51 protein-coding genes and 7 tRNA genes (2 of these 58 running past the window's edge) are annotated in these 55,531 nt (G+C 68.4%); 26 read left to right on the top strand and 32 right to left on the bottom strand.

Annotated elements, in window-relative coordinates; translation table 11 throughout:
• Together ACZ5ZX_RS03445 and ACZ5ZX_RS03450 are read left to right on the top strand one after the other, a co-directional pair.
• A protein-coding gene (locus tag ACZ5ZX_RS03445; protein ID WP_465500459.1) for a polysaccharide pyruvyl transferase family protein crosses the window boundary here: on the top strand, window positions 1-13 show its 3' end. Its footprint begins 1,235 nt before the window's first position; the window shows 13 of its 1,248 coding nt (coding positions 1,236-1,248); the start codon falls outside the window, past its left edge; its stop codon occupies window positions 11-13.
• A gap of 39 nt (window positions 14-52) precedes the next feature.
• Window positions 53-1,333, top strand: coding sequence for an epoxide hydrolase family protein (locus tag ACZ5ZX_RS03450; protein WP_465500460.1), 1,281 nt, complete (start codon window positions 53-55; stop codon window positions 1,331-1,333).
• Window positions 1,334-1,348: 15 nt separating this feature from the next.
• On the opposite strand, the gene ACZ5ZX_RS03455 is transcribed toward ACZ5ZX_RS03450, so the two are convergent.
• Window positions 1,349-1,954 (bottom strand): bacterial proteasome activator family protein, encoded by a 606-nt coding sequence (locus ACZ5ZX_RS03455; RefSeq protein WP_465500461.1) that lies wholly within the window; start codon window positions 1,952-1,954, stop codon window positions 1,349-1,351.
• A 133-nt stretch (window positions 1,955-2,087) separates the two neighbouring features.
• Here ACZ5ZX_RS03455 and ACZ5ZX_RS03460 point away from each other — a divergent pair, with 133 nt between their 5' ends.
• Window positions 2,088-3,287 carry a cysteine desulfurase-like protein gene (locus ACZ5ZX_RS03460; protein ID WP_465500462.1) on the top strand — a complete coding sequence of 400 codons (1,200 nt, stop codon included), beginning with the start codon at window positions 2,088-2,090 and terminating at the stop codon, window positions 3,285-3,287.
• Here ACZ5ZX_RS03460 and ACZ5ZX_RS03465 read toward each other — a convergent pair whose 3' ends face one another.
• Window positions 3,288-4,265, bottom strand: coding sequence for an NAD(P)H-quinone oxidoreductase (locus tag ACZ5ZX_RS03465; protein ID WP_465500463.1), 978 nt, complete (start codon window positions 4,263-4,265; stop codon window positions 3,288-3,290). It lies immediately after the preceding gene.
• Between the two features lie 80 nt (window positions 4,266-4,345).
• On the opposite strand from ACZ5ZX_RS03465, the gene ACZ5ZX_RS03470 reads away from it, so the two are divergent.
• Window positions 4,346-5,893 (top strand): M28 family metallopeptidase, encoded by a 1,548-nt coding sequence (locus tag ACZ5ZX_RS03470; RefSeq protein ID WP_465500464.1) that lies wholly within the window; start codon window positions 4,346-4,348, stop codon window positions 5,891-5,893.
• A gap of 81 nt (window positions 5,894-5,974) precedes the next feature.
• Here the strand turns inward: ACZ5ZX_RS03470 and ypfJ are convergent, their stop codons facing one another.
• Entirely contained in the window at window positions 5,975-6,901 is a 927-nt protein-coding gene (ypfJ, locus tag ACZ5ZX_RS03475; RefSeq protein ID WP_465500465.1) for a KPN_02809 family neutral zinc metallopeptidase, read from the bottom strand.
• A gap of 538 nt (window positions 6,902-7,439) precedes the next feature.
• Between ypfJ and ACZ5ZX_RS03480 the strand changes: the two genes are divergently transcribed.
• On the top strand, window positions 7,440-7,931 hold the full coding sequence (locus ACZ5ZX_RS03480) for a MarR family winged helix-turn-helix transcriptional regulator (protein WP_465500466.1): 492 nt from the start codon (window positions 7,440-7,442) through the stop codon (window positions 7,929-7,931).
• Here the strand turns inward: ACZ5ZX_RS03480 and ACZ5ZX_RS03485 are convergent.
• The 4 genes from ACZ5ZX_RS03485 to ACZ5ZX_RS03500 form a co-directional block, all read right to left on the bottom strand.
• Window positions 7,892-8,518, bottom strand: coding sequence for a hypothetical protein (locus ACZ5ZX_RS03485; protein ID WP_465500467.1), 627 nt, complete (start codon window positions 8,516-8,518; stop codon window positions 7,892-7,894). The two genes, ACZ5ZX_RS03480 and ACZ5ZX_RS03485, sit on opposite strands and share 40 nt — an antisense overlap.
• The gene (locus ACZ5ZX_RS03490; RefSeq protein WP_465500468.1) at window positions 8,515-9,300 is read right to left on the bottom strand and encodes a hypothetical protein; all 786 of its coding nucleotides are present in this window, start codon (window positions 9,298-9,300) and stop codon (window positions 8,515-8,517) included. The genes ACZ5ZX_RS03485 and ACZ5ZX_RS03490 overlap by 4 nt, the downstream gene beginning before the upstream one ends.
• A 115-nt stretch (window positions 9,301-9,415) precedes the next feature.
• Complete coding sequence (locus ACZ5ZX_RS03495) at window positions 9,416-10,558, bottom strand: RNA polymerase sigma factor (RefSeq protein WP_465501025.1); 1,143 nt, start codon at window positions 10,556-10,558, stop codon at window positions 9,416-9,418.
• Between the two features lie 8 nt (window positions 10,559-10,566).
• Window positions 10,567-10,974: a YciI family protein gene (locus ACZ5ZX_RS03500; protein ID WP_465500469.1), complete on the bottom strand. Its 408-nt coding sequence runs from the start codon at window positions 10,972-10,974 to the stop codon at window positions 10,567-10,569.
• A gap of 180 nt (window positions 10,975-11,154) precedes the next feature.
• Between ACZ5ZX_RS03500 and ACZ5ZX_RS03505 the strand changes: the two genes are divergently transcribed.
• Window positions 11,155-12,846, top strand: coding sequence for an RICIN domain-containing protein (locus tag ACZ5ZX_RS03505; protein WP_465500470.1), 1,692 nt, complete (start codon window positions 11,155-11,157; stop codon window positions 12,844-12,846).
• 45 nt (window positions 12,847-12,891) lie between these two features.
• Here ACZ5ZX_RS03505 and ACZ5ZX_RS03510 read toward each other — a convergent pair.
• The 3 genes from ACZ5ZX_RS03510 to ACZ5ZX_RS03520 form a co-directional block, all read right to left on the bottom strand.
• Window positions 12,892-12,980, bottom strand: a tRNA-Ser gene (locus ACZ5ZX_RS03510).
• Window positions 12,981-13,024: 44 nt separating this feature from the next.
• A complete protein-coding gene (locus ACZ5ZX_RS03515) occupies window positions 13,025-13,369 on the bottom strand; it encodes a DUF4190 domain-containing protein (protein WP_465500471.1) in 345 nt (114 codons plus the stop codon).
• 28 nt (window positions 13,370-13,397) lie between these two features.
• Window positions 13,398-13,685, bottom strand: a complete 288-nt coding sequence (locus tag ACZ5ZX_RS03520) for a DUF2277 domain-containing protein (protein ID WP_465500472.1) — start codon at window positions 13,683-13,685, stop codon at window positions 13,398-13,400.
• A 113-nt stretch (window positions 13,686-13,798) separates the two neighbouring features.
• On the opposite strand from ACZ5ZX_RS03520, the gene ACZ5ZX_RS03525 reads away from it, so the two are divergent.
• Window positions 13,799-14,743 carry an Ldh family oxidoreductase gene (locus ACZ5ZX_RS03525; protein WP_465500473.1) on the top strand — a complete coding sequence of 315 codons (945 nt, stop codon included), beginning with the start codon at window positions 13,799-13,801 and terminating at the stop codon, window positions 14,741-14,743.
• A gap of 4 nt (window positions 14,744-14,747) precedes the next feature.
• Here the strand turns inward: ACZ5ZX_RS03525 and ACZ5ZX_RS03530 are convergent, their stop codons facing one another.
• Window positions 14,748-14,966, bottom strand: coding sequence for an RNA-binding S4 domain-containing protein (locus ACZ5ZX_RS03530; protein ID WP_061980312.1), 219 nt, complete (start codon window positions 14,964-14,966; stop codon window positions 14,748-14,750).
• A 7-nt stretch (window positions 14,967-14,973) separates the two neighbouring features.
• Window positions 14,974-15,735 carry a trypsin-like serine peptidase gene (locus tag ACZ5ZX_RS03535; protein WP_465500474.1) on the bottom strand — a complete coding sequence of 254 codons (762 nt, stop codon included), beginning with the start codon at window positions 15,733-15,735 and terminating at the stop codon, window positions 14,974-14,976.
• Window positions 15,736-15,885: 150 nt separating this feature from the next.
• Between ACZ5ZX_RS03535 and ACZ5ZX_RS03540 the strand changes: the two genes are divergently transcribed.
• The 4 genes from ACZ5ZX_RS03540 to ACZ5ZX_RS03555 all read left to right on the top strand — a co-directional run bounded on the left by ACZ5ZX_RS03540 (window position 15,886) and on the right by ACZ5ZX_RS03555 (window position 20,708).
• Entirely contained in the window at window positions 15,886-16,722 is an 837-nt protein-coding gene (locus ACZ5ZX_RS03540; protein ID WP_465500475.1) for an SDR family NAD(P)-dependent oxidoreductase, read from the top strand.
• 131 nt (window positions 16,723-16,853) lie between these two features.
• Window positions 16,854-17,510, top strand: coding sequence for a hypothetical protein (locus ACZ5ZX_RS03545; protein WP_465500476.1), 657 nt, complete (start codon window positions 16,854-16,856; stop codon window positions 17,508-17,510).
• A gap of 505 nt (window positions 17,511-18,015) precedes the next feature.
• Window positions 18,016-19,278, top strand: coding sequence for an MFS transporter (locus ACZ5ZX_RS03550; protein WP_465500477.1), 1,263 nt, complete (start codon window positions 18,016-18,018; stop codon window positions 19,276-19,278).
• A 293-nt stretch (window positions 19,279-19,571) separates the two neighbouring features.
• Window positions 19,572-20,708 (top strand): GGDEF domain-containing protein, encoded by a 1,137-nt coding sequence (locus tag ACZ5ZX_RS03555; protein ID WP_465501026.1) that lies wholly within the window; start codon window positions 19,572-19,574, stop codon window positions 20,706-20,708.
• A 26-nt stretch (window positions 20,709-20,734) separates the two neighbouring features.
• Here the strand turns inward: ACZ5ZX_RS03555 and ACZ5ZX_RS03560 are convergent, their stop codons facing one another.
• The 7 genes from ACZ5ZX_RS03560 to ACZ5ZX_RS03590 form a co-directional block, all read right to left on the bottom strand.
• Window positions 20,735-25,714: an RHS repeat-associated core domain-containing protein gene (locus ACZ5ZX_RS03560; RefSeq protein ID WP_465500478.1), complete on the bottom strand. Its 4,980-nt coding sequence runs from the start codon at window positions 25,712-25,714 to the stop codon at window positions 20,735-20,737.
• 33 nt (window positions 25,715-25,747) lie between these two features.
• The gene (locus tag ACZ5ZX_RS03565) at window positions 25,748-26,263 is read right to left on the bottom strand and encodes a YbaB/EbfC family nucleoid-associated protein (RefSeq protein ID WP_465500479.1); all 516 of its coding nucleotides are present in this window, start codon (window positions 26,261-26,263) and stop codon (window positions 25,748-25,750) included.
• Window positions 26,260-26,589 (bottom strand): type VII secretion target, encoded by a 330-nt coding sequence (locus ACZ5ZX_RS03570; protein WP_465500480.1) that lies wholly within the window; start codon window positions 26,587-26,589, stop codon window positions 26,260-26,262. Before ACZ5ZX_RS03570 ends, ACZ5ZX_RS03565 begins: the two co-directional genes overlap by 4 nt.
• Window positions 26,586-28,559, bottom strand: a complete 1,974-nt coding sequence (locus ACZ5ZX_RS03575) for a hypothetical protein (RefSeq protein WP_465500481.1) — start codon at window positions 28,557-28,559, stop codon at window positions 26,586-26,588. The genes ACZ5ZX_RS03570 and ACZ5ZX_RS03575 overlap by 4 nt, the downstream gene beginning before the upstream one ends.
• An 11-nt stretch (window positions 28,560-28,570) precedes the next feature.
• Window positions 28,571-28,999 (bottom strand): hypothetical protein, encoded by a 429-nt coding sequence (locus ACZ5ZX_RS03580; RefSeq protein ID WP_465500482.1) that lies wholly within the window; start codon window positions 28,997-28,999, stop codon window positions 28,571-28,573.
• Between the two features lie 30 nt (window positions 29,000-29,029).
• Window positions 29,030-29,884, bottom strand: coding sequence for an ESX secretion-associated protein EspG (locus tag ACZ5ZX_RS03585; protein ID WP_465500483.1), 855 nt, complete (start codon window positions 29,882-29,884; stop codon window positions 29,030-29,032).
• Between the two features lie 310 nt (window positions 29,885-30,194).
• The gene (locus tag ACZ5ZX_RS03590) at window positions 30,195-33,107 is read right to left on the bottom strand and encodes an ATP-binding protein (protein ID WP_465501027.1); all 2,913 of its coding nucleotides are present in this window, start codon (window positions 33,105-33,107) and stop codon (window positions 30,195-30,197) included.
• 472 nt (window positions 33,108-33,579) lie between these two features.
• On the opposite strand from ACZ5ZX_RS03590, the gene ACZ5ZX_RS03595 reads away from it, so the two are divergent.
• The gene (locus ACZ5ZX_RS03595; RefSeq protein WP_465500484.1) at window positions 33,580-34,674 is read left to right on the top strand and encodes a S1 family peptidase; all 1,095 of its coding nucleotides are present in this window, start codon (window positions 33,580-33,582) and stop codon (window positions 34,672-34,674) included.
• Window positions 34,675-34,776: 102 nt separating this feature from the next.
• Here ACZ5ZX_RS03595 and ACZ5ZX_RS03600 read toward each other — a convergent pair whose 3' ends face one another.
• The 3 genes from ACZ5ZX_RS03600 to ACZ5ZX_RS03610 form a co-directional block, all read right to left on the bottom strand.
• Window positions 34,777-35,181, bottom strand: coding sequence for an SsgA family sporulation/cell division regulator (locus ACZ5ZX_RS03600; protein WP_465459416.1), 405 nt, complete (start codon window positions 35,179-35,181; stop codon window positions 34,777-34,779).
• A gap of 156 nt (window positions 35,182-35,337) precedes the next feature.
• Window positions 35,338-36,531, bottom strand: a complete 1,194-nt coding sequence (locus tag ACZ5ZX_RS03605) for an MFS transporter (protein ID WP_465500485.1) — start codon at window positions 36,529-36,531, stop codon at window positions 35,338-35,340.
• Window positions 36,532-36,591: 60 nt separating this feature from the next.
• A complete protein-coding gene (locus ACZ5ZX_RS03610; protein ID WP_465500486.1) occupies window positions 36,592-37,065 on the bottom strand; it encodes an Lrp/AsnC family transcriptional regulator in 474 nt (157 codons plus the stop codon).
• A 240-nt stretch (window positions 37,066-37,305) separates the two neighbouring features.
• On the opposite strand from ACZ5ZX_RS03610, the gene ACZ5ZX_RS03615 reads away from it, so the two are divergent.
• Complete coding sequence (locus ACZ5ZX_RS03615) at window positions 37,306-38,304, top strand: beta-ketoacyl-ACP synthase III (protein ID WP_465500487.1); 999 nt, start codon at window positions 37,306-37,308, stop codon at window positions 38,302-38,304.
• On the opposite strand, the gene ACZ5ZX_RS03620 is transcribed toward ACZ5ZX_RS03615, so the two are convergent.
• Window positions 38,291-39,775 carry an adenylate/guanylate cyclase domain-containing protein gene (locus ACZ5ZX_RS03620; protein ID WP_465501028.1) on the bottom strand — a complete coding sequence of 495 codons (1,485 nt, stop codon included), beginning with the start codon at window positions 39,773-39,775 and terminating at the stop codon, window positions 38,291-38,293. The genes ACZ5ZX_RS03615 and ACZ5ZX_RS03620 overlap by 14 nt on opposite strands.
• A gap of 103 nt (window positions 39,776-39,878) precedes the next feature.
• Between ACZ5ZX_RS03620 and ACZ5ZX_RS03625 the strand changes: the two genes are divergently transcribed.
• Window positions 39,879-40,379: an FBP domain-containing protein gene (locus tag ACZ5ZX_RS03625; RefSeq protein ID WP_465500488.1), complete on the top strand. Its 501-nt coding sequence runs from the start codon at window positions 39,879-39,881 to the stop codon at window positions 40,377-40,379.
• Between the two features lie 690 nt (window positions 40,380-41,069).
• Here ACZ5ZX_RS03625 and ACZ5ZX_RS03630 read toward each other — a convergent pair.
• Window positions 41,070-41,885 carry a class I SAM-dependent methyltransferase gene (locus tag ACZ5ZX_RS03630; RefSeq protein WP_465500489.1) on the bottom strand — a complete coding sequence of 272 codons (816 nt, stop codon included), beginning with the start codon at window positions 41,883-41,885 and terminating at the stop codon, window positions 41,070-41,072.
• Between the two features lie 77 nt (window positions 41,886-41,962).
• Entirely contained in the window at window positions 41,963-42,667 is a 705-nt protein-coding gene (locus ACZ5ZX_RS03635; RefSeq protein WP_465500490.1) for a FadR/GntR family transcriptional regulator, read from the bottom strand.
• Window positions 42,668-42,741: 74 nt separating this feature from the next.
• Here ACZ5ZX_RS03635 and ACZ5ZX_RS03640 point away from each other — a divergent pair, with 74 nt between their 5' ends.
• The 3 genes from ACZ5ZX_RS03640 (at window position 42,742) to ACZ5ZX_RS03650 (ending at window position 44,560) form a co-directional block, all read left to right on the top strand.
• Window positions 42,742-43,371 (top strand): GNAT family N-acetyltransferase, encoded by a 630-nt coding sequence (locus ACZ5ZX_RS03640; RefSeq protein WP_465501029.1) that lies wholly within the window; start codon window positions 42,742-42,744, stop codon window positions 43,369-43,371.
• The gene (locus tag ACZ5ZX_RS03645) at window positions 43,368-43,718 is read left to right on the top strand and encodes a VOC family protein (RefSeq protein WP_465500491.1); all 351 of its coding nucleotides are present in this window, start codon (window positions 43,368-43,370) and stop codon (window positions 43,716-43,718) included. Before ACZ5ZX_RS03640 ends, ACZ5ZX_RS03645 begins: the two co-directional genes overlap by 4 nt.
• Before the next feature lie 80 nt (window positions 43,719-43,798).
• A complete protein-coding gene (locus tag ACZ5ZX_RS03650) occupies window positions 43,799-44,560 on the top strand; it encodes a sulfite exporter TauE/SafE family protein (protein WP_465500492.1) in 762 nt (253 codons plus the stop codon).
• A 171-nt stretch (window positions 44,561-44,731) separates the two neighbouring features.
• Here ACZ5ZX_RS03650 and hisC read toward each other — a convergent pair whose 3' ends face one another.
• Entirely contained in the window at window positions 44,732-45,787 is a 1,056-nt protein-coding gene (hisC, locus tag ACZ5ZX_RS03655) for a histidinol-phosphate transaminase (protein ID WP_465500493.1), read from the bottom strand.
• Between the two features lie 97 nt (window positions 45,788-45,884).
• Here hisC and ACZ5ZX_RS03660 point away from each other — a divergent pair, with 97 nt between their 5' ends.
• The 8 genes from ACZ5ZX_RS03660 to ACZ5ZX_RS03695 all read left to right on the top strand — a co-directional run bounded on the left by ACZ5ZX_RS03660 (window position 45,885) and on the right by ACZ5ZX_RS03695 (window position 52,895).
• On the top strand, window positions 45,885-46,517 hold the full coding sequence (locus ACZ5ZX_RS03660) for a dienelactone hydrolase family protein (RefSeq protein WP_465500494.1): 633 nt from the start codon (window positions 45,885-45,887) through the stop codon (window positions 46,515-46,517).
• Window positions 46,518-46,565: 48 nt separating this feature from the next.
• On the top strand, window positions 46,566-47,045 hold the full coding sequence (locus tag ACZ5ZX_RS03665; RefSeq protein WP_465500495.1) for a hypothetical protein: 480 nt from the start codon (window positions 46,566-46,568) through the stop codon (window positions 47,043-47,045).
• On the top strand, window positions 47,045-48,181 hold the full coding sequence (locus tag ACZ5ZX_RS03670; protein ID WP_465500496.1) for a PPE domain-containing protein: 1,137 nt from the start codon (window positions 47,045-47,047) through the stop codon (window positions 48,179-48,181). The genes ACZ5ZX_RS03665 and ACZ5ZX_RS03670 overlap by 1 nt, the downstream gene beginning before the upstream one ends.
• Window positions 48,181-48,933 carry an ESX secretion-associated protein EspG gene (locus ACZ5ZX_RS03675; protein ID WP_465500497.1) on the top strand — a complete coding sequence of 251 codons (753 nt, stop codon included), beginning with the start codon at window positions 48,181-48,183 and terminating at the stop codon, window positions 48,931-48,933. The genes ACZ5ZX_RS03670 and ACZ5ZX_RS03675 overlap by 1 nt, the downstream gene beginning before the upstream one ends.
• 28 nt (window positions 48,934-48,961) lie before the next feature.
• Window positions 48,962-50,938, top strand: coding sequence for an acetoacetate--CoA ligase (locus tag ACZ5ZX_RS03680; RefSeq protein ID WP_465500498.1), 1,977 nt, complete (start codon window positions 48,962-48,964; stop codon window positions 50,936-50,938).
• 30 nt (window positions 50,939-50,968) lie between these two features.
• Complete coding sequence (locus ACZ5ZX_RS03685) at window positions 50,969-52,624, top strand: phosphatidylglycerol lysyltransferase domain-containing protein (protein ID WP_465501030.1); 1,656 nt, start codon at window positions 50,969-50,971, stop codon at window positions 52,622-52,624.
• Between the two features lie 65 nt (window positions 52,625-52,689).
• Window positions 52,690-52,779, top strand: a tRNA-Ser gene (locus tag ACZ5ZX_RS03690).
• 42 nt (window positions 52,780-52,821) lie between these two features.
• A tRNA-Arg gene (locus ACZ5ZX_RS03695) sits at window positions 52,822-52,895 on the top strand.
• A 79-nt stretch (window positions 52,896-52,974) separates the two neighbouring features.
• Here ACZ5ZX_RS03695 and ACZ5ZX_RS03700 read toward each other — a convergent pair.
• The 6 genes from ACZ5ZX_RS03700 to ACZ5ZX_RS03725 all read right to left on the bottom strand — a co-directional run bounded on the left by ACZ5ZX_RS03700 (window position 52,975) and on the right by ACZ5ZX_RS03725 (window position 55,318).
• A complete protein-coding gene (locus ACZ5ZX_RS03700) occupies window positions 52,975-53,262 on the bottom strand; it encodes a DUF6881 domain-containing protein (RefSeq protein ID WP_465500499.1) in 288 nt (95 codons plus the stop codon).
• Window positions 53,263-53,344: 82 nt separating this feature from the next.
• A tRNA-Cys gene (locus ACZ5ZX_RS03705) sits at window positions 53,345-53,416 on the bottom strand.
• Window positions 53,417-53,431: 15 nt separating this feature from the next.
• A tRNA-Arg gene (locus ACZ5ZX_RS03710) sits at window positions 53,432-53,503 on the bottom strand.
• A 4-nt stretch (window positions 53,504-53,507) separates the two neighbouring features.
• Window positions 53,508-53,596, bottom strand: a tRNA-Ser gene (locus tag ACZ5ZX_RS03715).
• Between the two features lie 125 nt (window positions 53,597-53,721).
• Window positions 53,722-53,795, bottom strand: a tRNA-Arg gene (locus ACZ5ZX_RS03720).
• 512 nt (window positions 53,796-54,307) lie between these two features.
• Entirely contained in the window at window positions 54,308-55,318 is a 1,011-nt protein-coding gene (locus tag ACZ5ZX_RS03725) for a phosphorothioated DNA-binding restriction endonuclease family protein (RefSeq protein WP_465500500.1), read from the bottom strand.
• A gap of 168 nt (window positions 55,319-55,486) precedes the next feature.
• Between ACZ5ZX_RS03725 and ACZ5ZX_RS03730 the strand changes: the two genes are divergently transcribed.
• Window positions 55,487-55,531: the start of an AAA family ATPase gene (locus ACZ5ZX_RS03730; protein WP_465500501.1), read on the top strand. 1,419 nt of this gene lie beyond the right edge of the window; 45 of the gene's 1,464 nt are visible here — the first part of the coding sequence; its start codon is at window positions 55,487-55,489; its stop codon lies off the right edge, out of view.

Raw genomic sequence — 55,531 nt, forward strand, 5'->3', positions numbered from 1 at the left:
CATCCGAGGTTGAGGACCGTAGCCGTCCTCGATCCTGCCTAGCGTCGGCTTCATGACCGAAGACGTCACGCCGTTCAAGATCGCCGTCCCCCAGCGAGACCTCGACGACCTCGCCGCCCGCCTGGCGAACACCCGCTGGCCCGACGAGCTCGACGGGGTGGGCTGGGGCCTCGGCACACCGCTCGGGTACCTCCAGGAACTCGTCGAGTACTGGCGGCTCCGCTACGACTGGCGGACGCACGAGGAGCGCCTCAACGGCTTCCCTGGCTTCATGACGAACATCGACGGCGCGAACATCCACTTCCTGCACGCCCGGTCACCCGAGCCGGACGCGATCCCGCTGGTGCTCACCCACGGCTGGCCGGGGTCCATTGTGGAGTTCCTCGACGTCATCGGGCCGCTGTCCGATCCGCGCGCGTACGGCGGCGACGCCGAGGACGCGTTCCACATCGTCGTGCCGTCGCTGCCGGGGTTCGGCTTCTCCGGGCCCACGACCGAGGCGGGCTGGGGTTCCGGCCGGACAGCGGACGCCTGGGCGGTGCTGATGTCGAGGCTCGGGTACGAGCGCTTCGGGCTGCACGGCGGTGACTGGGGCGCGCTCGTTTCGCGTCAGGTGGGCGTCCGGTGCCCGGAGCGGGTGATCGGCACGCATCTGACGATGCTGCCGCACGCGGTGCCGTCGTCGGAGGCCGATCTCGAAGGGCTCACCGGCGCCGAACTCGCGCGAGGTGAGGCGGCACTGGCGCGCGGACGGGAGTTCCGGTCCGGCGAGCTGGGCTACGCGATGATCCAGGGGACCAAGCCGCAAACGCTTGCCTACGGGCTCACCGACTCACCCGCCGGGCAGCTCGGGTGGCTGGTGGAGAAGTTCAAGTCCTATTCGGACTCACGTGACGTTCCCGAAGACGCGATCGACCGCGACGATCTGCTGACCAACGTGATGCTCTACTGGCTCACCGGCACCGCGAACTCGTCTTCGCGGATCTACGCCACGCTGGGTGGGGCCTGGGGCGAGGAACCGCCGAGGTCCACTGTGCCCACCGGGGTCGCCGTGTTCCCGAAGGACACCGGCCTCCCGATACGGCATCTCGCCGAGCGGACCGACAACATCGTGCACTGGTCCACTCTGGACCGCGGCGGGCACTTCCCGGGGCTGGAGGTGCCGGACCTGCTCATCGGGGACCTGCGCACCTTCTTCCGCGCCGCCGTGGCGACTGGTGTTGCTACTGAGGTCGGTGATGACCTTCACGGCCTCCTTGGCACTCCCGCCCCCCAGCGCGCGCTAGGAAAGGACCTTTCCTCGCAAAATTTGCCAGGAAAGGACCTTTCCTAGCGCGCCGGTGAGGTGTCAGAGGTACTGGCCGGGCCCGTGTGCCTCGCCGCCACCTGCCCCGTGCCCGCCAAGGGCGCCGCCGGCCGAAGGCCCGGCCGGGAGCCCGCGGCGCATCTGCTCCAGCTGCACCCGCGCGGCCATCTGCTGCGCGAACAGCGCGGTCTGGATGCCGCTGAACAGCCCTTCCAGCCAGCCGACCAGCTGAGCCTGCGCGATCCGCAGTTCGGCGTCCGACGGCGTCGAGTTTTCGGTGAAGGGCCGGACCAGCCGCTCCAGCTCGTCCTGCAGTTCCGGCGCCAGAGCCTGCTCCAGCTCGCGGATCGAGGTCTGGTGGATCTCGCGCACCCGCGTGCGGCTGGCGTCGTCCAGCGGCGCGGCGCGGACCTCCTCCAGCAGCTGCTTGATCATCGTGCCGATCCGCATCACCTTGGCGGGTTCTTCGACGAGGTCGCCGAGCGACTCCTCGCCGCCGCCCTCGCCCTGCTCTCCGGAAGAGGCGAGGCGCGCGGTGCCGACCGGAGTGCCGTCGGGACCGACGACCACCACGTGGGGTGAGGACTCTCCGCCGCCGTCACCGGGGGTGGTCGATTCGCGGAAATCAGGGTCGGTCATGTGCTCCATCCTGGCTTACGTCGGGCGCGAAGCGCAGCGTGGTTTCGGCGCCGTCTCCGAGCGTAGCGGGAATCGTCGCGCCCCGTGGTCAGGCACCCAACCCCGGGTAAAACGCCAAACCGCACGTCCGTACGGTGTCCCCATGGCGTTCGACGTCGCTCGTATCCGTGGGTTGTTTCCCGCGCTGGGTGACGGCTGGATTCACTTCGACGGCGCCGCCGGAATGCTCGTACCTGAACAGGTCGCTTCGGCCGTATCCACGGCCATGCGCGCTCCGGTGTCCGGACCGGGCGGAGCGTTTCCGGCCTCCCAGCGTGCGGAAAGCATTGTCACGGCCGCTCGCCGGGCGGTCGCCGACCTCGTCGGCGCCGACCCGGCCGGAGTCGTGCTCGGGCCCAACGCGCCCGATCTCATCCGTCGGCTCGTCGACGCGATGGCCGACCGCTGGACGATCGGCGACGAGGTCGTCGTCTCCCGGCTCGACGAAGAGGCCAACCTCGCGCCGTGGCGCCGCGCCGCCAAACGCGTCGGCGCGGTCGTGCGCTGGGGCGAGATCGACATCGAGACCTGCGAGCTGCCCGCGTGGCAGTACGAGAACCTCGTCTCCGCGCGCACCAAGGCCGTCGCGGTCACCCTGGCGTCCGGTTCGGTCGGCACCCGGCCCGACGTCCCGACGGTGATCGAATTCGCCAAACGCGTCGGCGCGCTGGTCGTCGTCGACGCGACGTACGCGGCGCCGTTCGTGCCGCTGGACCTCAACGCGCTCGGCGCCGACGTGATGGTGGTTTCGGCGCAGGCCTGGGGCGGGCCGTCGGTGGGGGCGCTGGTCTTCCGCGACCCCGAACTGCTCGAACGCCTGCCGTCGGTCTCGCTCGACCCGGCCGCGCGCGGTCCGGCCCGGATGGAGCTCGGACCGCACGCGTATCCGTTGCTGGCGGGCCTGATCGCGTCGATCGACTATCTGGCCGGGTTGGACGACGCCGCGATGGGCTCGCGGCGCGAGCGGCTGGTGACGTCGCTGGGCTCGGCGAAGTCGTACCACGCGGGACTTCTGGCGCAACTGTCCACGGAGCTGCGTTCTCTGCGGCACGTCATGGTCATCGGCGACGCCATGCGCCGGATCCCCGCGCTGGCCTTCGCCGTCGCGGGCAAGAAGGCGCCCGAGGTCGCGGAATACCTGGCGTCCCAAGGGCTCTGCGCCTTCGCCGACGACGGCACCAATGGCGTCTTCGGATCGCTGGGCGCCGCCGAAGTCGGCGGCGCCGTGCGGATCGGCCTCGCGCACTACTCGAACGTCTTCGAGGTCAATCAGCTCATCCGGGTGCTGGAAGAGATCCGCTAGCTAAGACTTCGCGGCCAACAGAACCTTGCCGAATACCGTGCCGTCTTCGAGCGCGCGGTGCGCGGACGACGCTTCGGCCATCGGCACGACCTGTCCGACGATCGGCTTCACCGACCCCTGCTCCACCAGCGGCCACAGCCGTTCGCGGACGTCGGCGACGATCGCCGCCTTCTGCTCCAGCGGCCGCGCCCGCAGGCCCGCGCCGTAGAGGCTGCAGCGTTTGCCCAGCAGCTTGCCGATGTTGAGCTCACCCTTGACGCCGCCCTGCATGCCGATGATCACCAGCCTGCCGTCCGTGGTCAGCGCGTCGACGTTGCGGTCGAGGTACTTGGCGCCCATGTTGTCGAGAATGACGTTCGCGCCGCCGGTCTCGGCACGCAGGACCTCGACGAAATCCTGCTCCTTGTAGTTGATCGCGATGTCGGCGCCGAGCTGGCGGCAGCTCTCCAGCCGCTCCTGGGATCCGGCGGTCACCGCGACCGTCGCGCCGAGTGCCTTGGCGACCTGGATCGCGTGCGTGCCGATGCCGCCCGCGCCGCCGTGGACGAGCAGGACCTCGCCTTCGGACAATTTGGCGTGCATCACCACATTCGCCCAAACCGTGCACGCGACTTCGGGCAGTCCGGCGGCCGCGAGCAATTCGACTTCGGCGGGAAGCGGAAGCAGTTGTCCGGCCGGGACGGCGACCTTTTGCCCATAGCCGCCACCGGCGAGCAAAGCACAAACCTCGTCCCCGATTCGCCATCCTTCGACGCCTTCGCCGATTTCGGCGATCGTGCCCGAACATTCCAGTCCGAGAATTTCGCTGGCACCCGGCGGGGGAGGGTAGTGGCCCTGGCGTTGCAGCAGGTCAGCGCGGTTGACCGCACTCGCGGCGACCTCGATGACCACTTCGCCTTCGCCCGCTACCGGATCAGGCACTTCGGTCCATTCGAGAACGTCGGGATCGCCGGGCTCACGGATGGTGATCGCATACATACAAACGACCCTATCCCGGTGTCGTAAAGTCCGCCGAACGTCGGTTGACCTGTGGCACAAACCACACAAAGGTGACGCTCATGTCATATTCGCGAAGAAGCATTGTTCCCTCGATCGTGGTGATGGCCACCGCCGCGCTCACGGTCGGGATGGCTCCCTCCGCCACCGCCGTCACCGGGATCGACGGACCCGCGCTGGCCAAGCAGCTCGTCACGAAGGTCGACGTGAACAACGTCAACCGGCATCTGATCGCGCTGCAGCGGATCTCGGACGCGAACGGCGGCCGTCGCGCCGCCAGCACCGAGGGCCACAAGCGGTCCGCGGAGTACGTCGCCACGAAGCTGGAGCAGGCCGGGTACACCGTCACCCGGCAGGAATTCCCCTTCACCTACGCGGAAACCCTCGCCGAGAAGCTGACGGTCGCGGGCGCCGACGTCCCGATCATCATCATGTCCTACAGCCCGTCGACGCCCACGGGCGGAATCACCGCCCCGCTCGCGGTGGTCCCGGTCGACGACACCAGCGGCTGCGAGGCGGCCGACTACGCCGGCGGGGTCACCGGCAAGATCGCGCTGATCCAGCGCGGCGGCTGCTCCTTCGCGCAGAAGCAGGCGACAGCCGCCGAGGCCGGCGCCGTCGGCGCGATCATCTACAACAACGTCCCCGGCCCGGTCAACGGCACCCTGGGCGACCCGGCCGCGGGCAAGATCCCGACCGGTGGCATCACCCAGGCCGATGGCCAGGCGCTCGCCGCCAAGAACGGCGCCTCGGTCACCCTCGACCTGCGTGCCTTCCAGGAGGCGCGGACCAGCTACAACGTCATCGCCGAGACCAAGACCGGGCGCAAGGACAACGTCGTGATGCTCGGTTCCCACCTCGACAGCGTCACCGAGGGCCCCGGCATCAACGACAACGGCACCGGTTCCGCCGCGCTGCTGGAAACCGCGCTCCAGCTGGGCAGCAAGCCCAAGGTCAACAACGCCGTCCGCTTCGGCTGGTGGAGCGCCGAGGAGTTCGGGCTCGTCGGCTCGACCCACTACGTCAACTCGCTGAGCTTCGAGCAGCAGCTCGACATCGCGCTGTACTTCAACTACGACATGATCGGCTCGCCGAACGCGGCGTACTTCGCCTACGACGGTGACAACTCCGACGGTGTCGGCGCGGGTGCGGGCCCGTACGGTTCCGCGCAGCTCGAGAAGACCCTGGTGGACTACCTCGAGAAGGGCAAGGGCGTCCCGGTCGAGGGCACGGACTTCACCGGTCGTTCGGACTACGGCCGGTTCATCGCCGTCGGCATCCCGGCGGGTGGCCTGTTCACCGGCGCCGAAGGCGTGAAGACCGCGGCTCAGGCGGCGAAGTGGGGCGGTAGCGCCGACGTTCCTTACGACAAGTGCTACCACCAGGCCTGCGACAACCTCGGCAACGTCGACCGCGTCGCGCTCGAGCGCAACTCGGACGCCGTCGCCTGGGCGCTGGGTGTGTACGCGATCAGCACCGAGAACATCAACGGTGTCCCGGGTGGCACGGCCGCGAAGCCGACCGCCGTTCGCGCGGCCGAGCGGTCCGCGCAGCGGAGCATGACGGCTTCGGTGCAGGCTGACGACCACCACGGCACAGTCGCCGCGTAGTAGCTCTCTCAAGTGCCAGGAAAGGACCTTTCCTCGCAAAATTTGCGAGGAAAGGTCCTTTCCTGGCGTTCAGGACCGGAATCAGCCCAGGCTGTTGGTCGCGAAGGTGTCGCACCGCGCGGGCTGCCCGGTCTGGAAGCCGGTGGTGAACCACTTCTTCCGCTGCGCCGACGTGCCGTGGCTGAACTTCGACTCGTCGACCCGGCCGCCGCCGAGTTTGGACTGGATGTAGTCGTCACCGATGCGCGAAGCCGTGTCCAGCGCGGAATTGACGTCTTCCTGGCTGATCTCGCTGATCAGCGGCCGTCCGGTCTCGGTCGGCGTGGTCGTGGCGTGGTTCGCCCAGACGCCGGCGTAGCAGTCGGCCTGCAGTTCGAGCCGCACCGATCCCGAAGTCGGCCCGCTTCCGGTGCCCTTCTTGGAGACGCCGGTCAGGTTCTGGACGTGGTGGCCGTACTCGTGCGCCAGCACGTACGCCTCCGCGAACGGCCCGCCCTCCGCGCCGAACTTCGTGCGGAGTTCGTTGAAGAACCCGAGGTCGATGTAGACCTCCGAGTCACCGGGGCAGTAGAACGGCCCGACGTCCGACGTCGCGTTGCCGCAGGCCGTGTTCACGCCGCCGTTGAAGAAGTTCGTGACGGCCTTGCGGTAGGTCGACCCGGACCGCTGGAACTCGCTCCCCCAGTAGTCCTGGATCGAGTTGATGATGGCGACGATCGCGCAGTCGTGGTTCCGGTTCGCGTCCGCGCCGGTCTTGCATTCCCGTTCCAGCGACGTGTTGTCCATCTGCTGCCCGGAACTCACGCCGCCAAGGCCGCCGAGCCCGCCGGAGGACGGGTTGAGGCTCACTCCGCCGAACTGGGAGAGCAGGAAGTAGATGACGAGGCCGACCACGCCGAGCCCGCCGCCGCCGAGTGCCACCCGGCCGCCGATACCGCCACCGCCACCGCCGCCGCGCAGGTCCTCGACTTCGGAAGTGTCCAGGCCCGCGCCTTCGTCGAATCGCACGAGGGAAGCGTAGCCGGAGAGGCCCGGATATGCCTGGGTGCGGCCACTCGAAGTGGCCGCACCCAGGATTACCGAGGTTGTCTTGCTCTGATCACCGGTCGGCCGCGATCAACGGGCCGGCGTCCGGCACTGCCGAGGCGGTCGAAGAGGCCGCGAACCCGAAACAGGCACGAGTGACGCCGAATGCGCGAGAATTGTCGAGCGCATCTCCAGATGCCCGCGTTCGTCGCTGTTCACAGTCGCGACCGACCCGGATCTTCGCCGTTCCGGTCGCGGGACACAGCAGGCGGTCAACCGCGAGAATCACCCGCCATACCACCACCTGAACCCTTCCCGGCTGGGAGCAGGTCCGGCGCCCTTCATACGGTGCGCCCGATACTTGCCCGACCATCCGCTGACAAGCAGAATGCGCCTTTTCCCGCCGAGTCTCAACCTTTTCGTAACCCTCCTTCGGGCGAATGTTCGCCCGGGTTTTTCACCGACCGAAAAGTGACCGGTGGGTCTGCGCCTTGTGCGATCAACGATCTACTCTGCGTGGATGGCGGTGGAGCAGAAGAATGTGCGCTGGCTGAACGAGTCCGAGATGGTCGCGTGGCGCTCGTACATCGTCGCCACCATGCGGCTGCGACAGCGCCTGCACCGCGAACTCTCCGAGCGCCACGACGTCACGCTCGCCGACTACGAGGTGCTCGTCTGCCTTTCGCTCCAGCCCGACGACCGGATGCGGATGTCGGAACTGGCGAGCGTGCTCGGCTCGACCAAGAGCAGGCTTTCGCACCAGATGGTCCGGCTGGAGGCCGAGGGGATCATCCGCCGCACCCGTGACCCGGCGGACAAACGCGGCGTCGTCGCGGAGATGACCGAACGAGGCAGGGAACTGCTCCAGGGCGCGGCACCGACGCACGTCGAAGGGGTCCGGGAGCACCTGATCGACCTGCTGAGCCCGGAAGAGCAGCAGGTGCTGGGGCAGGCCTTCGGCCGGGTGCTGGATCACCTGTCGGAGATCGACGGCCTTCCGCGCCTGCCCTGATCGGGCCGCCGGGGCCGGGGGATCAGCGGAATGCCGTCCCCGAGTGGAAGGGCGATGGCGAGGTCCAGCTCCGTGGTGTTCGACGCGAGAAGCACCTCGTTCGCGGTCAAGGAGACCGCGACCTCGCAGCCGCCGTCGTGCACGGCCGTGAGATGGCCCGCGCGGACGACCGCTTCCACGCCGATCTCGAGGACGACCTCGATTTCGACGGCGAGTGAGAACGTCGTCTCGGCGGAGTTCACGAACAGTTTCACCGTGACGCTCGTCGACCAAGGGACCGGGATCGTGAACAGCCGCACGATCTCGACACTCGACGGCGCGGCCGCGGTCCGCCGGGCCGCGGCCGCCAGCTCGCCGTACGTCCGCAGCGTGTCGATGATCAGTCGGGTCACGTCGATTTCGAGCTGTGCCGCGACGGCCTCCACGAGCCGTCGCAGCAGCTCGGCCCGCCCGCCGGGGGACAGCCGCTTGACGACTTGAGCGGCTTCATCCGCGATCCGGCTCTCGGTCAAGGCGTTCGTCAGCGCTCGGGTGCCTCCGCCGTTCGGGAAGAGGACACCGCGGGCGGTGAGCCGCGAAGGCATCATGTCGGCGGCTTTCTGTCCGGTTCCCGCTTTCGTTGCCAGGGTTTGTCCACCCGGACCTGGAGCAGGATCGACATCGAAGGCCGTGCCCGCCCACCGCCTCGGGCGACGGGCCCCGACGACAGCCGCGGTCGATATTCGACATGTCCGGCCACCCATCGTGCCGAACGCTTCGGGAACCCTGAGGCCAGCAGGGAAACCGCGACGGCGAGCAGGAGCCCGGCGCCGCCGGCGGTGATCATCACCCCGGTCGAGCCCCCGGTGCCGCCCGGGCCCGAACCGCCGGGCGGCGAAAGGGTGGCAGGCGCGACAGTGGTGGTCGTACTCAGAGTGGCCGTCGGCCGAGGCTCCGGCTTGGGCCTGGGCGAGGGCGAGGGCGAGGGCGAGGGTTTCACGACCGGGTCCACCGTGAACGTCACTTTTTCTTCGCGCGGCTTACCGTTGTAGGTGAGCTCGATCTCGTGCGGTCCGACCGTGGCCTCGGCGGGGACCGTGAGTTTCTCGGACCCGGGGCAGTCGAAGTCGCCGGTCGTCCCGGGAAGGTCCACCCACCCGGCCTCGCACTTGGGCGTGGCGGCTATCCGTCGGGATGACGACACCGTCGACGTCGTGGGTGACCGTTCCGCGGCCCGGGTCACCGTGACGGTGACCCTGGTGCCCGGCACGCCGTGTGACGGCGAGAGGCGGACGGTGAACTCGTCGGCCGCCGCCGCACCGGCCGGTGCGGACAGCGCGACGGCGACGGCCACCGCGATCACGGTGAGAACACGCGTACGGACGAACATCGACGCCCCCTCAAGCCGTCGAACAGTCCTTATGCGACAACCATCCGCCGCCCGCCGTCTCGCGGATAGGGAAGAAAGTCACCGTGGGTGAGAATTGCCCCTGAATGTCGGCAGATCACTTCACCAGTGCGTTGATCCGGGCCACCTGACGCGTCAGATGGGCGCGCTCGGCGAGGTCGGCCGCCTTCTGTACGGCCTCGCCGTACAGCCGTGCCGCCGCGACCAGGTCGCCGTCGCGCTCGTGGAGATAGGCCGCCACGGCGGCGTAGCGCGGCAGCGAGTCGTCCAGTTCCGCGAGCGCGGCCAGGCCCGCCCGCGGCCCATCGGCCTCGCCGACGGCCACCGCGCGATTGAGCCGGACGATCGGGCTGCCGGTCAGGCGGACGAGTTCGTCGTACCACTCGACGATCTGTACCCAGTCGGTCTCCTCGGCGGCGCGAGCGTCGGCGTGCAGGGCGGCGATGGCGGCCTGCGCCTGGAATTCGCCCAGCTCGTCACGGGCCAGCGCCGCTTGCAGGATCTCGACGCCTTCGGCGATCAGGCGCGTGTCCCACCGGCGGCGGTCTTGTTCGGCGAGCGGCACCAGTTCGCCGTCGGCGGTGGTCCTGGCGGCGCGCCGGGCGTGGTGGAGCAGCATGAGGGCGAGCAGCCCGCGCACCTCGGGATGGTCGATCGCCTCCGCGAGCCGACGCGTGAGCCGGATGGCTTCGGCGGCGAGGTCGACGTCGCCGGAGTAACCCTCGTTGAAGACCAGATAGAGCACGCGCAGCACGGTGGCGACGTCGCCGGCCTGGTCGAACCGCACCCCGGACACGGTGCGCTTGGCCCGGCTGATGCGCTGCGCCATGGTCGCCTCCGGCACCAGATAGGCCTGTGCGATCTGGCGGGTGGTCAGCCCGCCGACGGCGCGCAGCGTGAGCGCGACCGCGGACGACGGCGTCAGCGACGGATGGGCACACAGGAAGTAGAGCTGCAGCGTGTCGTCCACCGCGGGAGCGGGCCCGGGCTCCGGCTCGTCGTCGACGAGCTCCTCGCGACGGCGCCGGGCGGCGTCCGATCGGGCCATGTCGAGGAACTTGCGCCACGCCACGGTGACGAGCCAGCCCTTCGGATCCTTCGGGTGGTCACCTGGCCAGACGCGGACGGCCTCGATCAGCGCTTCCTGCACGGCGTCCTCGGCCGCCGCGAAGTCGGCTCCGCGGCGGACCAGGATGCCGAGGACGTCCGGGGTGAGGCTCCGCAGCAGGGTCTCGTCCATCTCGGCGGTCACTCCGTGATGACGGGCGGCTCGCCCCAGAGCGGACGCAGTTCGAGCCACTCTTGGACCGGTTTTCCGCCTGCTCCCGGAGCCGCCGACAACTCGGCTGCCAGTTCGAGCGCGCGCTCGTGGCTGTCGACGTCGATGATCGTCCAGCCCGCGATGAGGTCCTTGGTCTCGGCGAAGGGGCCATCGGTGACCGGTGGGCGGCCTTCGCCGTCGTACCGGACCCACGTCCCGTTCGGGGCGAGCGCACGGTGCTCGACGAATTCGCCGGTCTTTTCGAGCCGCTTCCCGAAGTCCTCCATGTACTTCACGTGCGCCGTGATCTCCTCCGGCGTCCACTGCTCCATCGGCACGTCGTTGACCGAGGCCGGAGCTCCGCGATAGTGCTTGAGCAGCAGGTACTTGGGCATGCCGGAAGGGTAATGGCAGTCTGCCGGTCCTTCTGCCTGGTGGTCTATACATCCGACCTCTAGTGTCCTTGTCGCGTTCCTCCATCGCGAAAGGAAGAGCCCTTGTCCAAGGCGAAATGGCGATCCGCCTGCTTGCTCGTGACCATCGGTCTCGTCTGTGGCTTGCTCACGGGAGAAGCGGTGGCATTCGATGAATCGACCGCTCAGGATCACAGCAGACCCCTGCCACCCGGCGCGGCCCCGGTGGCCCCGCTCGCCCCCGCCGTCGCTCAGGCGCAGATCGCCGCCAACCCGGTGATCTGCGAGGGGGACGGGGTCTCCGGCAAACGCGTCGAGCTGGTCTACGTCCGTGAGGCCGGTCAGCCCGACCGGTACGCGGCCGTCGTGCCGTCCCTGCGGGCCTACGCGTCCGGGATCGACGACTCGTTCAACGACAGCGCCGCGGCGACGGGCGGCAGCAGGCATCTCCGCTACGTGACGACCGCCGGCGCGGGCTGCCAGGTCGCCGTCGGCAGCCTCGTGGTCCCCGACGGCACGTACAAATCCGGCGCGATCCGCGAACTCGCCATCAAAGCCGGCTTCCACAACGCCGATCGCGACTACATGCTGTTCTCCGACAACCCCCTCACCTGTGCCGGCACCTGGGGTGACAACGACGATCAGCCCGGCCCCGCCAACGCGTTCAACAACGGCAGGCACTACACGGAAATCGCCGTCCCCTGCTGGGGCGTCAACGCCGCCGCCCACGAACTGGGCCATATGCTCGGCGCGGTACTGCCGGGAGCCCCGCACTACCAGGGCGGCGGGCACTGCTCCCAGGAATGGGACCTGATGTGTTACGGCGACACCCAGTCCTTCGACTGCACACAGCGCGATTTCGATCGGCTGCTGGACTGCGGCAACGACGACTACTTCAGCACCGCCCCCACCCCCGGCAGCTGGCTCGCCACCCATTGGAACGTCGCCAACAGCGCCTTCCTGATCAAGAAGGACACCCCCGACAACGACGACGGTCACGCCCAAGGCGGGAAGACCTACGTCATCACCGGCAGCAGCGGCAACGCCATCGACGTCATCGGTTCGTCGACCGGCGGCCTCGTCAAGCTCAGCCAGCGGCCCCGGAACGACGCCTTGAGCCAGAAGTGGATCCTGGGATACGACACCGGTCTCCAGCTCGTCAACGCCAACAGCCAGCTGTGCGCCGACAGCGCCCAGAGCGGAACGGCACCCGGCACGCAGATCCTGCAGTACAACTGCAACGGCCAGAACGGCATGCGGTGGGCGTTCCAGCCGCTCGGCAACGGCCGCGTGGCGATCTTCAACTATCTGACGGGCTACGCGATCACCGACGGCGGTGCGTATCCGGCCCCGCTGGTCCAGCAGCCCTACACCGGGGCGGCCAACCAGCAGTGGACCCTGAACCCCGTCGCCGACCCCGGTCCGAAGGCGGGCAAGAAGTACTACCTCTCCGTCGCCACCAACGGCAACAGCGCGGCCGTGGTCGACGGCTCGACGTCGGCCGGGGCGAAGATCACCAACGTGGCCAGGCAGAACGACAACGGCCAGAAGTGGAAGCTCACCGACGCGGGCGGCGGCTACTGGAGGATCGTCAACGAGCGGAGCGGACAGTGCCTGCGGCCGGTCTCCGGCAGCACCGCGGAAGGCGCGCTACTCGAACAAACGCATTGCGGTTCGGCAGGCGATCAGCAGTGGAAGCTGCTCCGGAGTGCCGACATGCGCTACGGACTGGTGAACCGGGCCAGCAAGCTGGCGGTGCGGCAGGTCGACAACGGTACGGCGTCGCTCCTGGAACAGCGGCCCTTCGTGGGTGGCCGTAGCGACGAGACCGTCTGGGCCCTCGTGCCCGCGTGACGAAAAAGCGCCCCAGGTCTGTGGGCCTGGGGCGCTTTTCAAGGCTGGCGGTAGCGGTGGGATTCGAACCCACGGAGGACAGAGCCCTCGCATGTTTTCAAGACATGTTCCTTCGGCCGCTCGGACACGCTACCGCTGTCGAGGGTATCCGACGGGGCTTTGTCCAATTGCTTCGGATCTAGTCGAAGTCCCAGTCGGTCAGGATGCCCACGAAGATGACGCCCGCCAGGATCAGCACGATGAGGGCGACGCCGATGTAGCCGAGGATGATCGCCGCGAGCGCCATCCCCTGCCCGCCCGCTTCACCGCGTTTGGCCTTGGAATGCGCCATATGCCCCATGATGACGCCGATCACCGACGGCAGCCCGCTGCAGACGACCAGGCTGGCGATCGACACGATCAGCGCCGCGATCGCGAGGCCCTGTTCCTGCGGCGGCATCGGCGGACCGTATCCATAACCCGGCTGCTGGTACGGCTGCCCGTAGGGCTGCTGCTGACCGTAAGGATCCTGCGGATATGTCACCGACACACCGTAACCGTCCGGACCCGGTTCAGGAGGCCTGACTCTTCGCTGCTTTCGCGGCGATGCGTGCCTGAACCTCCGGACGGCGCAACGGCGGCACCGTCGGCGGCGGCTGACGGCGCGCGGGCAGTTCGGAGAGCAGCCGTTCGGTGATCCGGGTGACCTCGGCGACGGCGGCCTCGAACGGTTCGCGCGTGGCGTCCGAGAGGCTCTGCACCCCGGTCACCTTGCGCACGTATTGGCGGGCGGCGGCCTCGATCTCTTCCGGCGTCGCCGCCGGCTCCAGGCCTCGAAGCGTGGTGATGTTCCGGCACATGCCCCGATCGTACGTCCGGCCACCGACGCTTCCGGGCGGTTCGATCACACAGTCGGTTAGAAGCTGCCCCGGTTCGTTGACGCCGAAAAACGCGCTTGGGCACTCTCGGCGGAGTGCCCCTCAGACCCCGTTCGCTACGCCGTGCCCCCGTCGAGCCGATCCCCGAACCCGCCGAACCCGCGCCGATACCGGAACAGGTCTGGCAACGCGTCCCGATCGACGCACTGATCGACCTCGTCACCGAGGTCTTCACCGCGCACGACCTGCCTTGGTCGCGTGCCCGGATGGCCGCCGAGGCGCTGTGCCACGGCGATCTCACCGGCACCCCGGAGACCGGGGTCGCCGAGCTGACCCGGCTGCATCTGCCGATGCTGGCGAACGGCATGGTGCGGCCGAGGGCGGAACCGCTGATGATCGCCGACCGCGGTGCCGCCGCCCTGATCGACTACCGCCGCGCGCCGGGACTGTGGGCCGTCGGCGACGCGATGGACCGGGCGGTGACCCGGGCCGGCCGGTACGGCGTCGGGCTCATGTCGGTCCGTGGCGTCGGTCCCTTCGGCCGCGCCGGGCACCATGCCGCCAGGGCGTTGCCGCACACCATGATCGGTCTCGTCATGGCGGCGGGCGGGGAGCGCGGGACGGCCGCGAATCCGCTCGGCATGGCGGCCCCCGCCGGCGCGTATCCCGAATTCGTCCTCGATCTGGACACGCTGGCGGAGGTCGACAGCGCCGCCATCGCCGGATTCGCCTTGCTGGTCGAGATCTTCGCCGGGGTGCTGTCCGGCGTCGGCGATCACGACCACGACACCGGACTGATGGTGATGGCCATCGCGCCGACGACGCTGCGCAGCGCCGACGGTTTCTACAAGGCCGCGAGCGCGTTGTTCGGGAGCCTGCTCGGCTGGGAGGGCGGGACGCCGGTCCGCTATCCCGGCTGGCGCGAGGCGCAGTATCTCGAACAGTGCCAGGCGCTGGGTGTCCCGCTGAACGAGCCGGTGCACCGCGAACTCGAGGAACTCGCGAGGGCGTTGCGCCTGCCGCCGCTGCAGGGCCGCTAGGCGCCTAGGACAGGACTACGCGGCCGCCTTCGCCGCCGACCTCCACGACGTCGCCGTTCGTCAGCTGCCTGCCGCGCCGGACCTCCACCTCGCCGTTGACCGTGACCTCTTCGGCGTCGAGGAGGTCTTTGGCGTGTGAACCGTCTTCGGCCAGGTTGGCCAGTTTGAGGAACTGGCCGAGGCGGATCGGCTCGCCGGTGATCGGGACGTCGTGGATGCTCATGGGGAGATCATCCCCGTGCGTCCATCTTCCGGTACAAGGTGGCGACGTCGGTGTCGAAGTAGCTGCTGTAGGACGTGTCCGGATCGTCCCCGCCGTAGAGGTAACCGCCGATCACCCCGACGACCGTGCCGAGTTCGGTCGCCGGGTCGGGGTCGACCACCCACGGGCCGCCGCTGGTGCCGGTCGTGAAGCCGGGGCAGTCGACGCGCATCTGGTAGGTGTCGGCCTGGCTGCTGGCGCCGTGGCAGACGATCGGCGCTTCCCGCTCGTCGGGATAACCGGTCAGCGTGATGGTGTGCGTGAATCCGCCGCTCGCCAGCAGGGTGTTGGCGCCGGTGACGCTTTCGAGGGTTTTCGCGTTGCCAGGCTGATGGGCGGTCGCGAACCCGACATCGAGGTCCGGATCGGACGAATCGGCCCAACCGTCGGGAACCTGCGGATCCGAGACCTCCCAGTAGCCATAAGGCGCGACGCCGTCGTGATAGCCGGGCGCGAACGAGATCCCCGTCGCGTATTCGCCGCCTTCGCCGTCGTGGAGGCAATGGGCCGCGGTGAGCAGGAGATCGCCTGGGCCGCTGTGGACGACACTGGCCGTGCAGAAGTGCGACCCGTCGAGGAAGAGCGCGCCGATGGCCGGGTTGTACCGCGGCGCGGCGGGGGTGACTTGCACCGGCGCGGCGACGTCGCCGGCCGCGGGGGCACCGGGGTCCGACGCGGCGGAGCACCCGGTCAGAACGACACAGAGCACGACCAACAGGGCGCGGCGCATCGCCTTCCTTTCGCTCGTCCACGGCTGCCTCGGTTACAGATCACCATAAGCGGTCCATGAACACAGCCCGAATCGATCAACGCACAGCAAGCTCACAGCCGTAGTATGTGTTACTTCCGGTAACGGTCGAGCGGGATGGATGGAGCGGGCATGAAGTCGTTCACGGACAAGGTCGCGGTGATCACGGGCGCGGGCTCGGGGATCGGCAGGGCGCTCGCGATCGAACTGGCGGGGCGCGGGGCGAGGCTGGCGCTTTCCGACGTCGACGCCCTCCGCGCGGCCGAAACCGTCGCGCTCTGTGAATCCGCTTCCGGGAAAGCGGACGCGAAAGCGTACGAACTGGACGTCGCGGACCGTGACGCCGTTCTCGCGCACGCCGACGAGGTCGCGGCCGATTTCGGGGGTGTCAACCTCGTGGTGAACAACGCAGGGGTCGCGCTCGGGGCGACGGTCGAGGAAATGACCTGGGAGGACTACGACTGGCTGATGGGAATCAATCTCGGCGGTGTGGTCAACGGCACGAAGGCTTTTCTGCCGCATCTGATCGCTTCGGGTGACGGGCACGTCGTCAATCTTTCGAGCGTGTTCGGCTTCATCGGCGTGCCTACGCAGAGTGCCTACAACGCGGCGAAATTCGCGGTGCGCGGGTTCACCGAGGCGCTGCGGCAGGAAATGCTGATCGCCCGGCATCCGGTCGCGGTCAGCTGCGTGCATCCCGGTGGCATCAAGACGAATATCGCCCGCGACGCGCGAGGCGGCGCCGAGCAGGACCTCGACAAAGCCGCGGAGGGATTCGAAAAGATCGCGAGGACGACGCCGGAGCGGGCCGCGCAGACCATCGTGCGTGGTATCGAACGGGGGACGCCCCGCATCCTGATCGGCGCGGACGCCTATGTCATCGACGCGATTCCCCGGGTGCTCGGGTCCTTTTACCAGCGTCCGCTGGCACTTCTCGGCCGGTTGGGCATGCGGCGGGTGCAGAAATGAGCGACCACTGAACGGAGTAACCCTCCGTGGTCCGGACGGCTCGGCATAACTCGATCGGGGTGCATTACTTACGGCGGCGTCGGAAATGCACCACAATGCTCACGTTCGTGATTCCCCTTCCGGAGGTCCCCATGCCGCGCGCCGCCCAGCGCCGTCCGTCGGCCGATGCCGCTTCCAGCGCGGCCGTCGAGACAGTCGAATTGCTGGACCGCACGGGGATCATCGCGGCGAGTCTGCCGAAACGGCGGCGCAGCCCGGAGAACGCGAGTGAGCCCGAGCCGCTGCCGATCCGGCCGCCGGTCTGCGAACCGGTCGTCGACAAGGACCTGCGGCCCAAGGCCGTCGTCATCCACCGTCGGGCCAGGGCGTGGCTGGTCGGCGGGGCGGGGGTGGCGTTGGTCGCGATCGGCTGGGTCGCCGGGATCAGCACCCTCGCGTCGCCGGTCGACGACGCCCTGTCCGAGCAGCCGTTGCCCGCCGTGGCGACTCAGCAGGCCGCGCCACAGCCGCCCGCCGCGCAGCCCGCGCCGCAGCCGGCTCCGGTGACCGTCTATGTCCCGGTCACCGTGAAGCAGCACGTGCCCGCGACGACGAAGAAGAAGGCCGCGAAGGAACAGGTCGTCGCCTTGCCGCCCGCCCAGGCGAAGGCGCCGGAGCAGCCGCGCTCCGACACCGGGTCGCCGGACAAGGCCGCGGAGGACCTGCGGAACATGATGGATCCCACCGTGGCGAGTTCGCTGGCGATGCGCATGGCGCAGGGGATGATGACCTACAGCTCCGGTCGCTGAGACCTCTTTCGGTCCGGTTGGTCGTGAGTGGCGTTTCGGGTTCTGGCCAAGGGTGTTTTAGGTACCTACGGCGGGTGGGTCCGGTGACGGCCGGGCCGTGAAGGACTCCTTGAGGGACCCAGAGTCCCTCAAAGTTCCCCTCACCCGTCGCGGACGACCATCACGAGCCTCAGCAGCACCACGAGTCACACCGGCTGCGCGTGAAGGACCCCTTCCCTCGGCTCAGCCGAGGACACTCGACCTTCACACCTTCCCCAGTACATGATGGCCCCCTTCCTTGCGCCTAGCGCAAGGAAGGGGGCCATCATGTACCTCACGCCAGCAAGTCCGCAGGCCACGGGTAGGTACCTAAGAGGGTTCGCTCCAACCCGAAACGCCACTCACGACCAACTTGCGCGTACCTCGGAAAACGACCCTCCACAATGGACACTTACCGTCGTCGTGGGCCGGATGGACGCTGACACAGTGGAATTGATCGACTACCGTGAGCCAAGGGGAGGGGCTCATGGAAAAGGGGGATTCCGCACGGGGCACCGCGTTCAAGGCCGCTTTCGCGGTCGGCGAGTTCCGTGCGTTGTGGGCGGCCGAGGCGCTTTCGCAGGCCGGTGACCAGCTGGCGAGGGTCGCGTTGTCGGTGCTGGTCTGGGAAAGGACGGCGTCGGCGGGGCTGACCGGGCTCACCTACGGCCTGACGTATCTGCCGACGCTGATCGGCGGCACCCTGTTCGCCGGACTGGCCGATCGGTATCCAAGGCGGACGGTGATGATCGTCTGCGATCTGCTGCGGGCGGCGATCGCCGCGCTGATGGCGGTGCCGGGGACACCGCTGCTCGTGTTGGCCGGGCTGCTGGTGGTCCTGACGATGGCGGGCGGGCCGTTCCGGGCGGCGCAGCTCGCGTTGCTGCCGGACGTCCTCGAAGGCGAGCGGTACGTCGCCGGGCTCGCGGTGCGCACGATCACCATCCAAACGGCACAGCTGGCGGGCTTCGGCGGCGGCGGACTGGTGATCGGGCTCGTGACGCCCTACGGGGGACTGGTGATCGACGCGGTGACCTTTGTGGTCTCGGCGTCGCTCGTGTCCATCGGGGTCCGTCGCCGGACACCGACCGTCACGGAATCCTCGGTGAAAAGCCGGTTGGGGCGGGCATTCAGTGGCGAGGGTGCCCGGGAACTGTGGCGGGGCAAGGGAATCCGGGTGCTGTTCGGGTTGAAGATGCTCGCCGGGTTCGCCATCGCGCCGGAAGGGCTCGCGGCGCCGCTCGCCGGTGAACTCGGGGCCGGGAGTTTCGCGGTCGGTCTCATTCTCGCGGCGGATCCGGTGGGTTCGGTAATAGGATCGTGGATCTTCACGAAATGGGTTCCGGCGCGGCGGAAAACACGTATAGTCGGCTTTCTCGCCATTGCATCCGTTGTTCCTCTGCTCTTTCTCTTCTTTCATCCTCCGCTGCCGGTTTGTCTCGGCGTGATCGGACTGAGCGGGGCCTGTGCGGCGCCGTACCACCTGCAGGCCGTCGCGTTGATGGCCCGTGCGGTCCCGGACGGCGTCCGTGCGCAGGTGATGGGCCTGACCTCGACGAGTTTGGTGACGGTGCAAGGAATCGGGATCATGCTGGCGGGCGGGCTCGCCCAGGTGACCGGCCCGTTCGTGGCCGTCGGGGTGGCCGCGGCGGTCGCCGTCGCCTCGGCCGGCCCGATGGCGATGGCGTGGAAACGTGCCATCGCCACCGGGTCTGACGTATGGCTCCCGGCCGGGAGCCGAACGGGTTGAATCGATGGGATCAGTCCTCGCGACCGTTCATGATGGTCCTCCCTCCCACTGCTCCATCTGTGTGTTCCGGAATTGACTCGAGCCACCCTCAGTACTACCTCGGATACATTGAAATGCGTACGGAAGGGGGACCGGTGACGATGATTATGGGGGATGCGGAACTCGCCGGAGAAGGGGCCGGTACTCGTCTGAGAGCTTGGGTCGGGCAGTGGGAACTATGGTCCGGACCACGTGGAGTACCCGCGATTTTTCTTGTCGTGGAAGGACTCGCGGCGACGGTCGCGGTCATCGCCCTGCTCCGATCGAACTACGAGATTACGGAATTCGTCCGATTTGGATCACTGCTCGGCCTCGCTTTCGTCCAGGCCGAGCTTTCCCGTTCGGTGGAACGGTTGCGACGTACGCTCTGTGACCGGCCACATATCAACATGACCTCGGTGTGGACGTTCGCGGGGGTGCTCGTGCTGCCGCCCGGCCTCGCCGTCACCCTCGGCCTGCTCATCTACCTGCACCTTTGGCTCCGGGTGTGGCGGGGGATGAGCCACCGCCCGGCGTACCGCGTCGTGTACTGCGCGGCGGCGATCGTGCTGTCCTGCCTGGCTTCGGGAGTCATCGTCGCGGGCTGGAACGGCCTGCCGGTCGGCTTCACCGGATCGCTGCGGATCGTCGAGGCGGCGGCCGTGTTCACCGCCGCGAACGCGTTCATCGTGGCGCTCTCGGTCTACCTGCACACCGGCGGCCGCTCCCCGCGATCCCTGTTCGGCACCGGCGACGACAACCTGCTGGAAGTCACCACCCTGGTGCTCGGGACCTTGACCGCGCTGGGCGTCGTCCACGCGCCCGCCCTCGTCCCGTTCGTCCTGCTGCCGGTGCTGGTGCTGCACCGCAGCGTGCTCGTGCGGCAGCTGGAGATCGCGGCGAACATCGACGGCAAGACCGGCGTGCTCAACGCGCACGCGTGGCATCTGCTGAGCGAACGGGCGCTCTCGTCGGCGGCCAGGACGAAGAGCAAGCTCGGCGTGCTGATGCTCGACCTCGACCACTTCAAGCAGGTCAACGACGTCTACGGCCATCTCGCGGGCGACGACGTCCTCAAGGCCGTCGCGACGACGATCTCCGAGCACGTACGCGATTACGACTCCGTCGGACGCTTCGGCGGCGAAGAGTTCGTCGTGCTGCTGCCCGGCGCGACGGAGACCGAAGTGATCCCCGTGGCAGAGCGGGTCCGGCAGGCGGTGATGGCGCTCGAAGTCGAGGTCGCGACGGCTTCGGGACCTCGGATCGTGCGCGGACTTTCGGTGTCGATCGGCGTCGCGGTCTATCCGTCCGGAGGGACCGTGCTGGAGCGGCTGCTGCACGTCGCCGACACCGCGCTCTATCAGGCGAAGAACAGCGGCCGGAACCGCGTCGTCAGCTTCGCCGCGGCCTGAAGACCACGCATCAAGACCGCGGGACCTCAGTCGACGTCCATCGCGTTCGGGTCCTTCTTGCCGGTGTCGAGCGGTCCGAACCCGCCGGCTTCGAGCTTCTCCCAGTCCGCCTTGGTCGGCTTCTTGTACGTCTCTTCGTGGATCCGATCGACTTCTTGTTCGTAGGTCTCGCGGTTCTGCCGCTTCATCTCCTCGGGCCAGTCGCCGTCCCGGATGGTGTCCCGGGTCATGTGCAGTTCCTTGACGTCGTGGCTGGACAGCGGCGGAGTGGTCGCGGTCGTGCCGGGCCCGGTCGAGTAGGTGAGGCCCTTACCGCTGGCGTGCGCGTCGTCGATCATCTTGTGGTACGAGTCGTCCGCGATCTTGCCGTCGAGGGTGTTGTTGGTGTTCTTGAACCCGTCCCGGAAGGCGTAGTCGAGCTGGTTGAGCTGGATCGCCGTGTTCGGGTCACCGAGCTCCAGCGCGTTGCGCTCGGAGTCGCGGTAATCCTGGCTGTTCTTGAAGCCACTCGGGTTCGCCGAACCTTCCGTCAGGTCCTGGTCGCCCTTGTTGCCGGTGCCGATGTGCGACTTGTGCGAGGGTTTGGCCTCCTGATACGCCCAAGCGTGGTTTTCCAGGTCCTTCTGCTCGTGGCCCGCGCCCCGCGCGCCACCACTGCCGCGGCCGATCGCCTCGTAGGGGATCGGGTGCTCGGACTCGTGGGAGTCGCCGGAGACCTTCTCCCGGCCGTCGTTCTTGAGGTCGTTGTCGTACTTCGCCGTGAGCCGGTTCTGCTCACGGGTCTTCGCGCCGTGCGTGCCGTCGAGGTAGCTCTGCGGAGGACGCCGCGGCTTCTTCGGTCCTGGCGTCGGCTTCGGCTTGGTGACCCGGTTGCCGGGGGACTTCGTCTTGCCGCCGCCTGCCCGCCCCTTGCCTTTGCCGCAAGTGCCCTTCTGCGGCTTCGTGGGGGCGAGGCCGAGCGGGTCGATCATGTCGGTCGGGTTGCCGACGTAGGCAAGGGAGTCCGACGCCGGTTCGAGGCCGAGCGGGTCGTGCGAGAGGTACCGGCCGGTGTCCGGGTCGTAGTAGCGCTTGAAGTTGTAGTGCAGCCCGGTTTCCGGGTCGTGGTACTGGCCGGGGAAACGCAACGGCGTGTACGCCTGCCCCGGCGGGGAGAGCACCTTGCCCCACAACGACGTGTGCAGATGCCAGGCGACGTTGCCCGCTTCGTCGAGCAGTTCACTCGGCGAGCCGACGACATCGGTCACGATGGTGTGGAAGCGGACATCCTGCCCGGCGGTGCGTTCGATCTGGGTGATCGGCCGCCGGTCCGTGCCGGGCTCCCAGTCCCAGGCGATGACGGTGCCACCCCGGATCTCCTCGGCGAGGGACGCGCCGTCCCAGGTGAAGTCGATCTGTTCGAGGATCCGGCCCTGGGTGTCGAGATGCTGTTTGGCGATCCGCCGTCCGAGCGCGTCGTAGTGGTAGAGCCACCGCTCGCCGTCGGGGGTGACGACGCCGGTCAGCCGGTCGTCGGAGTTCCACTGGTAGGTCCAGTCCCGGCCTGCCTTGCGGCGGGCGATCGTGCGGCCTTCGGCGTCGTGCAGGTACGACGTCTGCCCGGCACCGGTCACCAGGGTGCCCTGGTAGTGCCGTGGCCCGACGGCGGGATCCGCGCCCGGCCAGCCGGCCTGCGTGATCGCGCCGGCGAGGTTGTAGCCGTAGCTTTCCCGCCAGCCCTGACCCTGGATGTCGACGACGCGGCCCGCGCGGTCGACCTTCAGCGAACGCGGCCCGGACAGCAGGTCCGAGATCGACGAGACGAGCCCGTCTCGCAGGTAGCCGTACTCGCGGCGCTGCACGACACCCCGGTCGTTCGAGACGATCTGCGAGGTCAGCCTGTCGGCGGCGTCCCAGCCCTGGCGCAGTTCCACCGGCGTGCCTTCGAGGCGTCGCAGCACTTCACGGCCTGAGAGGTCGTACTCGAAGCGCACGGTACGTCCGGCGGTGCGCAGCGCGACAGGGCGGCTCGCGGCGTCGTAGGCGAAGAACGACTCGGCGCCCGACGGGGTGCGCCGCACGACGCGGCGGCCGGCGGCGTCGTACTCCGAGCGGACGACCCGGCCGTTGAGCGACTCCGCGACGACCCGGCCCAGCGCGTCGTAGGTGATGGTGACTTCGGAATGCGCGTTGCGCGCCGAGGTCATCCGGTCGGCCGCGTCGTAGGTGAACGTGGCGACGTCGTCGCCCGCCCGGCGGCTGACGACCCGGCCGAGCGCGTCGCGTTCGATGGCGACCGTCTGGCCGAGACTGTTGGCGCGCGCCACCAGTTGCCCGGCCGCGTCGTAACCGTAGCGAGTGGTGCGGCCGTTGAAGTCGGTCTCGCTGATCAGATTCCCGGCGGGATCGTAGTCGTAGCGCCAGGAAAGGCCGTGTTCGTTCGTGACCGCCACCAGCCGCAGCTCGGTGTCGTACACATAGGACAGTCGATCGCCGTCCGGGCCGATCTCGGCGACGGGCAGGTCGAACTGCGAGTACTCGGTGCGCACCGCGAGTCCGCGGGCGTCCACGGCTTCGTCGGTGTATCCCTGGGTGGTGCGGTTCCAGCGCCAGACAGAGCCGTCGGGGTCGATCTGTTCGGCGATCTCACCGAAGCCGTCCCACTTCGTCCGGGTGACCCCGCCGAGCGGGTCGGTGACCGAGGTGGTCTGGCCGAACTCGTCGTAGGTGTACCGCGTGACCCCGCCGAGCGGATCGGTGACGGCGACCGGCAGACCGGCCGCGTTGGACTCGATCAGCGTGACGCCGCCGAGCGCGTCGGTCACGACCGCGACATTGCCCGCGTCGTCGTAGCCGTAGGTGGTGGTGGCGCCGGTCGGATCCGTGGCGCGGACGAGTTTCCCGCGGGCGTCGTACTCGCGGCGCCAGACCGCGCCGTCCGGTCCGGTCATGCTGGTCCACCGGTTCAACGCGGAGTACTCGGCGAGCGCGCGGCCGCCGTCCGGCTGGATCACGGCGACGACGTTGCCCTCGTCGTCCATTTCCCACCGTGTCGTGCGGCCCAGCGCGTCGGTGCGGCTGAGCAGCTTCCCGAAGCGGTCGAGTTCGTAGCGGGTGGTGTTGCCGAGCGGATCGGTCTCCGCGATGACGCGGTGCAGTTCGTCGAGCTGGTAGCGGGTGACGTGCCCGAGCGAGTTCGTGACCGAGGTGACCAGGTTCTCCCGGTCGTACTCGATGCCGACGTCGAGGACGCCGTCGGAGCCTTGCGCGCGTACGACGCGGCCTGCGGAGTCGAAGCCGTAGCGGTACCAACGGCCGTTGACGTCCTCCCAGCGCACGATCCGGCCCTCGGCGTCATAGGTGAACCGCAAGGGCAACCCGGCCGCGTCGGTGATCTCGACCAGCCGCCGCCGCTCGTCGTACCGGTAGTTCTGCAGCGCGGTTTCCGCACCGGGCAGCCGAAGCGCGGTGACGAGTCCGTCTTTCGACTCGATGAGAAGGCGGTAACCCCCGGAGTGCACCAGTTCACTGGGAACGCCGTTGTCGTCGTAGTGCAGGAAGATCCGGTGCCCGTCGCCGTCGGCGATCGCACGCAGCGGAAGGGTGTCCCCGGTGCCGGAGAAGAACAGCACACCGTCCGGAGTGGACACGATGTAGCCATCGTCTACTTTGGACAACGCGAGTCGCTGGCCGAAAGCCGGGTAAACGGGGGCGTTGGACACCGGGACCGGATAGGACAGCAGTGTCCCGTCGGCGAGCGCGAGGTGCAGGCCGTCGTCCTCGACCTCGATCCGCTGATCCACAGTGGACGCCCACGAAGAGCCGAAGAACCGGCCGAACCGGTACGACGAAAGATGGGTCCGCGACAAGGTCAGCGGCAGGATCCCGGCGAACACGACGTCGTCCTGGGTCAGCATCATCGAACCGGTCGCGACGTCGATCGGGTCGCCACAGTCTTTGCGGTTCTTCGGCGGGACGGCGTCCCCCGGAGCCTTGTCGCCGTCCTTGATCCGCTTGTCCCGCGGTGGCGGCGAGCCGCCCCGATCCTTGGGCGGCGGAGGCGGCGAACCCGACGGTGTGGTCGGCCCGTCCGTGGTCTCGTTCTTCGGCGGGGGCGGCGGATCCGACTTCGCCGTCGGTGGCGGATCGTGCTTCGGTGGCGGCGAGCCGGACGGTGTCGTGCCGTCACCGCCGCCCTTGCCGCCCTCCGGGCTGCTCTTGGGAGTGGTGCCTTCGTCCAGCTTGTTCGGCTTGGGGCCGGGCGCGCCCTTGCCCGGCTGCAACTTCTTCAACGCCTTGGCCGCGTCGCCGAACAGGTCGTCCGCCCGCTTCAGCAGCGGCATCAACGCCTGCAGCGCCTTGACCGTCTTCTTCGTCAGGTTCGCGATCTTGCTCGCGGTCTTCGCCACGGCGTTGACCACCTGCGGGACCACCCAGGTCAGCCCGATGCCGAGGGTGAACAGCACCTGCAACGCCCAGCTGATCATATGCCCGATCAGTTCGGCGATGATGTCGCGCACCAGCGCGCGGACGGCGGCGACGACCTCACCCGCCGTCTTCACGCCGCTGGAAGCGCCTTCACAACCCGCCTTCGCGGCGTCCAGCAGGGTGACCGTGTCCTTGGCCCGGTCACGGTAGGCGTCGGCCGCGACCCCGGTCCAGCTCTGCAGGTCGGCGGAGACCATCCCGGCCAGATCCGCGCCGACCTCGCCGAGTTCGGTCGCGATGTTCTTCCAGGTCTCGGAGTTGGCCGCGATCTCGTCGGCGTTGCCGGTGAGCGCGTCGAGCGCCTCCTTGAGCGGACCGACGTGCTCCATCAGCCATCCGACGCCGTTCGCGAGGATCGCGCCGAAGGGGTCCATCGCCATCGACAGCGCGTCCAGCGCGGTCCCGACCGCGCCCAGCGCGACCGAGGCCCAGTCGCCGCTTTCGATGGCGGACTTCAGATCGAACGCCGACTCCAGCAGTGACGAGCCGGTGTACGCCTTCGTCGAGTCCTTGACCTCGGCGACCAGCGGGTTACCCACAACGACCTTCTCAGTGGTTCAGGAAAGACCGGCTCACCACGGTGAGTTGTCTTCGTCTTCCGGGGCTTCGTGGCGCTTCTCGCGAGGCGCCTGTGACGGCGGGGTGTCGGCGGAGGACGCCGGGGGAGCGGGTGGCGGAGGCTCTTCCTCTTCCATCTCCGGGAAGCGGCTGCGGAGGGTGCCGATCATCAGCGACCGGGTCTCCTGGTCCTCGTCACCGAGCGTTTCCTGCATGACCTCGGCGACCTGGCTCGCGATCCCGGACTGCGCCTGGTGCATGGTCGCGAGGATCTGCCGCGACAGCTCCTCCAGCGGGTACGTCCTGGCCTTGTTCCCGAATTCGAGATCGGTCACGCCGCCGTCCGCCCCGACGGTGACCTTGACGGCGCCGTCGGAGCTGGACGCGGTCAGCCGCAACTGTTCGGTCCGCTCTTGTGCGGCCGCGTAGCGCTGGGCCTTGTTCTCCAGCCCTTCGGCCCACTGGTCCAGCTTGCGCTGTGCCTCCTCGGGGTCCCGCATGAGCTCCCCGAGCCCGTTCGCGCCGGTCACTTCACTCCTCCGATGTGCAAGGCCTTGAAGTCGGCCTTGAACGGTTCCGCGTTGTCCCTGTCACCGTCCACATAGGACTTCGACGCGGTGCGGACGTTGTCGGCCAACGCCTGGATGCCTTCCGCGCCCGCTTTGATCGCCTCCGCCGCGCGTTCACCGGTCGGGTTGACGATCGGCGGGAGGAACGCGCACAGCAGGCCGTACGCGTCCGCCGACATCGCCGAACCGGTCGCGCCGTGCGCGGTGTCCAACCGGTCGACGAGCCCTTCGAGATGGCTCGCGTGCGCGGTCAGGTCGTCCGGATCGACCTCGAACGAAGCCGTCATTTCCAGTCCTTGTTCTTCCAGTCACCGATCACCGGTGGCGCCACTACCTCGTCCGGGGCGAAGAAGGACGGGTCGTCGGACTCGACGTAGTCGGCGACCTTGTGTTCCTTGTCGTCCTCGCCCTTCCCCTTGGCGCCGCCGGGCGCCATGCCGCCCATCGGGCCCATGGCACCGGGGGTGCCCGCCTTGCCGGAACCGGCCGCACGGGCCGCGGCCGCTTCGGCGTCCAGCGCGCCCGCGCCGACGGCTCCGCCCATCCCGAGCGAGCCCGTCGACCTGCCGGCGCCACCGAGGCCGCCGCCACCCGCGCCACCGGCGCCGGTACCGCCACCGCCGATGCCACCGAGGTTGCCGCCGCCACCCGGGATGTTGGGGAGCTTGGGCGAGGTGTACGGCGTGCCCTTGTACGAGCCGCCCTCCGGGATCGGCGGCAGTCCGCCGAGCCGCCTGCTGATGTTGTCTCCCGAGCCGCCGGGGTTCCCGATCGGCGGGATCTTCGGCATGACCGGCCCCGGCCCGCCGGTCGGCCGGTTCGGGATGGGGATGTTCGGCGGGGTGTACGGGAGGCCGGGGCCGGTGCGCGGACCACCGCCGTCGGGGATGGTCGGCATCTGCACGTTCGGCGGCTGGTACGACGGGGGCTGGATCGACGGCGGCGTGTAGCCCGTGGTGTGCGTGCCGTCGTCGAATTTGGGCAGGTTCGGCATGGTGGGGCCCGACGCCGCCGCGGGACGGTAGCCGTCACCACCGTTCGGCAGGTCCGGGACGGAGATACCGGGCAGGTTCGGGTGCGAACCGGGGCCGCCGGGGCCGCCGCCAGGGCCGCCACCACCGGGGAAGCCGCCACCGGGTGTTCCGCCGGAGGGGCCGTTCGGCGAGTTGAACGGCGACACGCCGCCGGGACCACCGGCTCCGCCGCCTTGCGTCGTCCCGTCCGTCGAAGCGGCGATGCCGTCCGGGCCCGCGCCGTTCGAGCCGACGTTGAAGGGGCTGGGGCGCTGTGTGCCGTCGGCGTTCTCGGGCGAGTTGGGGTCGAGAAGCGCGTGGGCGGGCGAACCCGCGCCACCGCCGGCCGGAGTCCCCTGCAACTGCCGGGTCGCCTGCGCGGACGGCAGCTTCGGCGGGGATGGGAACGCCGGCGTCGCGATCGCCGAGCCGACCGTGCTGTCGAACTGGGTCATCACCTGAGCGGCCCGGTCACGTGCGTCCTGCTGCTTCTTGAAGGTTTCGAGATCCTTCCCGAGCTGCGACATGTACTGATACGGGTCGGTGATCGTCTGCAGGTTGGCGTTGGCCTCCTGCACGTTGAACGGCACCGGCGGATTCGCCGCCATCTGCTTCTGCGTCTCGTTCAACGTCTGCGAGTGGATCTGCTGCTGACGCCCGGTCAGCGTCGCGCCGTTCGCGGTCGAGCCGAGCCATTTGCCGACCCCGGCGAGGTGCTCGCGCGCCGCGTCGCCGCCTTCGCCCTGCCAGTTGGCCGTGCTGGCGTTGATCGCCTTGGCCAGATTGCGCTGGTGCGTCGCGAGATCGTTGCCGACCCGGACCCATTCCTCGGAGGTCTCGGCCACCGCGGCCGAGTCCGCGTCCTCCACGATCGCGGCCTGCATCTGCTCGTGGGTGGCGTTGGCCCAGACCGTGGACGGCGGCTGGCCGGGGTTGCGGATCTCAAGGTCTTTTTCGAGACCTTGGCGCGCGTTCTCCAGCTGCTTCTCGTACATCTTCTGCGTGAAGGTGTCCTTGAAGCCGTTGAGCGCCGTGTCGCCCCAGCCGAGGAGGTTGAAGATGAGGTCGGTCCCGGCCGCGGCCCCGGCGCGGATCTCGTCACCGGACGCGGCCTTGTCCGCCAGCGGCCCCACGTAGTACTCGGACGACGAGTCGGCCGTGACATCGTAGAACGGGCTGTCCGGGTCGTAGTCCTTCGAAGTGGGATCGGAGACCTTCGTGGTCTTTTCCGCGGAGTCGCTCACTGGTCTCCCCTTCAGATCTCGGTGTCGATCCGCGTCAGATTGCGCTGGTTCTCGTCGTCGCGTTCCCGGTAGTTCCGCTTGGCGAGTTCGATCGCCTCGACGTAGGTCGGGAACTCGGCGCGGGCCGCCTCCAGCTGCGTGAGCAGACCCTGCGCGTCGGTCGCGGTGCCCCGCATGTGCCCGGACACCCAGCGCGCGGTGGCGGTGCCGCTCATCGGCGGTGACTTCTGCAGCTTGGTCAGCGCGGTCCAGCGCTCTTCGAGGCTGTCGATCACACCTTGGAGTGAGCGGATCATCTCCTCGCCGGTGGTGTCGTCGACGGCGAAGCCGCCCTGCTTGGCCATGAGCTTCAGGTCCCGGCCCGCCAGTCCGACTCGCGCCGCCATCATCGGCGTGGCGTCGGCCAGTTTCGCTTGGACCGGTTGTGCTTCCTCGGTCAACGGAGGATCCTCTCGCCGGGTTCAGGAAGGTCAGTAGATGTCCGCGATGGCGTCCCGGATCGCGTTCGCCACCCTGGACTGGCTGGCCGGTTCGTAGTGCCCGACCACGGCGCCGGAGGCCTCGTCGGTCTCGGTCCAGACCAGGTACCGGCCGTCTTCGGTGTCGAGCCAGCTCAACGGCGTCGACCGGAGCCGTTCGCCGCGGCGGCCGATGCCGCTCACGATGATGTGCCCGCCGCCGAGGCGGGTCCCGGACAGCACCTTCTCCAGGACCGCGACATCGCCTTCTTCGCCACGCGGCTGAGCCGGCGGCTCGGGCCGGGCACGGACGACGCCGGTGAACTGGAGGTTGCCGAACGCGTCGGTCTCCTCTTCGTCGAACTCCGCCTCGGCCTGACGGCGCGCGGCCATCGCGGAGACGGCGCGCTCCTCCTTCTGCACGATCGTGCGGCGGCCCGTCGACGCGGGCCGCATCCGAGGCAGGACACCGGCGAGCACCTCGACCAGCTCCTCGTCCGCGAAAAGCGCGAACTGCAGGACGTCTTCGCCGTGCGCCTGCGTGATGCCGAGCGCCTGCGCGCCGTCGGTGATGGTGAGGACGGCGATGTCCTGGCCGATGCCGTCGATGCCGTTGATCGAAACGGTGATCCGGTGGTTCGCGAGCAGCGCGAACGCGGTGCGGATGGCGGGGTTCAGCTCGCCGTTGACCGACAGGCGGCGCTGTTCGAGATCGGTATAGACCTTCCGGATGATCGCGGTGTACCGCTCCGGGTCGATCGAAGTGTTGCGGACGCGTAAGGGAAACAACCGGACATCGACGCCGAGCGCCTGCCCGACCACGGTCGCCTCCACCGTCCCCAGCGCGAAATCGGCTCGTTCAGCCATGCTTCTGCGCTACTCCCTCACGGGGGCGTGTCCCCGTCCCGATCGGCTGACCTGCAAAAAGAGCGCCGACTTTGTTAATGGCGAAAACAAACTAGCACAGCGCATGACTGTACGGAACCATACGAACACCGGTGCAGCCGATGGAATGGATCACAGTGCCCGATCGGGCACTTTTCTTGCCCCTAAAGGAAAAATGGTCACTGGCGGTAGAAGTCGGGAGAGCGGGGACAAGGACAGGAGCGAGGGTGGCGGTGGCCGTTCGGTACAGGTGGTCGTGAGTGGCGATTCGGGTTCTAACCCGAATCGCCACTCACGACCCACTCGCCGCGGGCGCGTAGGTCGACATCCGGCGGGCCACGTCCGTCCGCGAACGCGCGCCGAGTTTCCGCAGGACCTTCGCGACGTGTTGTTCCACGGTGCGCGGGGAAAGGAACAGCCCGTCCGCTATCTCCCGGTTCGTGCGCCCGTCGGAGAGCATCCTCGCGACCTCGAGTTCCCGTGGCGAAAGCTCCTGCCCGTAGCCGCGCCGCCCGCGTTGCGAAGGCGCCCACGCGCCGTGCTCCCGCAGCTGATGGCGGCATCGTCCGGCGTCCCGGGTCGCGCCGAGTCGTTCGTAGGCCTCCGCGGCCGCGGCGAGTTCCTCGATCGCCTTGCGGTCGCCCGCGGTGAGACGGCACAACGCCGCCCGCTCCCGGGCACCGATGGCCTGGTACGGCATCGGCAGCGCTTCGTATCCCGCCGCCGCCTCGTCGAAAACCGTGGCCGCGGCGGGATGTTTGCCGCGGGCGTCGAGCAGGATCGCCTGGCCGGCGAGCAGCGCGACGTGAGAGACGGGCGAGTCCTTGCCGTCGACGCCGCGGGCGAATTCCTCGACCACGGCGTCCGCCTCCGACCAGCGTCCGGCCCGCGTGTAGGCCTCGGCCGCGGCGGGGACCAGGCTCGCCGCCCACACCCAGACGCCCTTGCGCCGGGCCGCGGCGACCGCGTTGTCCGCCGCCACGCACGCACCCTCGACGTCGTCGGTCGCGAGGAGTACCCGGATCAGGACACCCGCCGCGGAAAGGACGACGGGGATGGGCCCGTGTTCCGGAGCGTGCACACTCGCCGCGGCCAGATGTCGTTGCGCGGCGGCGAATTCCCCGCGGACGGCGGCCAGCCCGCCGAGGACGAGCGACGATTCCATGACGATCGGGCCGAGGTCCGGATAGGTGTCGCGAAGCCGTTCGGTGGCCTCCGCGAGCCCGGACCACTCACCGCGCACCCAGTCCAGCCGGACCCGGGTGCCTTGCGCGAGTCCGGCGGCGTAGAGCGCCCCGGCGTCGGTCGCGCGGCGGATCCCTTCGGTGACCAGCTTTTCCGCCCTGGTCAGATGCCCGGCCCAGGACTGCGCGTCGGCGAGGTTGCACCACAGCCGCGCGAGCTGGACGCGTTCGGCCACGCCGTTGCCCTGGTCGGGCAGCTCCTGGAACTCGGCCCACGCCGAGCCGTCGCCGATATGCGCCCTGGTCGAGATCCGGTCGCCGATGAGCGCCAGCCGCAGTTCCGGGTCTTCGAGCCGGTCGAAGACCTCGCGGGCACGGTCCATCCAGACCTCGTGCCAGGACAGCGGGGTCAGTCCGTCGATCGGCTGGGCGAGCAGGTTGATCCCGCGCGCGGCCAGTTCCGGCTCGTCGACCAGTTCGGTGATGGCCTTCTCCACCTCGACCCGGCCCCGGCCGAGTCGCCCGATCGTGCGAACCAGCAGCATCCCGAGGCTGAGCCGGATCGTCCCGCGCACACTGGGGCGCAGGCCGGTGAGGTCTTCGAGGATCCGCTCCAGTGTCTCGATGACGTCCGGGCGGAACCCGCGCAGCGCGACCTGGCTGAGTTTCGTGGCCAGCCGGGCGATGGCGTCCTCGTCCAGCCCCGCTTCGGCGAGGACGGACTGGAGCAGGTCGATCGCACGTGAGGTGTCACCGCGGGTGATGGCCTCGTCGGCCGCGGCTTCGGCGTAGTGGCGCCACTGTTCGGTCCGTCCGGCCGCGCGGGAGTGGTTCGCCAGCAGGGTCAGCGGGGGAACCGGCTGGCCGGAGAGCACCTGGATGGCGCGTGAATGCAGCAGCGTCCGCTCGGGTCCGCTGATCGTGTCGTAGACGGCCTTGCGCGCCAGGGGATGCCGGAAGCCGTAGCGGTCGCCGCCGAGTTCGCCGAGGACTCCACCATCCAAAGTGGACAGAAGAGCCGAGCGGAGCTCGTCGCCGGTGAGACAGGCGAGTTCGCCGATCACCGAGGGTTCGGACGGGACGCCGAGCACCGCCGCCGCGCGGGCCAGCCGGACAGCGGGATCGGGCAGTGCTTCGAGCCGTTCGGTGATGGCCTCGCGCAGGGAGATCGGGACTTCGAGGCTTTCCAGGAGCCGGTCGGAGAGCACTTCGCCGATGGGCAGCCGCCCGGCGGCGTCGCGCAAGGCGCGCAGGGTCTCCTCGACCACGAACGGGATCCCGGCGGTGCTTTCGTGGAGCTTCGCGGTGAACGACGCGGAAACCCTCGGCAGGTCCAGCAGTTCCTCCGCCAGCTTTCCGACGGCTTCGACGTCGAGCGGACCCAGTGTCACGCGGGCGGTCTGGACGTTCGCCCGGGTGCGGAACGGGATGCCCGCGCCTGGTTGCCTGGACGGCGAACCGGTCCGGTATGCCGCGACGACGGCCAGTTCGGACGGCATGGCCGCGGTGAGGAACCGCATCAGGTCACGGGTGCCCTCGTCGGCCCACTGAAGATCGTCGATCAGCACGAGCGTGGGCCCGCAGGCGATCAGGAGTTCCCGGACGGCGCGGAACTGGCGATGCCGTTCGGCGCCCGGGTCGGTGAGTGGTTCCGGTTGGGGCGGAAGGCTTTCCGCGAGTTCGGGCAGCAAGGGTCTCAGTACCCCGGCGACCGGGCTGAGCGGGCCGAGCGGCCGGTCACCCGCCGACCGCAGCGCTTCGAGCACCGGTCCGAACGGGAACGGCTCGCGCATCGGCTGACACGCACCGAAGAGCACCCGGCCTGCCGCGAACTCGCGACGTCCTGCCAGCTCTTCGAGCAGCCTGCTGCGGCCCATCCCGGGTTCGCCTTCGATCAGCACGGCGGCGGGACGGCGCAGCAGAATCTTCACGATCGCCGAGACCTCGACGTCGCGGCCCACCAGTGCCGTCGATCCGGCGCGGACCGAAACCGAGGTCGGGCGAGGGGTGGCAAGCCACATCATGCGCTCCTCGGTGGGGAGTTCCCGGTGAGCCCGACACGATCTTGTGCGTTGTCCTGCGGAGCCTAAGCACTGCCCACCTGGTCGTAAACCTCCCAACACGGACAGCATGGGCACCCGATGAGGCCGTCCGCGGACACACCGTCACCGGTTGGCTGACGGATCGTCGGTTGGAAAATCACCGGGCACCCGAAACATCGGCGAGAAACCCGATTCGGCGATTCATCCCACGTTCAGGGGGTGGCAATGGCTACGCAAGGTATTCGCTCGAAACCCTACTTACGGACGTGTCCGTACGGGTGCCGTCTCTAGGTGACCGCCCCTGGAGCAGGGGATTCGGCAGCCGAAGAATGGGTATACCTATCCCGCGCCGACCCTGATTGCGGGCGGTCCCCGGTTCCAGAACTCTCACCCTTCAGGGGAGGGCAATCGCATGGCGAACCGGAGCCGTGCGTGATGACGAGGGAGAAGCATGAAGATCACGAAGCTCCTCGGTGTGGCCGCGACGGCAGCACTGGCCACCGGCGCGCTGGTCACGGGTACCCCCGCGGCGGCGTCCTCGGACACCCTGCTGAACGCCGGGATGGTTCCCGCCCTGCAACGGGACCTCGGCCTGACCGCCGATCAGGCACTCGCCAGGATCCAGAGCGAGACCGCCGCCGGCGCGCTCGAACAGAAACTCGCCTCGGCACTCGCCGGCAGCTTCGGCGGCGCGAGCTACAACGAGGCCACCGGCAAACTCCGCGTCGGCGTCACGGACGCGGCGAAACTGGGCCAGGTGGTGGCCAGCGGCGCGGAGGCGGAACTCGTGCGCTTCTCGGCGACCCAGCTCGATTCCACTGTGGACAAACTGAACGCGGGTGAGCGCGCGGCGGACGGTGCGATCACCGGCTGGGGTGTCGACACCAAGACCAACCGCGTGACGGTGAACGTCCTGCCCGGCAAGAGCGGCACCGTCGACTCGTTCCTGGAGAAGACCGGCGTCGACAAGGCCGCCGTCTCGGTGGTCGAGACCGCGGGGGCGCCGACCCTGAAGTACGACGTCCGCGGTGGCGACGCCTACTACATCAACAACTCTTCGCGCTGCTCGATCGGCTTCTCGGTCAACGGCGGTTTCCTCACCGCCGGGCACTGCGGTCCCGGCACGGTGACCGGGTCCAACCGGGTCGCGATGGGCTCGTTCGCCCGCACCAGCTTCCCCGGAAACGACTACGGCCACGTCCGGGTCAACAGCAACTGGGTGCCGCGCGGCGTCATCAACAACGGCACCAGGGTGAGCGGCTCGAGCGAGGCCGCGACCGGCGCCTCGATCTGCAAGTCGGGTTCGACCACCGGCTGGACCTGCGGCACGGTCGGCGCCAAGAACCAGACCGTCCGCTACGCCGAAGGCACGGTCTACGGCATGACCGCCACCAACGTGCGCTCCCAGGCAGGCGACTCCGGCGGCTCGTTCATCGCGGGCAACCAGGCCCAGGGCATGCTGTCCGGCGGTAACACCTCGGTGACGTACTTCTTCCCGGTCCGGCCGGCGCTGTCCGCGACCGGGACCTCCCTGGTCCTCGGCTGAGCCCGCCCCGGCCGCCGAGAACCACCGAAGAGGACGAAGGGCGGGCCGAGTGCCTCCAGAGCACTCGGTCCGCCCTTCGTCTTCACCTACCGCGGGATGGCTCTAGACGTTGCTGATTTCTTCGATCAGCGCGTCGATGTCGAAGTACTCGCTCTCGGAGCCGAGCGGGACCAGGTCGCACGTGGAGTCGAGGAAGGACTCGACGTCCTCACGTTCGAGCTCGAACGACGCATAGCCGTCGGGTGACTCGATTTCCAGCGTCAGCATCGCCTCGTCCTCGGAGAGGTCGGGGCGGACGCGGACGTCACCCAGTCCGGCGGGGTCGGTGAGACCGGCGGCGAGCAGCTCACGCGCGAAGGTCCACTCGACCCACCGGCCGCGCTCGGTCCGGAACGACACGGTGACGGCGTAGGGCTCGTCCACGTGGAAGGACAGGCGGGAGAGAACGGGGGTGCTGCTGTTGTTCAGCAGTACGAACTGGCTCTGGTGAACGGCGTCGGTGTGCACGGCCACTCCTAAGTGCTCGTGGTTCGCGCGGCGCGAACTTTTCGTCTCGGCAAGGAGATGCCCGGACACACGGCGAATGACGCGACTATGGGCACGTTCACGCTATCGGCTGCATATGTCCATAGTGGTGTAACGCCGGGCACAGACCCCTTGCGTTCAGGTCGATACCCGTTGTGGCGGCTTGTCCGGCAGCCTTTTCTTCAGGCCGAGTAGGGCGGGAACGGCGAGCAGCGAGGTCGCGGTGAGACACGTCCACAGTAGTGGCCCGCTCACGGAGAGCAGGCCGCCGAGGATGGCCGGGGCCAGCGCCATCGGCAGTCCCCACGACAACTGGAACAGCGCACTGGCCCGGCCCTCGGCCCCGCGTGGCGCGGCTTCGGCGGCGGCCGCCGTGGACAGCGGCGCGAACATCGCCTCGGCGACCGAGAAGGTCGCGCTCGTGAAGAGGATGAGGCAGATCGCAACTTGCAGTGGGACCGAGGTGACCGGGATGAGCAGCGCGAACGAGACTGCGAAGACCACGGCGGCGGCGATGAGCCCGGTGGTCCTGGAGTATCCGGCGAGTACGCGGATCACGAGGTTCTGACCGAAGACCACCGTGACCGTCCCGATCGTGATCGCGGTTCCGGCGATCCACTGTGGACCGTGCAGGAAGTCGCGGACCAGGATCGGCAGGATGGCGAACTTGCTCGCGCTCGCCAGGGTGAAGCTCATGTGCGTCAGGCAGAACCCGACGTAGGGGCGGTCGGAGAGGACGGTCTTCCAGCCCGTCGGACGGTCCTTTTCGGACACACCGGCGGCGGCGGGCAGGAACCCGATGAGCACCGCGGCCACCGCGAAGGTGGCGGCGTTGGCGTAGGCGATGAGGTGGAACGCCGTCGGACTCGTGATTTCCGGCAGCACCGCGCTCGCCGCCGCGCCGACGCCCGCGCCGGCGAACCGGCCGACCGTCTGGGTGCCGAGGACGCGCTCGGCGTCGCGGCCGGTGGTGAGCGCGGCGACCATCGGGGCGTTGCAGGTCCAGAACAGCCGGTCGCCGACGCCCGCCACGAGGGTGACGGCGACGACCTGCCAGACCGAGGTCAGCAGCGGATAGCAGCCGAAGGCGGCCAGTCGCAGCAGGTTGCCCGTGATCAGGAGCGTGCGCGGGCCGAAGCGGTCCATCGCGGCTCCCGCCAGTGGCCCGGTCGCCAGCGCGAGCAGACCGCCCGTGCTGAGCGCCGTACCGGCTTCGATCAGGCCGAAGCCCTGGCCGTGGACGAGGAAGAGCAACCCGAACGGGAGCCAGATCCCGCTGCCGAGCGCGTCGATGAAGGTGGCGGTGAGAAAGAGGCGGAGCTGTCTCTGCATGGCTGCTGTGGTCCTTCCCCCAGAAGGCAGCAGGCCAGAATAGCGAAGATCAGCTTCGGGTCAAGGCTCCAGCGGCAGCGTCAGCCCCGTCTTGACCCGGTCCATCGCCACCGACGTCGTGAAGTGCCGGACGTTCGGGTTGTCGAAGAACATCCGCCGCGTGAACGTCTCGAAGCCCGCCATGTCCCGGCAGGTCACCACGAGCACGAAGTCCGCGTTGCCGGTCACGTAGTAACACTGCTGGACGTTGTCGTCGGCGAGCACCTGCCGCCGGAACCCGTCGAGTACCGCGAGGCTCTCCCGCTCCATCTCGACCATCACCACGAACGTCATCGTCAGCCCGAGCGCCTGCGGCGACAGCACCGCGACCTCGCGCTCGATCACCCCGGCCTCGCGCAACCGCTTGATCCGCCGCTGCACGGCGGCGGCGGACAGGCCCACCTTCGCGCCGATGGTCTCGGCGATGGTGCGGGCGTCGGCCTGCAGGCAGGAAAGGATGGCGACGTCCAGGCGGTCGAGGTCGGGTGTGTGCACCTGATCAGGCTAACCGGACTACTCGCCGGACCGCCCGATCCGCGGCCGCGCGTCACGGCGTGTGCCCGGTCACCACGTTCTTCCAGGTCAGCGGTGGTTGACGCTGGTACGGCCCGGTGCGCCGGGAAAAGTGAGAATTCTTTGAAATGTGACCCGGAACACAACTGGTCAGTCTACTGAATGGTAGCGCTTACAAGTGAATGACAGACCTGTTCTTTTTCCGCGCGAAAGGATTCCTTGGTGCCCTCATCTCAGGCGGCCGTTATCGCCGGTCTCGGCTCTTGGCTGCCGCCACGCGTGGTGGGCAACGAGGAGATCGCCCAGCGGCTGGACACCTCCGATGAGTGGATCCGCTCGCGTACCGGCATCGCCGAACGCCGGGTCGTCGATCCCGGAACGTCCACTGTGGACCTCGCGGCCGAGGCGGGGCGCCGGGCGCTGGCCTCGGCCGGGGAGGACGGCGCGGACGCCGTCGTGCTCGCGACCTCGACGGCCGACCAGCTGTGCCCGGCCAGCGCGCCCCAGGTGGCGACCAAGATCGGCCTGAACGGCGTCGCGGCGTTCGACGTCAACGCCGTCTGCAGCGGGTTCATCTACGGGCTCGCCACCGGCGCCGGGCTGATCGCCGCCGGTATCGCGCGTCGCGTGCTGGTGATCGGCGCGGACGTCTTCACCTCGCTCGTCGACCCCGACGACCGCGGCACGGTGCCGATCTTCGGCGACGGGGCGGGAGCGGTCCTGCTGCGCGCGGGCGAGGCCGACGAGCTCGGCGCGCTCGGCCCGTTCGACCTGCACAGCGAGGGCGAACTCGCGGAGCTGCTCTGGGTCGAGGCCGGTGGCGCGAAGAACCGCCGCTCGGAAGACCCCCGTGACCACTATCTGGTGATGCAGGGCCAGACCGTCTTCCGGCACGCCTGCGCCCGGATGGCCGAATCGGCCCGCACGGTGCTGGACGCCGCGGGCTGGGGAGTCGGCGACATCGACCGGTTCATCGGGCACCAGGCGAACATCCGCATCCTGCAGACCTGCGCGAAGCAGCTCGGGCTCGCCGAAGAAGTGATGTATTCGAACATCGAGAAGGTGGGCAACACGAGCGCGGCGTCGATCCCGATCGCACTGGCCGACGCGGCCAAGGACGGGACGCTGCAGCCGGGTCACCGCGTCGTGATGGGCGCCTTCGGGGCCGGGCTGACCTGGGGCTCGACGCTGCTGCGCTGGCCGGACGTCATTCCGGGCTGAGCGCGCTCGCCGCCCAGGCGTGCGTCGGTTCACGGCGGCCACGCAGCTCGAGTTCCGCGAACGGCTCCCAGTGCGAGCGCTCGCTTTCCAGCGCCGCCTTGAGTACCGCCTCGCTCGCCAGGATCCGGCCCTCGGCGGATTTCGCGTACTCGGTCAGGCGTGCGGCCTCGTTCACCGCGTCACCGATGACGGTGTACTCGAACCGGGTGCTGGTACCCAGCTGACCGGCGAAGACGCGTCCGCTCGCGACCCCGATGCCGAGATCCAGCTCGCCGGTCTCCTGGACGGCGTCCCGGATCGCCCGCGCGGCCGAAAGCGCGGCCGTCGGCGCGTCCGCGAGCCGGGTCGGCGCGCCGAAGACGCAGAGCGCGGCGTCGCCCTGGAACTTGTTGACCAGCCCGCCGCGCGCCCCGACGGCGTGCACGACGCTGGTGAAGAACCGGTTGAGCATCTTCACCAGGTCTTCGGGTGGGGTCCGGCTCGCCAAGGCCGTCGAATCGACGACGTCGACGAACAACGCCGTCACCTCGCGCACGTCACCCGAAAGGGAGGCGCCGTACTCGAGGGCGTGCCGGGCGACCTCGTCCCCGACATGCCTGCCGAACAGGTCGCGCATCCGTTCCTGCTCGCGCAGTCCGGCGGCGAGGTCGTTGACCGAACTCTGCAGCAGGCCGATCTCACTGGAGTCGTCGACGTCGACCACGATCTCCTTGTTGCCGCGCGCGATCTCGTCGAGCGCCACACGGAGCCGGTGCAACGGGGTCGCGACGGCCTTCGCGAGCAGGCCCGTGCCGATCGCGCCGACGCTCAGCCCGATCACCGAAAGCATGATCAGGCTCGCGACGTGGTCACCCTGGCCGAGGTCCGGCGGCGTGGCCACCAGCAGCACCCCGAGGAACGGGACCCCGCTCGCCAGCGACCAGGTGACGACCACCCTGGTCCGCACGGTGACCCTGAGCGTCCCCTTCGGCGGGGTGACCTTGAGCGCGATCGTCATCACCGGACGCGCGACCCATTCCGCGGCGAGATAGGTCAGGCCGACCGTGGTCAGCCCGCCGAGCCCGATGACCAGCGCCATCCCGAGGGAGTCCATCCAGGACCCGAGCACCCTGGCGAGTGAGCCGAGCACGATCGTGGCGATCAGCCAGAGGGTCCCGCTGACGATCGCCATGTCGACCGGGAGCCGGAGCGCCCGCTCGGCCTCGGCCTTCGTCGGCGGGCGGCCGAAGACGAACCAGACCGCCGTACGCCGCTGCAGCCACGCCGTCCACAGAGTGCCTGTCACCAGCGACAGCGCCACTATCCCGGCGGCGGTGACCGAGAGGATCCAGCCGCGGTCGCCGACCTCGCTCGGCAGGCCCTGCACGAGCAACAGCAACGCCACGACACCGGCCCCGCACACGCTGGATCCGATGCCGAGCGCGGCGAAACCCAGACTGGTCCTGAGCACCAGCCGGAACCGGCTCGACATCGTCTTCCCACGCACCCGGTGATCGTATGACCTCCGGCGGAAAACGGTTGGCCAGTTCTCGCGTGCGGTGGTTACCGTGCGGGCGAGAGTTTGGGAGAAACCGATGGAACCGCTGGGACAGGACGAGATCAGGGCGTCCTTTGTGAACTGCTCGCGTGGCGAGGCCAAGGGGGTCACGCTGCCGGCCCCGCCGGACGAGATCCCTTGGGAGAAAAGGGAATTCCTCGGCTGGCGCGATCCGAAGGCGGCCTCGCGCGCGTATCTCGTGCTGCCCTATCAAGGGGAGATCGTGGGTCTGTCCCTTCGCGCCGCGCCCCGGCCGAAGGGCCGTGTCCTGCTGAGCAACATGTGCGGCCTGTGCACGACGACACATCCACTGGCCGACATCGCGCTGTTCTCCGGCCGCCGCGCGGGGAAACCCGGCCGCGAGGGGAACACGCTCGGCATCTACGCGTGCGCGAATCTGGCGTGCAGCCAGTACATCCGCGGCGAGCTGACGCCGGACGTGCCGCAGCCGTTCGAGTCCTTGACGCTGGAGGAGCGCGTCTTCCGGCTGGAGGACAAACTGCACCGGTTCGTCGAACGGGTGCTGGAGTCTTGCTGAGGCCCCCGGCGGTAGAACGCATTTAGAGGACTATTGGGGGGTAAGCCAAATATGGCGTGATCGGTTCGTTGCCGTGAAGGCCCCCTTGCTTACCCTGAAGGTAGCGAAGGAGGCCTTCGCTACCTTGGTTGCAGTCAGGTACTCCTCGCTGAGACTGGGCGCTTTCAGACAATTATGTGTCCGATTTAGGCCTTAATGTGCGGTTTTGCGCGGGGTGGTGAGTGGCAATGAGGGTTCTGGCCAAGGGTGTTTTAGGTACCTACGGCGGGTGGGTCCGGTGACGGCCGGGCCGTGAAGGACTCCTTGAGGGACCCAGAGTCCCTCAAAGTTCCCCTCACCCGTCGCGGACGACCATCACGAGCCTCAACAGCACCACCAGTCACAACAGCTGCGCGTGAAGGACCCCTTCCCTCGGCTCAGCCGAGGAAACTCGACCTTCACACCTTCCCCAGTACATGATGGCCCCCTTCCCCGCGCCTAGCGCAAGGAAGGGGGCCATCATGCACCTCACGCCAGCAAGTCCGCAGGACACGAGTAGGTACCTAAGAGAGGGTTCGCTCTAACCCGAATCGCCACTCACGACCCTCTTATGGACACCCAGTCCTCATCCCGGCCTCGGTAGCCAGTCCGGACCCGCGGGAGGGCACGCCATATTCGGCTTACCCACCAACAAATGCGTTCTGCCGCGCCTCAGAACCGGAACCGCAGGATGCGTCCCATCTTCTTGAAGGCCGGGATCATCCCCACGAGCCACAACTGCGCCCGCATCGACGCCGAGAGCCGGTCCTTCGTCTCAGGTGTCGCGTAGTCCGTCGCGTCGAGCTTCGTGACCAGCATCAGCCCGAGCCGTTCCAGTTCGGAGATCTCGTCGATGCCCCAGTACAGCGTCGCGTTCGCCTTGCGGACCACGGGATTCAGCTTCTGCAGCTTGATGCCGAGCCTGCTGAAGGTGTCGAAGACCATTTCGCCGCCCTGCGGGAAACGCGCGATCAACCGCCTCAGCAGCTCTTCGCCCTCGGACGGCCGAAGGTACATCGTCAGCCCCTCCGCGATCACCAGACCGGGTTTGTCCGACGGGATCTCGTCGATCCAGCCGAAGTCGGTCACGGACGAGCCGATGGTCCGATACCCCTCCCGGTCCGGATAGATCCGGCCGCGCAGGTCGACGACGTCGGGGTAGTCGACGTCGAACCAGCGCACCGAAGGCGGCGGGTCGACGCGGTAGACGCGGCTGTCCATCCCGCAGCCGAGTTGCACGACCGTCGCGTCCGGATGCTTCCGGAGGAAGTCCGCCGCCCATTCGTCCATCGGCTTCGCCCGCAGCGCGACGGTCAGGCCCATGTCTTCGGTGACGCCGAGTTTCGAAAAGTCGTAGTCGATCTGCTTCACGGCCTCGTCGGCGGCCTGGTCGCCGAGGATCGGCCGGTCACTGCGGGCGTCGAGCGCGCGGCCGTACAACGTGGCCAGCATCGTCGCCTTCTCTTCGGTGAATCGGACCTTCTCCACCGCACACCCCTATCAGAAGTTTCACAACCTTCTGAAAACTCTACTCGCGCGCATCCGGGTCCGCCATCAAGGAAGCGTTAATCCCGCGTCGTGTAGTCGTGGACGGAGGTCTTGGCGTCGAGCAAATGCTTCCGGGTGATCTCCCGCGCGGCGGCCGCGTCCGACCGGCGCACCGCTTCGAGGATCGCGCGGTGTTCGTCGACGGCTTTGCGGATCTGGCCGGGTAGCCGCAGCGCCGCCCGCCGTTCCTCGCCGACCAGCGAGAGCACCGAACGCAGCAGATCGGTGACGTCGTCGTTGCCCGCGTTGCCGGCGATCACCCGATGGAATTCCGCGTCGGCCGCGATCACGCGCAGCATGTCGCCGTCGGCCGCGGCCTGCTCCATCTCGTCGACGGTGCTCTCCAGCCGCGCGAGCACCCGCGGCGTGTGCTGGAGCGCGAGCCGCTCGGCCAGTGTCGGTTCGACGGTGGTCCGCAGGTCGAACAGCTTTTCGACCAGTTGCTCGTGTTCGGAGAACCAGCTGCGCAGCGGTCGTTCGTCGAGGTTCTCACGCACGTACGTGCCCGAACCCGGCCGCACCTGCACGTAGCCGATGGAGTCCAGCACCCGCAACGCCTGCCGCAGCGAACCACGGCTGATCCCGAGCTGTTCGCAGAGCGCCCGTTCGGCGGGCAGCCTCGACCCGGCGGGGAGCCTGCCCGAGTCGATCATGGCGCGCAGATGATCGACCGTCGCGCTCCACACCTGCTCCGCGCGGACTTCGCGCTCGTCGTCGGCCACTGCCTCATCCTCGCAGGTTCGGGGAACCGGCCGGGATTGTCGGTGGCCGGTGTCATCATCGGAGGATGACTGGGGTGGCAGGGCTGATCAAGGCATGGGTGCACGGCTGGGCGCTTTCCCGCGGCGTCGGGCTGCCGGTCGCCGAACCGGACGGCTACCGGCTCGACGTCGGGCGTCCGGGGCATCGCGTGAGATACGTGCTGGCGGACGCCGCGTCGGCCGCTCGCCGGGCCCGCGCGTTGACCGAGCCCGGCACCTGGCTGAAGGTGAGCGGTTCCCGTGAAGAAGTGGCGGAGACGGTGCCGCCGAACTGGAAGGTCGGACCGCCGGAGTATCTGATGAGCACCCCGCTCGCGATGCGGCCCGTCATGGCCGCGCCCGAGCCGTACCGGGCGGAACTGGTCGGCGACGGCGTGGTCACCGACGTCGTGGTGCGCGCGCCCGACGGCTCGCGCGCCGCCACCGGCCGGGTCGCGATCGCCGGTGGCACGGCGGTGGTCGATCAGGTGGTGACGGAGCCCGAACATCAGCGGCGCGGGCTGGGCCGGTTCGTCATGCGACGGCTCGACGAAGTGGCGGTCGCCGCCGGGGCGGAAAGAGCGGTCCTGGTGGCGACGGAGGAGGGGCGGGCGCTGTACCTGGCGCTCGGCTGGACGGTCGCCGCGGAGATCACCGCGGCCCATCTGCCGGAGGAGGACTCATGACGGCGGTGTTCAAGGACATCTGCCTCGACGCGAACGACCACCAGGCCCTCGCCGACTGGTGGTGCGCCGCGATGGGCTACGTCCGCCGTCATCAGGAGGAACGGCCGCTCCAGTGGCCGGTCGCGATCGTCGATCCGGCCGGTCGCGGCCCGCTGATCTGGGTCAACCCGGTGCCCGAGGCCAAAACCGTGAAGAACCGCATGCACATCGACGTCTTCGGCTCGACCGCCGAACTCGTCGCCTCCGGGGCGAAGCTCGTGCGGGCCGCGGAGGGCGAGATCGAGTGGGACGTGCTCGAAGACCCGGAAGGCAACGAGTTCTGCGTGTTCGTGCCGAACGGGGCATAACGGGCACATGAATGTTCGACTAGACACATCCAGAGCGCGAAAGGAGGTAACCCTGTTTATGGTGCGCGAGTGAGTGCTTTATGACGTGGTGGCACGCGGTCCTGATCTTCATCGCGGGGCTCTGGGCGGGCACCATCAACACGGTCGTCGGTTCGGGCACATTGGTGACGTTCCCAGTCCTGGTCGCGCTCGGCTACTCGCCGCTGACGGCGACGACGTCCAACGCGATCGGCCTCGCCCCGGGCACCGTCAGCGGGGCGATCGGCTATCGCCAAGAGCTCAAGGGTTACTGGCCGGAGGTCGTCAAACTCGCCGTGGCGTCGTTCTTCGGCGCGATCTGCGGGACGATCCTGCTGCTCTCCCTGCCCAAGGACGCCTTCGAGACCGTCGTGCCCGCGCTGGTCGGGCTCGCGGTGGTGCTGGTGATCGTCCAGCCGCGCGTGGCCGCCTGGGTCGCGAAGCGCCGCGAGGAGAACGGGAAGGTCCACAAGATCGGGCCGCTCCTGCTGTTCCTGATCTTCCTGATCGGCATCTACGGCGGATACTTCACGGCCGCGCAGGGCGTGATGATGGTCGCCGTGATGGGGATGCTGATGTCCGAGTCGCTGCAACGGCTCAACGGCGTCAAGAACGCGCTGTCCGCCGTGGTGAACATCGTCGCCGGCACGATCTACGCCTTCATCGCGCCGGTCAGCTGGCCGGTGGTCGCGCTGCTCGCGGTCGGGTCGACGATCGGCGGCCAGATCGGCGCGAAGATCGGCCGCAAGCTCTCGCCGAAGGTGCTGCGCGGCGTGATTGTCGTGGTCGGCCTCGCCGCGATGGTGCAGTTGCTCCTCAAGTAGGAAAGCCCGGATCGCGACGTGCCGTGAAGGGCCCCTTGGGGGACTCAGAGTCCCTCAACTTTCCCCTCCCGCGTCCCGGAGGGCCATCACCAGCCACACCTTCCCCAAGTACATGATGGCCCCCTTCCTTGCGCCTAGCGCAACGAAGGGGGCCATCATGTACTTCACGTCCTAACGCGGGAAATCCCCCGCCGCTTCGAGGAACAGGTCATTCTCCTCGGGTGTCCCGATGGTCACTCGCGCGCCTTCGCCCGCGAACGGCCGCACGATCAGCTTCCGCTCGAGCGCGTGCTCCGCGAACGCCGTCGTCCGCTCGCCCAGCGGCAGCCAGACGAAGTTCGCCTGCGTCTCCGGAACCTCGTAACCCTTGGCCACCAAGGCATCCCGCACACGGGTCCGCTCGGAGACGATCTCCTTGCAGCGCTCCAGCAGTTCGTCGGCCGCGTCGAGGGATGCGATGGCCGCGGCCTGGGCGATCATGTTCACCGAGAAGGCGACGTAAACCTGCTTCAGCGCGATGGCGATCGGTTCCGGCGCCACCGCGTAACCGACGCGGAGACCCGCGAGGCCGTACGCCTTCGAGAAGGTCCGAAGCACCGCGACGTTGTCCCTGCCGCGTGCCAGTTCGACACCGTCCGGCACCTCGGTGTCGGTCACGAACTCCTTGTAGGCCTCGTCGAGAACGACGAGCACACCGGCGGGCACGGCGTCGAGGAACCGCTCCAGTTCCGCGCGCCGCACGACCGTCCCGGTCGGGTTGTTGGGGTTGCACACGAAGACCAGCCGCGTCTTCGGTGTGATCGCGGTGAGCATCGCCTCTAAATCCAGCCCGTGCCCGACTGTCAGCGGCACCTTCACGCTGACGGCGTTCGCCACCTGCGTGACGATCGGGTACGCCTCGAACGAACGCCACGGGAAGACGACCTCGTCACCCGGTCCGCAGAGGGCCTGGATCATTTGCTGGCAAAGGGAAACCGAGCCGCAGCCGATGGCGATGCGTTCGGTCGGCTCGTTCAGTTCGCGGGCCAGCCGCTCGACGAGCCCGGACGAGGTGATGTCCGGGTACCGGTTGATGCCCTGCGCCGCTTCGGCTATGGCCTGCGCCACACTCGGCAGCGGTCCACCGGGAACCTCGTTGCTCGCCAGCTTGATCGCACCCTGGATTGTCCGGCCAGGGACGTACTTCGGCAACGATTCGAGATCCGCACGCGGCGAAACAGGGGACATCTTCGGCGCTCCTACGTCTTGGGGACGGCTCCGACACCGTATCCTCCCGCGCCGGGGCAAGCCCCGAATATTTACCTAAGAGTGGTCTGATGGAGGAATGACCCTGACGACCACCGTGGAACATCAGCACGTCGACGGCCACACGCTGCGCCTGACCTTCGCCGAACCGGAAGGCGTCGTCCGCGGCGGGCTCGTGGTGTTGCACGAAGAGGCTGAAGAGGTCGAAGAGGGTTTGAGCCTGTTGCTGGCGGGTCTCGCCGGCGAAGGCTGGCTCACCGTCACCCCGCATCTCGATCGCGACGACCTCACGCAGCAGGATCTGCTCGACGCCACCGACGCGACGCTCGCGTGGCTGTCCGAGCGCGGTGTCCAGGCGGATCTCATCGGTGTCGTCGGTTTCGACCTCGGCGGGACGGCGGCACTGGTCGTCGCGTCGAACCGCAGGCTGGGCGCGGCGGTGAGCGTCGGCGGGCAGCGGGTCGCCGAGCTGCCGGTCCTCGTCGAGATCGCGGGACGGCTGACCAGCCCGTGGCTCGGCATGTACGGCGACGCGGGTGACGAGGCCGGAGGTGCCGAGGTCGAGCAGTTGCGCGACGCGGCGGCCTCGGCGGGGGTCGCGACGGACGTCGTCCGCTACCCGGGCGCCAACCACCGCTTCGACGCCGACCCCGACGCGGCCGCGGAGGCCTGGCAGCGCACGCTGAATTGGTTCGACGCCCACCTGCGCTGACTCCATCCGCGCTAACATTCCCCTTCAGATGTGACAGGGGAGGGTCAAATGGCACAGTCACCCAAAGTGCCCGTGACGCCACAAGCCGCGTTCGGCGCTTCGGCGCCGGCCCTGGCGCCGGTGGCGGGTCAGATCCGGGACACCAAGACCGCTGCCAAGAAGGGGACCGTCAAGGTCACCGAAGACGCCGCCAAGAAGCTCGTCGACGCGCTGCTGAAGGCGCGTCACGAGCTCAACGCGCTGATCAAGGACTCGACGGAGTTCAACGCGCCCCTGAAACTGGGCGACAACTTCGTCGGGCACACGATGAGCGAACGCTTCCAGGGCGCCGCGACGGAGGGGACCGAGGCCGCCGTACCCGTCCTCGAGGACTTCGCCAAGGTGCTCAAGGACTTCCAGCTCACCGTGATGGCGGCGCGGAAGATGTACGTCGCCGCGGACGAGGAAGGCCAGGCGCAGCTCGAGCGGGTCGCCCGCCGCTTCGACATGGAGGACATCGTCGAACACGAGCGGAAGGACGAGCGCTGATGCGCATCATGCCGACGCCGTGGCCGCCGCCCGAGCCGGAGCCCCAGCCCGGCCCCGATCACCTCAACGCCGACATCGACTGGATGAGTTACTCGCACCGAGAGCTCTACGAGATGGTCCACAACGAGCTGGACCTGGCCGGTGCGGAAGCCGTCGCCGCGCAGTGGGCGAAGATCAGCGCGTTCCTCGACAGGGTGGGTTCCGAGCTCAGGGCGGCCATCGTCGCCACCGCCGACGGCTGGACCGGCGAGGGCGCGGACAGGGCTCGCGACGCCGCGATCAAACTCGTCGACTGGGCGGGTGAGACCGGCTGGCGTGCCGAGAACGTCGCGAACTGCGTGCGTCGACAGGCGGACATCGCCGATACCGCGCGGCGCACGATGCCCGAGCCGCCGGGGGGCTCGTCGCGACCCAAGGTGCCGGAGCCGGCCCCGCGGCGCCCGATCCCGGTGTCCGACTCGACGCAGGCCATGTCGACGTCTTCGCCACCGAAGTCCGACTTCGCCGAGGCAGGCCGGATCGTCGCCGAGCCCACCGACGAGAGCTCACAGGACCTGCACCGCCAGGCCGCCGACGTGATGACGCGGTTGCAGCGGAGTTCCGGCGAGGTCTACGAGAACGTCCCTCGCTTCACTTCGTACGGCAAGCAGCCGCAGATCCTCAAGACGCCCGAGAAACCGGAGCCCGAACCGAAACCCGTACCGAAGCCGGAACCGGAGACGCCGCCGGACGACTCGACGCGCAGCAGCGGGGTCGACGACGTCGCCCCGATCCAGGTGCGGGAGCCGACAGAGGCGCCACGCTCGCCCGGCGCGAGCAGCGGCGCTTTCGTGCCGCCACCACCGCCGCCCGGCACCTCCGGCGGAACCCACGAACAGCTCGGCCAAGGTGGCCGATCCGGCGCCGGTGGCTTCGGACCGTCGGGACAGCCCGGCCAGGTCGCCGGTTCGCGGGCGGCGGCCGCGGGGATGGGCGGCTTCGGCGGGATGCCGATGGGAATGGCGCCCCAGCAGGGCAAACAGAACGAGGACGAGCACAAGGCGCCGGATTACCTCGTCGAGGACTCCGACGTCTGGGGGCTGGGCGGGTACGTGACCCCGCCGGTCATCGGCGAAGACCCGAGGGGCGGCCGCTGATGGACTGGATCCGATTGCACATCGGCGAGTTGTTCCTCCTGTGGTCGGCGCACGGACGCGACGAACTGCCCGCCGTGCTGGAGGTGCCGCACGTCGGGCGGACGCCGGAGTTCCGGGCCGAACTGGCGGCGACGGCGAGCCGGACACTGTCCGAACGCGGGCTGGGCAGGGTCGATGCGCCTTCGCCCGAACTGGTGCGGTTGCTGCACACTGTCGCGAACAGCGAGCTGACGCTGGACCTGCGGCTCGACGGCGATCCGTCGTACCGGGCCGTCGGCTGTGTGTCCGATCGGGGCGCCGTCGCGATCGGCGTCGCCGGCACCGACGTCGAACTGGCGGCCCTGCGGGAACCGCTCGTCGCCGCGACCCTGCTGCAGGCGTTGCCGCCGTGCGAGCAGGGCCGCGGCCTCTCGGTCAACCTGCGCGTCGACGACTACACGGCGGCGTGCGAGGCGGGGGAGCGCGGTGGGCAGTCGGCGTTCTCCGACGTCCTGCGCGATGCCGGGCTGCGTGAACCCGAGGTCATCGTGCTGGTGAGGATCGCGACGCAGCGGATCCGCAGCGGGCGGCTCGGCGCGACCAGGAAGTCGTGGGAGGGCCGCTGGGTGCGCGGTGAAGGCACGCTGACCTGGGTGGACACGCATGAGGGGCGCTACGGACTCCGTCGTGACCGCGGTTGGCTCACGGTGACCCCGCTCGACGCGGCGCGGCTCAAGACGATGGCGTACGAGCTGTTCACCGGGGCTCGCTAAGTCGGTTAACGAGGGTTAACATCGCGGGGTGACGCACACCGCCGACGCCCCAGAAGTGCTCTGGCGCCCTGAGCCGAGCCGCCTGTCCGACACCAAGATCGACGCGTTCCGCCAATGGCTGCGCACCGAACGCGGCGTGGAGGTCGACGACTACAACGCGTTGTGGGAGTTCTCCGTGCGGCGCGGGCCCGAGTTCTGGGCGGCCGTCGCCGATTTCCTCGGCATGCGCTGGCACGACCGGCCCGGTGAGGTGCTCACCGGGGAGATGCCGAACGCGCGGTGGTTCGAGGGCGGCACCTTGAACTACGCCGAGCACTCGCTCATGCCCGGCGTCGCGGGCGCGGCCAAGGCCGACGACGAGATCGCCGTGATCTTCCATCGCGAAGACGGCCTCTCGTCACAGTTGACCTACGGTGCCCTGCGGTCCGCCGTCGCCGCCGCGCGGGAGGGACTGCGGAAACTGGGAGTGTCCAAAGGGGACAGGGTCGTCGCGCTGGCACCGAACTGCCCGCAGACACTGATCGCCTTCCTCGCCACCGCGAGCCTCGGCGCCGTCTGGTCGTCGTGCTCGCCGGACTTCGGTGTCCGCGCGATCACCGACCGGTTCGCGCAGATCGAGCCGAAGGTGCTGATCGCCGTCAACGGCTACGTCTACAATGGACGGTGGTTCGACAGCAGGCCGACGGTGAACTCGTTGCGGGACGAGATCCCCACGCTGGAAGCGACCGTGCTCGTCGACTACGCCGGCGGCCGCCTCGACGGCACCCTCGACTGGGACACCCTGCTCGCCGACAACGACGGCGCGGAACTGGCGTTCGAGCCCGTCGAATTCGCTCACCCGTTGTGGGTCCTGTACTCCTCGGGGACCACTGGCCTGCCGAAGGGCATCGTCCACGGGCACGGCGGGATCACCCTCGAACACCTCAAAGCCCTTGCCCTGCAAAGCGATCTCGGTCCCGGCGACCGGTTCTTCTGGTTCACCACCACCGGCTGGATGATGTGGAACTTCCTCATCTCCGGGCTGCTGACCGGCACCACGATCGTGCTGTTCGACGGCAGCCCGGGATATCCGGACCTGAACGTGTTGTGGCACCTGGCGGAACAACATCGCGTGACCTACTTCGGCACGTCGGCGCCGTTCATCCAGAGCTGTCTGAAGGCCGGGATCAAACCGGCGGAGCGGTACGACCTCACCGCCTTGCGCGCCTTGGGGTCCACCGGCGCGCCGCTGAGCGTCGAGGGCTTCCGGTGGATCGTCGACGAGGTCGGCAAACGGGTCCAGATCTGCTCGGTCTCCGGCGGCACGGACCTGTGCGCGGCGTTCGTCGCGGCGGCCCCGGACGTCCCGGTCTGGCTGGGCGAACTCTCCGTCCGCGCGCTCGGCGCCGCCGTCGCCGCGTTCGACGAGGAGGGGAAACCCGTGGTGGAGGCGGTCGGTGAACTGGTGATCACCGAGCCGATGCCGTCGATGCCGGTGTTCTTCTGGAACGACCCGGACGGTTCGCGGCTGCGCGAGGCGTACTTCGAGATGTACCCCGGGATCTGGCGGCACGGTGACTGGATCCGGATCACCGGCCGCGGCTCCGCGGTCATCTACGGGCGCAGCGACTCGACGCTCAACCGCGGCGGCGTCCGGATGGGCACGGCCGAGTTCTACCGGGTCGTCGAATCCTTCGACCAGGTCGCCGACTCGCTGGTGATCGACACCTCGGCGGCGGGGAACGAGGACGGGCAGCTGCTGTGCTTCCTCGTCCTGGCCGAGGGCGTCTCGCTCGACGAGGTCGAGCCCGCACTGCGCAAGGAACTGCGCGGAGCCCTCTCACCGCGGCACGTACCCGACCGGTTCGTCCAGGTGAGTGAGGTACCGCGCACGCTCAACGGCAAGAAATGCGAGGTTCCGGTCAAAAAGATCCTTTCGGGTGTTTCACCTGACCGCGCCGTCAGCAGGGATGCGCTGTTGAATCCAGAAGCCCTTGTACCGTTCGTAGAGCTGGCAAGGAGTTAACGGGGGCGGGACTTGGCGGGCGCGTGGCGGGTGGCGGGTGCCACCTCGGTGCTGGTGATCACCTGGGTGACCCGGCTGGCCGGACTGCTGGCCCTGGTCTCGGTGCTGGTCCCGGCCGGGCGGCGCACCCTGCGCGGACACGTCGCCGAATGGCTGGAACTGCCGAACGAGGCCACGGTCGGCGCGGCGACGGTCGTACTGGTGACCGGCGTGCTGCTGGTGCTGCTCGCCTCCGGCCTCAAACGGCGGAAGCGAAGGGCATGGCAACTCGCGATCGCCGCCGCCGTGCTGCTGACGGTGTCGCACCTCGGGTTGAGGCACGTCCTCGGTGCCGGTCTCGTGTCGCTCGCGCTGCTGATCGCCCTGATCGCGACGCGGCGCCACTTCATCGGGCTCCCTGATCCGGTGACCGGCCGGTGGCGCGCGATCCGGGTCTTCCTGCAGCTGGTGCTGGCCGGAATCGCGATCAACTTCACGCTGCTGTCGGTCGCCCGCGCGCTGGATCCCCTGGGGTGGGGCGACCGCCTGCTGCAGTCGGTGCTGGCGCTGGTCGGGGTGAGCGGTCCCGCGGTCTTCCACGCGCTGTGGCTGGAGGACCTGTCGGCGGCCGTCGGCGTGCTGTTCGGCATCGGCGCGGTCCTGCTGCCGGCGTACTTCCTGCTGCGCTCGGCCGAACCCGCGCCGGAACTGACCGACGACGAGGTCGAGCGGCTCAGAGCGCTGCTGGACGAGCGAGACTCGCTGGGGTACTTCGCCCTGCGCCGGGACAAGTTCGTGGTCTTCTCGAAGTCGGGGAAGGCCGCGGTCACCTACCGGGTGATCGCCGGTGTCGCGCTGTGCTCGGCGGACCCCCTCGGTGACCCGGAAGCGTGGCCCGGCGCCATCGAGGAGTATCTGGACGTCTGCCGGCGGTACGCCTGGACCCCGGCGACCATGGGCTGCTCGGAACTGGGCGCCACCGTCTGGGCACGCTTCGGGCTGGAGGTACTGGAGATCGGCGACGAAGCAGTCGTCGACACGGCCACCTTCACCCTCGAAGGCCGCGTCATGCGCGGCGTCCGCCAAGCCGTCTCCCGCACGAAGCGGGCGGGCTACACCGTCCAGATCCGCAAGGCCGAAGACCTGTCCGAAGGCGAACTCGACGAACTCCGCGCCCTCGCCGCCACCTGGCGCGGCACCGACACCGAACGCGGCTTCTCCATGGCCCTCGGCCGGATGGGTGATCCAGGCTCGGTCCTGGTCACCGCCGAGCACGACGGCGTCGTCCGAGGCGTCCTCCAGTTCGTCCCCTGGGGCGAGAAGAGCCTGTCCCTCGACGTCATGCGCCGCGACCGGACCGCGGACAACGGCGTCAACGAGCTGATGATCTCCGAACTGCTCCTGACGACCCCCGCACAGCACGTGTCCCTGAACTTCGCGGCCTTCCGCGCCGTCCTGGAACAGGGCCAGCGCATCGGCGCCGGCCCCGTCGCGCGCCTGTCCGCGAAGACACTGCGATTCTTCTCACGCTGGATCCAGATCGAGACCCTCTACCGCTTCAACGCCAAGTTCCAGCCCCGCTGGGTCCCGCGCTACCTGGCCTACCCCTCGGCGCGCGACCTACCCCGCGTCGGCGTCGCAGTCTTCGAAGCCGAAGGCCTGGGCGGCCGCCCATCGCGCCTGCTCAGAGCGCTGCAGCGCACCTAAGGGGGGTCCCTTTCGCGGGGGTTCTCCGGGTGTGTAACCTATCTGGGCAGTGGTCGTTCGACCTGGGAGGCTTCGCCTAGTCTGGTCTATGGCGCCGCACTGCTAATGCGGTTGGGGGTAACCCCCCCTCCCGGGTTCAAATCCCGGAGCCTCCGCTGGCCCCTGTTCCGGCAGGTGCTAGATTGATAACTGAACAAGCGCCCGTAGCTCAGCTGGATAGAGCATCTGACTACGGATCAGAAGGTCAGGGGTTCGAATCCCTTCGGGCGCACGTCTGGTTGAGACAGCACTAAGGCCCTCCCGTTCGCGGGAGGGCCTTTTTGTCTGTCCGTTGTGGATTGCCGTCGCTGCTAACGGTGTAGCGCAGTGAGCGCTCGTCTCCACGCCCGTTCGAACTCGCCACCAGCGATCCGGGACGCAACGAACTCCGGCTGTGCGTTGATCTCGTCAAGGGATGGGACGGGGACCTCGCCTAAGCCGGTGCCGCCCACCTCGTGCTTCTCGTCTGCCCAACCGAGGCGACCGTCTCGGAAGCGCTCCACCTTCCGGCGCTCGTAACCATCGCCGCCGACCTCGCTGAGAATCTCCACGGGTTCCTCGGCGAACTCGTGCAACCACGCGACCCGCAGATACCACATCGCGCATCCCCCGCTCTATTCTGACCCCGGTCTTCGCTAGTACGCAGTCTATTCGGGCTGATTCGTTCTATAGAGGTTGTCGAGACCCACCCGGGAGTCGAACCCGGAGTCCAACGGCTTTGCAGGCCGCCGCACGACCGTCGTGAAGTGGGCCAAGTTCGGGTCATCGTGCCCTCGGCAGGAGTCGAACCTGCGTTCCCGGCTTCGGACGCCGGCGTCGTATCCGTTGGACCACGAGGGCTTTGCGGAGGATGCAGGATTCGAACCTGCGCGACGCTCTCACGCCGACCACCGTTTTCGGGACGGTTGCCTTACCGGGCTCGGCCAATCCTCCTTGTCGTGCTGCTCAGCCGGACGCCCGCGAGTCGAACGCGGTGACTCCTGAACCCAAATCAGGCGGGGCCGCCGACGCCCCTCGCATCCGTCGACCGGCGTATCCCCCTCGAACACGCCGATCAGTGCCCCTGCCAGGACTCGAACCTGGGACCTCCGCATTCGTAGTGCGGCGCTCTGTCCACCTGAGCTACAAGGGCGAGGCGGAGACGCATGCACGCCTCCACCGGCGCTCGGCCTGGCCGCCTCATTCGGCGACGGGGACGAGCTTTCGGGAAATGTCTTTGGTTATCAAGGTTCGCGCTGGAATAGGCAGCGTCGAGCACCGGCGGGAGGAGTCGAACCCCCTGGATACGGTTTTGGAGGCCGTTCCGCTTCCCAAGCTCGCCGATAAGGAATTGAATTCGGGCATACCAAAAAGAGAAGCCGCCCGGATCGTTTTCCCGATGGGCGGCTCCCTGACATCACGCACGCTATGGCGTCATGATGGGGAGCCTTCGCAGGTCAGAACTCGCTGGCCAGACCAGCATGAAGGTCGCCAGGAGCGGCGCGACGAACATACGGCGATGGACGCGACGTCCGGATGCCGGCGCTGCGCCTTTCGCTCGTGCATGTTCATCATGGTTGCTCCTGCTAGTGGTCGAGTGCGCTAACTATGACTGATGCATCGCTGGTACGCAACGCCTTTCTGGGCGCGTCACCAGGACACGGCCTAGTCCTCGGGAGGTCCGTCGAAGGAAACCTCGAAGAGATGCTGCTCTGGCCGTTCGGCCGTCAACCACAAGGGAAAGTGAGCTTCGTAGTTTGCGTTCGGATCGACACCCTTCAGCCAGAACAGGGGGAGTTTTCGCTCCATGGCGTTGCGGAGAGCGACATTGTCCGAGTGAAGCGGGTCCTCGCCGCGGTACTTGTAGCGAAGAATACGGCCCTTGTCGTCGAGTTCGTCTTCATAGGGGCGAGCTTCGCTGGGACGCCTGAAGACTGTCTTGATGGACAGAGCGCTGCCGAGCTTTGCGGGCTTGTGAATTCCAGACTGCGGGTTGAGGACTGGTATGCGCGCGCCTTCGAAGATAAAGTTAGTCAACTGCGCGAAGGGAATCGGCCCCTGGTTCTTTGCCGTCAAGGTCCTGAGCCACGCGAAGACCGCGTTGCGGACGTCGCGTTCGAACTCGAGGGAAACCTCTAGCTTCTTGGTCTTTGACGCCCCGGGAAGCTTCGCGGTCTTGGTCGGTGTCTCGCGCTTCAAAGCGGCAGCGCGCAAGTGCGCCGGCGGAACTAGCCGAACTGCGTGGCTGAGCGTGCTGACGACACTGGAGTCGAAGTACTCGTAGAGCACCTCGGCTGCCGAGAAGGCGGCTCGAGGTTCGTCAAGGACGTCCACCAGTTCATCGTGGAGGCTTCCCCGCGCTCCGGCATCTCGAAGCCACTTCGCTGACCGAGGAAGGTCGTCGGCGATAGGGGTGCCGTCTCGATCCGTCGGTGTCCACAGCGTCCGTTCAAGTTCCCAGAAGGGCTGCGCTGCAGGTACCTTGCTCGGGCTGAACCGATTGATCAGCTGACCAAGCGAGGCTTCGGCAGCTTCGAAGGTCGTGGTGGACGAACGTTCATCGACGTATCGCCCGAAGAGCCACAGCAGCAACAAAGGCTTATGCAGCGCAAGCTTGCTCCCCACCTTCGTGATCTGAAGTTGACGAAGCTGCTCGTGCAGGCCCTTCTCGTCCACAAACACCCCTCCGTGTGACGCAGACGACTCAGTGTAGTAGTGCGAAGCGTGCGTACGCGCAACTCTCACCGCCAAGCGTGTCCACGATCGAGAGCGGCGCGCTCGCAGTGTTGTCACTGCGCGTGGCGTGATGAGGGGGTGGCCTGCTCACCGGTACCTTCGGTTCTCATGACTGAAGCGGCGGAATGGACGCCTGAGAGGCTGCTCCGAGAC

It is taken from the genome of Amycolatopsis sp. NPDC033938 (assembly GCF_055575975.1).

Excerpts from the sequence above, each read along its gene's own strand:
- ACZ5ZX_RS03450 (WP_465500460.1), top strand. The coding sequence starts at position 53 with ATGACCGAAGACGTCACGCCGTTCAAGATCGCCGTCCCCCAGCGAGAC.
- ACZ5ZX_RS03455 (WP_465500461.1), bottom strand. The coding sequence starts at position 1,954 with ATGGAGCACATGACCGACCCTGATTTCCGCGAATCGACCACCCCCGGT.
- ACZ5ZX_RS03460 (WP_465500462.1), top strand. The coding sequence starts at position 2,088 with ATGGCGTTCGACGTCGCTCGTATCCGTGGGTTGTTTCCCGCGCTGGGT.
- ACZ5ZX_RS03465 (WP_465500463.1), bottom strand. The coding sequence starts at position 4,265 with ATGTATGCGATCACCATCCGTGAGCCCGGCGATCCCGACGTTCTCGAA.
- ACZ5ZX_RS03470 (WP_465500464.1), top strand. The coding sequence starts at position 4,346 with ATGTCATATTCGCGAAGAAGCATTGTTCCCTCGATCGTGGTGATGGCC.
- ACZ5ZX_RS03480 (WP_465500466.1), top strand. The coding sequence starts at position 7,440 with ATGGCGGTGGAGCAGAAGAATGTGCGCTGGCTGAACGAGTCCGAGATG.
- ACZ5ZX_RS03485 (WP_465500467.1), bottom strand. The coding sequence starts at position 8,518 with ATGATGCCTTCGCGGCTCACCGCCCGCGGTGTCCTCTTCCCGAACGGC.
- ACZ5ZX_RS03490 (WP_465500468.1), bottom strand. The coding sequence starts at position 9,300 with ATGTTCGTCCGTACGCGTGTTCTCACCGTGATCGCGGTGGCCGTCGCC.
- ACZ5ZX_RS03495 (WP_465501025.1), bottom strand. The coding sequence starts at position 10,558 with ATGGACGAGACCCTGCTGCGGAGCCTCACCCCGGACGTCCTCGGCATC.
- ACZ5ZX_RS03500 (WP_465500469.1), bottom strand. The coding sequence starts at position 10,974 with ATGCCCAAGTACCTGCTGCTCAAGCACTATCGCGGAGCTCCGGCCTCG.
- ACZ5ZX_RS03520 (WP_465500472.1), bottom strand. The coding sequence starts at position 13,685 with ATGTGCCGGAACATCACCACGCTTCGAGGCCTGGAGCCGGCGGCGACG.
- ACZ5ZX_RS03530 (WP_061980312.1), bottom strand. The coding sequence starts at position 14,966 with ATGAGCATCCACGACGTCCCGATCACCGGCGAGCCGATCCGCCTCGGC.
- ACZ5ZX_RS03535 (WP_465500474.1), bottom strand. The coding sequence starts at position 15,735 with ATGCGCCGCGCCCTGTTGGTCGTGCTCTGTGTCGTTCTGACCGGGTGC.
- ACZ5ZX_RS03540 (WP_465500475.1), top strand. The coding sequence starts at position 15,886 with ATGAAGTCGTTCACGGACAAGGTCGCGGTGATCACGGGCGCGGGCTCG.
- ACZ5ZX_RS03545 (WP_465500476.1), top strand. The coding sequence starts at position 16,854 with ATGCCGCGCGCCGCCCAGCGCCGTCCGTCGGCCGATGCCGCTTCCAGC.
- ACZ5ZX_RS03550 (WP_465500477.1), top strand. The coding sequence starts at position 18,016 with ATGGAAAAGGGGGATTCCGCACGGGGCACCGCGTTCAAGGCCGCTTTC.
- ACZ5ZX_RS03570 (WP_465500480.1), bottom strand. The coding sequence starts at position 26,589 with ATGACGGCTTCGTTCGAGGTCGATCCGGACGACCTGACCGCGCACGCG.
- ACZ5ZX_RS03585 (WP_465500483.1), bottom strand. The coding sequence starts at position 29,884 with ATGGCTGAACGAGCCGATTTCGCGCTGGGGACGGTGGAGGCGACCGTG.
- ACZ5ZX_RS03590 (WP_465501027.1), bottom strand. The coding sequence starts at position 33,107 with ATGTGGCTTGCCACCCCTCGCCCGACCTCGGTTTCGGTCCGCGCCGGA.
- ACZ5ZX_RS03595 (WP_465500484.1), top strand. The coding sequence starts at position 33,580 with ATGAAGATCACGAAGCTCCTCGGTGTGGCCGCGACGGCAGCACTGGCC.
- ACZ5ZX_RS03605 (WP_465500485.1), bottom strand. The coding sequence starts at position 36,531 with ATGCAGAGACAGCTCCGCCTCTTTCTCACCGCCACCTTCATCGACGCG.
- ACZ5ZX_RS03620 (WP_465501028.1), bottom strand. The coding sequence starts at position 39,775 with ATGTCGAGCCGGTTCCGGCTGGTGCTCAGGACCAGTCTGGGTTTCGCC.
- ACZ5ZX_RS03625 (WP_465500488.1), top strand. The coding sequence starts at position 39,879 with ATGGAACCGCTGGGACAGGACGAGATCAGGGCGTCCTTTGTGAACTGC.
- ACZ5ZX_RS03645 (WP_465500491.1), top strand. The coding sequence starts at position 43,368 with ATGACGGCGGTGTTCAAGGACATCTGCCTCGACGCGAACGACCACCAG.
- ACZ5ZX_RS03650 (WP_465500492.1), top strand. The coding sequence starts at position 43,799 with ATGACGTGGTGGCACGCGGTCCTGATCTTCATCGCGGGGCTCTGGGCG.
- hisC (WP_465500493.1), bottom strand. The coding sequence starts at position 45,787 with ATGTCCCCTGTTTCGCCGCGTGCGGATCTCGAATCGTTGCCGAAGTAC.
- ACZ5ZX_RS03660 (WP_465500494.1), top strand. The coding sequence starts at position 45,885 with ATGACCCTGACGACCACCGTGGAACATCAGCACGTCGACGGCCACACG.
- ACZ5ZX_RS03665 (WP_465500495.1), top strand. The coding sequence starts at position 46,566 with ATGGCACAGTCACCCAAAGTGCCCGTGACGCCACAAGCCGCGTTCGGC.
- ACZ5ZX_RS03670 (WP_465500496.1), top strand. The coding sequence starts at position 47,045 with ATGCGCATCATGCCGACGCCGTGGCCGCCGCCCGAGCCGGAGCCCCAG.
- ACZ5ZX_RS03675 (WP_465500497.1), top strand. The coding sequence starts at position 48,181 with ATGGACTGGATCCGATTGCACATCGGCGAGTTGTTCCTCCTGTGGTCG.
- ACZ5ZX_RS03700 (WP_465500499.1), bottom strand. The coding sequence starts at position 53,262 with ATGTGGTATCTGCGGGTCGCGTGGTTGCACGAGTTCGCCGAGGAACCC.